Source organism: Actinoplanes lutulentus (genome assembly GCF_003259845.1).
Lineage (GTDB): Bacteria > Actinomycetota > Actinomycetes > Mycobacteriales > Micromonosporaceae > Actinoplanes > Actinoplanes lutulentus.
This window is the reverse complement of sequence record NZ_QLMJ01000022.1, coordinates 115,343-173,013: the sequence shown is the minus strand read 5'-3', so window position 1 is coordinate 173,013 and position 57,671 is coordinate 115,343. Positions and strand designations below refer to the sequence as shown.

Sequence of the window (57,671 nt, the reverse complement as noted above, 5' to 3'; positions counted from 1 at the left end):
TCAAACGCGAGGCGCTCGCTTAGCGCGTACCCGGAATGGGAAAAGCCGGTCCCGCCGCGGAGCGGGACCGGCTCGATCAGGGTGGGTCAGTCAAAGGTCGGGGTTGTTCCGCATTTGACGCCTTGAGTCAGGCAGGTGCGGACCAGCGGGCCGAGGACTTTCGGATCCCAGCCGTTCATCATGTCCATGTGGGCCGATGACGGCAGGCCGGAGGCGAGTGTGAAGCCTTCGCCGCCCTGGGACTCGTAGGTGAACAGTTCCGAGATCGACGGAATGGCGACCGGGAATTTCCCGCTGGCGCAGGTGCCGTCCGGACCGGTCGGGCCGACGTGCGATTTGTGGTCGGGCGAATCGACGTGCTTGCCGTCCCAGCAGTCCGGGAACGTGATCGAGATGATCAGGCGGCCGCCCGTGGCGCATTTCGGCCAGTTGCCGTCGGCGCTGCGGCCGGTTTCGGCGGCGCCGGCGCACCAGAACTGGTTGATGCCCGAGTTCTTCGGCGTGGGTTCCTGGCGCTTCGCGTCACCGGCGATCATGACAAGGCCGGGCGGCAGGATCTTCGTTTTACTCGGGTCCTTGAGCCGGGATCCGTAGTAGATGCGGAAGCCGTTCAGCGGGACGGGCTTGCCGTTCTGGGTCAGCTGCGGCATCCAGTACGCGGAGTTGTCGCCCTTGGTCTGGCAGCTGGTGGATTTCGCGGCCAGGAGGTCCTTGGTGGTGGTGCTGGCGCCGATGATGTCAGGGCCGAAGAACGTGTGCATGTGCGAGGCGCCGGGCAGGTTCGGGAAGACGATCGCGTCGTCGGGGGATTGTTTGGCGATCGTGCAGTTCACGTGGAACTCGGGGACCTTCACCGGGTTGTTCTTGATGGGTGCCGGTTTCAGTTTTTCGAAGTCGGCGAGTTGTTGTTTCCAGAGGGTTTGGTCGACTTCCACCCAGCCGCCGGTGGGGGGTTTCGTCGCGGGCTTTGTGGTGGGGCTGGCGGTTGTCGGTTTTGCGGTCGCCGACTTTGTTGCGGACGGGCTGCTTGTCGGATTTTTCGTGGTATCCGGCGACAGTTTGAACCAGTTGATGTTGACGAAGTCGGTGGTGGCCTTGCTCTTCATCACCGCGACGAGGTTCTGCTTGCCGGTGGTCGGCTTGGCGGTGGCGGTGACCGTCACCCACTTCTGCCAGCCGCCGGTCTTCGCGACCGGAATCGAGGCGAGCAGGGCGCCGGTCGGCGTGCCGGCACGCAGCTCGATCGTGCCGCCGGCCGTGTTGTCCGACGCGATCCGCGCGGCGATCGAGGCGCCGGCCTGCACGCCGTCGTAACGCAGCCAGTCGCCGCTCTTCAGCCAGCCGACGTTCGTACCGCCGCCGGTGTCACCGGTGCTCTCGGTCTGCGCGCCGGACTGGGCGGAGAACGCCTCGGCCTGGAGGGCGCCGGGGATCGCGGTCCCGGTCTCGCCGGCGTTCGCGGTGGCTATGTAGATGCCGCTGGCCGCGAGGGCCGCGGTCACCGTGACGGCGAGCGCGACTCGGGTGGCGCGGCGGCGAGTTTTCGGGTTGGCGGGTGCGACGTGCTGAGGGTCAGTGCGCATTCCGGTCCTTTTGTATTGGCATGTTCGGACAGGAGTATGCACAGGTCAGAGGCGGTGTTCAACCGCTTGGGAAAGACTTCAGAAAGGGGGTTTCGGGGTTGTGCAGGTGGCCGTTGAATCGGCGCTTGATAACAGTTTTTCGGGGAGGCTGTTTTAATTTTTCCTTAACCGGCAGGCAGGGTCAGATGGGCCAGACGGCTTGGACGGCTTCGGTCAGGGACTTGGCCTGGCGGAGGCCTGCCTGCACCGCGTCGGAGCGCTTTGACGCATCCATGAAGTTCGCGCCGTACGCCTCCATCGCCGCCTCGTCCGGCTCGATCAGGAGGGTCTTGCCCGCGCCGGTCGAGGCCATCTCGGCCAGGATGCGGTCCCGGCCGAACGCCGCCATCGGGGCGATCACCACGAGGTGGTCGGCACCGGCGGCCAGGTCGGCTCCCGCTCCGAGGCGCACTCCCCCGTCGATGTACCGCCGGTCGCCGATCGTGACCGGGGGCATCAGGGCCGGTACCGCGCAGCTTGCCGACACCGCCTGGAGCAGGGGTGCGCCCGACGTCCGGTCGAGGACCACGTCACGGCCGTCGGCGGCGTCCACAACCGTGATCCGCAGGTCCCGGTCGGGCCAGTCGCGGATCGGCAGCAGCGGCTTCATCCGGGCAAGATAGGTCGTTTCGTCCTGGTTCGGCGCGGCCAGGGCCATCGCACCCACCCGAGCCCGGGCCTCCTGCGCCGGAATGGACGGATCCGCCAGCACCGCGAAAGCAGCAAGCACCCGCCCGGCACCGCCACCACCGCCACCACCGCCGGCGGCGGCGGCGGCGGCGGTGCGACCGCCGCCCGAGCCCGACGCATGCGGAATCTCCTGCTCAGCCACCGCGGCTTCCAGATCGACGCCCGCGGCGAGCAACGTCCCCACGATCGAACCCGCGGACGTGCCGACGATGATGTCGGCATCACCGAGGGACACACCGGAACGCTGGAGGCCACACAGCACCCCGAGATGCCAGGCGACGCCGGTCACGCCACCGCCGCCGAGTACAAGAGCCGTAGTCACGTACCGGACAGTAACCGAAGATGACCATCCACGGTTATCAGCAGAATCGCCGGCCCGGCAAACCAATGATCGCTGCGAGGCCCACGGTCAGGTGCATGCCGGCCAACGCCAGCACACTGACCGTGTCCGCCCCGCTGCCCAGCGGCCCGGCCAGCGAGATCAGCAGCACGATCGACGCGACGATCCGGAAGACCCGGGCCGGGCGTCGCACCTTCCTCTCCAAAACCGCGAGCAAACCCCAGGCTGCCAGCCCCGCGATCAGCGCGGTGACGACCACGGCAACCGGCCCGACCTGCTGATCGATCCCGTTCTGGACCACCGTGATGTCCCGGCCGTTGACCGCCCACAGCAGCAGGCACCCCGCCGCGCCGGCACCAACGGTGATCACTCGGGCGGCGGTCCGGTTTCGCAACAACGTCTGATTCGTCATGCCGATGAGCATCGATCTCCGAGCCACCCGGACACATCAGGCCGATGACAACCCCGCCTACAACTTTGGATGGTGTCGCCGGCTCCCGCCTGCCGGTTAGCCTCGGCCGGTGATCAGGTCTCGCCACGACATCGCCGCCATCGCCGTCAATCTCGGCGCGTCCGGTGTGCTGATCGCCGTGACGATCCTCGGCACCTGGGCGGATCGCGAGTCCGGCCCGCTGCTCGCTCTCGATCTCACCATCGGCGTCCTGAGCTGGCTGATCACGCCCCTGCTGCTGCGCCGCCCGGTCCAGGCCACCGCCGTACTCACCCTGCTCGCGGCAGTCTCGCCGGCGGCCACGCCGCCGGCCACGATCGGCGCGCTCCAGGTGTCACTGCGCCGGCCCCCGAAAACCGCGATCTTGGTGGCACTCACCGGAGTTGCCGCGCATGCGGTTCAGGGTCTCTGGAGGATCAACGGCGGCATTTCGTACGCGTGGTGGCTGGTTCTGATCACGATTGCCTACGGTGCTCTGCTCGGCTGGGGTGCCTGGGCTCAGGCACGGGCGGCGCTGATCCGGTCGCTGCGCGAGCGGGCCCGTCGTGCCGAGGCCGAGCAGGGGCGGCGGGTCGCCGAAGCGCGCATGCTGGAACGCCGCAAGATCGCCCACGAGATGCATGACGTGCTGGCCCACCGACTGTCGCTGCTGGCCACGTTCGCGGGGGCGATGGAATACCGGCCGGACTCGTCCCCCGAGCAGCTGTCCCGGGCGGCCGGCGTGGTGCGGGACGGCGTACACCAGGCTCTTGAGGAGTTGCGCGAGGTGATCTCGATCCTGCGCGACGACGACCTCGGTGACGCCGACGGGGGCCGGCCGCAGCCGGTGCTCGCGGACCTGCCACGCCTGGTCGAGGAGTCCCGCGACGCCGGCGCCGAGGTGCTGCTGCGGCAGAACGTCGACGAACCGGGCGAGGCGCCGCCGGCGGTGGCCCGGACCGCGTACCGCATCATCCAAGAGGGACTGACGAACGCGCGTAAGCATGCCGCCGGGCAGCGGATCGAAGTGATTTTGCGCGGCGGGCCGGGGAACGGGCTGGAGATCGTCGTGAGCAATCCCCTGGGTACGGCACCGCCCGGCTGGTCCGGTGGGGCCGGCCTGGTCGGGCTCACCGAGCGGGTCAACCTGGTCGGCGGGCAGCTCGATCACCAGGCGATCGACGGCGAGTTCCGGTTGCGGGCGTCGATACCATGGCCGGCGTGACCCAGCCGGTACGCGTGCTCATCGTCGACGACGACGCCCTGGTACGCGCCGGGCTCACCATGATGCTCGACGGCGCACCCGGCATCGCGGTGGTCGGCGAGGCGTCCGATGGTGATCAGGCACAGGCGGCCGCCGACAAGCACGCGCCCGACGTGGTGCTGATGGACCTGCGGATGCCCCGCGTCGACGGCATCACCGCCACCCGCCGGTTGCGGGCCCGGCCGCGGCCGCCCGAGGTCATCGTGCTGACCACGTTCGACAGCGACGACAACATCCTGCACGCGCTGCGCGCCGGGGCCAGCGGTTTCCTGCTGAAGGACACCCCGCCGGCCCGGATCGCCGAAGCGGTCCGCCAGGTCGCCGCAGGCGAACCCATCCTGTCGCCCCGGATCACCCGCCGCCTGATGGACCGAGCGGCAGTGCAGGCCGGCGCGTACGCCCAGGCCAAGACGACCCTGGCCGGGCTGACCCCGCGCGAACGGGACGTTGTCGTCGCGATCGGCCAGGGCAGCAACAACGCCGAGATCGCCAAGGCTCTCGACATGACACTGGCCACCGTGAAGACCCACGTGTCGCGCGTCCTCATGAAATTGGGGCTCGACAACCGTACCCAAATCGCTCTGCTCGCCCACGACGCAGGCCTCGCCTGAGGCAGGTAGCTCGTGCCGGTGATGGGTGTTTTGATATGGCACCGGCAGGTGGCCGCTCGCTGATACTGGCAGTTGTCTATACAGACTGGCGAACGGAGTCCCCCCATGTCCGGTCGTACACGGCAACGGCGCGTCATCGCGTTCACGTTGCCCGCCTTCGCGGGGCTGCTGGCCCTGCTCTTCTCGATGACCACGGTGCCAGCCTCGGCCGCCGCGGCGCTGACCGTCGCTCAGGCGATCAGCAGCCAGAGCGGGACCGGCACCGTCGTCGGCTATGTGGTCGGTGAGCCAACCGCGACCAGCACGGTGCGATTCAGCAATTTCACCGGTGACACGGCCCTCGCCATCGCGGACAGCGCAAGCGAGACAAGCACCAGCAAAATGCTGTACGTGCAGATCACCAGCACTTATCGGTCGTCGTTCGGACTGCTCACCAATCCGTCGCTGATCGGCAAGGCGCTGACCGTGACCGGCACGCTGACCGCGTATTTCACGCACGCGGGATTGAAATCGCCGACAGCGATGACGCTCGGGGCGACCGCCACCACATCCCCCACGGCCACCGCCACCGCCTCCCCGACCGTTTCCTCGACGGCGGACGCCTATTACGCCGCCGCGATCGGGAAGAGCGGAACCAGCCTCAAGAACGCGCTGCACACCATCATCTCCAGCAATGTGACAACGCTGTCCTACGACGCCGTGTGGAACGCGCTGAAGGTCACCGATCAGGATCCGGCGAACTCGTCGAACGTCATCCTGCTCTATTCCGGAACCAGCCGGTCGAAGACGCTCAACGGCGGCAGCACCGGCAACTGGAACCGCGAGCACGTGTGGGCGCAGTCGCACGGCGACTTCGGAACCGCGAACGGACCGGGCACGGACCTGCATCACCTGCGGCCCGAGGACGTCACCATCAATGCGGTACGCGGAAACAAGGACTTCGACGACGGCGGCACCGCGGTTTCGGGGGCGTCGGGAAACTACACGGACTCGGATTCCTGGGAGCCCCGGGATGCGGTCAAGGGTGATGTCGCGCGGATGCTGTTCTACATGGCGGTGCGTTATCAGGGTGACGACGCGTGGCCGGACCTTGAGGTCAACAACGCGGTGAACAATGGCTCGAACCCGTACATGGGCAAGTTGTCGACGCTGGTGCAGTGGAATGCGGAGGACCCGCCGAGCACGGCGGAGAAGACCCGCAACCAGGTGATTTACAGCAGCTACCAGCGCAACCGCAACCCGTTCATCGACCACCCGGAGTGGGTGTCGTCAATCTTCGGCTGACGAAGTGCCGGCCAGCCGACGGTTGGGCAATCGCCGGCTGGCCGATCGTCGGCTGGCTGATCGTCGGCTGGCGCGTTGCTCAGGTCGATCTTGTTGAGTTGCGCGGACCGTTCGCGGCGAACTCAACAAGATCGGCCAGCCATCGGGCGGCCCTTTTCGATCTTGAAGAGTTGTGCGGACACGTATCCGTGAAAGTCAACAGGATCGACGCCAAGCACGCCCCAGCTGCCGATCTCGTTCGCACACGCCGCCATTTCCGGCGGCTGTCCCATGTTGTGCGCGCGTTCGTCGCGCTCAGGGACGGCCGATCGTCGTGCCGTCATCCGTCGAGTCCGACATGACGGGCGATGACGAGGTCGCACACAACGGATGCTTCACGTGGACGAAGTCACACGCAACGACACTGTGCGACTTCAACTACGCCATAGCCGGGATAGGAGCTCACACACGCACTCCGTGTGACCTCATCACCGCTGCCGGGCCCCTTACGTGCGCCCCGGTCAGGGTCAGGCCGCCCGCAAATGGCGAAAGCCGACATGAGTGGAGACCTGCCCTGCACGCGTCAGTCCAGGGCACACGGTGGGCCCGGACCTAGGCGAAACGAAAGCACACGGTGAGCCCCCAGGGCCGAGCCCCAACCCGGACCACACAGCCGCTCTCCGCCCCGCGCGACCCGCTAGTCCAAGCGGCCGAGAGTCCCCTCAGGCCCTTTCTTCATGATCGCGCGCAGTGCCTCGACCATGGCGGGAACGCCCGGCTCGGGGACAATGACCAGGTCGGAGCACTGGAAGAAGGCGCCACTCCCCGACTCGCCGGTCTGCCGCCAGCGGGTCATCACCCGCTCGATCGCGGACAGGGTGAGGAAGCTGGCGCTCCAACGGGTGCCGTCCGGCAGCCTGACCTCGGCGTCCACGTCGTCCACCGTCTCGAGCAGGTCGTCGCCGCCGAGCAGGAACAGCGCGGTGAAGCCCGGCTCCCGGACGGCATGGAAGGTGTCATTCCCGGCCATCGGTCACTCCTTTCGAAAGATCACACCACGAGATGATGATGTGCGGTGCCCGGTCAGCGCAGGTTGGACAGGTGATCGCGGAGGGACTGGGCCAGGGCTTCGCTCTGTGCGGTCAGCTCCGCCTCAGTGATGACCGGCTGCTCCAGCTGGACGAGCACGGAGACGTACCCGTTGCCCGAGGACGTCGACGCCTCGAACGCGCCGGTTCCGTCGGCGATGGCGACGGCCTCGCTCTCGAAGCCCTCCAGGGTGATCACCGGACTTTCCTTGCCCTCGGCGTAGGTGCGGGAGTTCCGCACACGGTCGGTCGCGCTGTCCACGACCCCCTCCACCCGATCGATCTGCACCTGAGTGACAACGGCCGGACCCTGCCCGGGCGTACCGTAGGCACAGACGGTCGACAGCACCTCGGCCTTGTCGATCTTCTCCGACGCGGGCCCTGCAGAAAGGCCGGCGAAGGCGGGGGCCGTCAGCGCCGGGCAGTCCACCGCGAGCGATTTCCAGGCGGAGTCCCCCTCAGCCGACGCCGCGTCGTCCCCGCACGCCGCGAGCAGCATGATCGCCAAGGCTGCGGACACGCTCCGTCCGATAACCACACTCATCGAATCCTCCCCCGTTGACCAAGATCAACGAGATGCTAATCGATGGGCGGGATCGGTCAGGGGGCGGGAGATGTCGTGCTCAGCGCGAGACGAGACGTTGCGTCTCGACGACGGAAAAGCTACCCCACGACGCGGCCGCGCACCTCGCCCAGACCGATCGTCGCGCCGCCGGCGCCCGGGGCCGTCGCGCTGATCACCACCTCGTCACCGTCCTCCAGGAAGGCGCGGGCCGACCCGTCCGGCAGCAGCAGAGGCTCCTGACCGTTCCAGGACAGTTCGATCAGGGAGCCCGGCGAGCCGCCGCTGATCGTGCCGGAGGCGTACAGGTCGCCGGTGCGCAGCGACGCGCCGTTGACCGTCAGGTGGGCCATCATCTGGGCGCCGGTCCAGTACATGGTGTCGAACGACGGCGTCGAGATCACGTGCCCGTTCAGCCGTACCTCCAGGTGCACGTCCAGGCCCCACGACGGTGTCTTCTCGTCGTCCAGGTAGGGCTGCAGCGGCACGGTTCGCTCCGGCGGCGCCACCCGAGCGTGATCCAAAGCGGCCAGCGGCACGATCCACGGTGAGATCGAGGTGGCGAAGCTCTTGCCGAGGAACGGGCCCAGCGGGACGTACTCGAACGCCTGGATGTCGCGCGCCGACCAGTCGTTGACCAGGCAGACGCCGAAGACGTGCTGATCAAAAGAGGTCAGCGGCACCGGCTGGCCGAGCGTCGACGGCACTCCGACGACAAAACCGAGCTCGGCCTCGATGTCGAGTCGCTGCGACGGCCCGAAAAGAGGACGCTGGCCGCTCGGCCGGACGATGTCGGTTCCGGACACGACGACCGTTCCGGCGCGACCGTGGTAGCCGATCGGCAGGTGCTTCCAGTTCGCCGTGAGCGGTTCCTGACCCGGCCGCAGGATTCGCCCGAGGTTGGTGGCGTGCTGCTCGGAGGCGTAGAAGTCCACATAGTCGGCGACCGTGAACGGCAGGTGCATCACCGCGTCCCCCGCCGCGACGAGATGACCGCCGAGCAGGTCGCGATAGACCTCTTCGGTCACCCACGTGGTCAGCTGCGCGCGCACCTCGGCCCAGACCGCCGGTCCGGCAGCGAGCAGGGCGTTCAGCGACGGCCCGGCGACAGCGGACGCCAGCCCCGGAGCCAGACGCCGCACCGCCGCCGGCAGATCGATGATCTGATGACCGATAGCGACACCGACGCGCGGATGCGGATCGGCGGCCGTGCTGAACACCCCGTAGGGCAGGGTCGCCGGACCGAACGGGTGGTCCACCGGGACGTCAAGCCAGCTCACGTAGATCCTCCGGGAGTAATCCAAGGTCAAGCAGGCCGTCCACCGGCTCGTCGACGCTGCACGTTCCGAAACTGACGAACCACGACCGCACCTGCCGCGCGAGACCGGAATCGATCGTGGTGATCGCCGCCGCCACCCGATGCCCGTCCTGATCGGCCAGCGCCGCCGCGATCTCCCCGGCGTCACCGCCCTGCACGGCGTGCGCGGTCGCCACGATCACGTTCAGGAACCCGTGATGTTCAAATCCGGTCTTCGGGTCGCGATGCCGGATCGGGTCGTGCAGCCCGGCCGTGAGCTTGAACGCCACACCACCTCGCACCGCCGACCACAACGCACCAGCCAGATCCTTTTCGGTCGGGAACGCGTCCGCGCGTACCCCACCTGTCCTGATCTTCAAGCGCGACCGCGCGTCGCGCAAGGCCGCGACGCGCGTCGCGGTGATCTCCCCCGAGGGCACTTCCTGGTACGCACTACGCGAACCGCCCCCACCAGAGAAGGCCGGCCCCTCCACCGATACGACATCGATCCCGATCGACGCCGCCTGGATGGCGGACACGTCGGCCCCCGCTTCGGGCAACACCAGCGACACCCGGAGCACCGGCCCACCCGCCACCGCGGCGGCCAATTCGTCCAGCCGCGCGAGCGAGCAGACGAACGGACCGAGCATCGGCGCGAGCGGCGAATCCTGCCGAGCCCGATGCGCCATGACCGCTTCTGACATCGGCACGTTCCCCGGCGGGAAGATCGCCGCATCGTCGAAAAGCGTGAGGAACAGAGGGTTCACGACCGCGCCCAGGTCCACGCGTAGGCACCGTCGTCGCTGACCCGGCCGGCCTCACCGAGTCCGAGCGGCCGGAACGTGTCGACCATGACCGCGGTCTCGTCGAACCGCTCCGCACCGAGGCTGGCCTCGATCGCAGCCGGCTGCGGGCCGTGCGGGAAGCCACCGGGGTGCAGGGTGATCGACCCGACGTTGATGCCGGAGCCCTTGCGGGCCTCGTAGTCGCCGCCGACGTAGAACATCACCTCGTCGCTGTCGACGTTGGAGTGGTAGTACGGCACCGGCACGGCAAGCGGGTGGTAATCGACCTTGCGGGGCACGAAGTTGCAGATCACGAAGTTGGTGCCTTCGAAGACCTGGTGCACCGGTGGCGGCTGGTGGATGCGGCCGGTGATCGGCTCGAAGTCGGCGATGTTGAAGGCGTACGGATAAAGGCAGCCGTCCCAGCCGACCACGTCGAACGGGTGGTTCGGGGTGACGTGCACGCTGCCGGCCAGCCCGCCCGGCCCGTCGCCGCGGTGCTTGATGTAGACCTCGACGTGCTCGCCGTGGCGTACCGAAGGAGCGCCGGGAAGGCGCAGGTCGCGCTCGCAATAGGGCGCGTGCTCCAGGAATTGCCCATACCGCGACAGGTACCGTTTCGGCGGGGCGATGTGCCCGTTGGCCTCGATCGCATAGAGCCGCAACGGCTCATGCCCACTCGGCACCCACCGATGCGTCGTGGCCCGCGGGATGATCACGTAGTCGCCGGGCCCCGCGTCCAGATCACCGAACACGGTCTCGACCACACCGGTCCCCGACTCCACATAGACGCACTCGTCGCCGGTGGCGTTGCGGTACAGCGGCGACGCGGTCCCGGCCACCACGTAACTGATCCGCACGTCGGCGTTGCCGAGCACGAGCCGCCGGTCGCGGACCGCGTCGCAGGACTTCCACTCCTCACCTTCGAAGAGCTGGTGCAGCTTGAGGTGGCGGGGCAGCAGCGGCGCGTTCGCCTCGGCCGACTGGTCGGGCAGTTGCCAGACGCGGGCGCCGACCACCGCCGACGGCACGTGCCGGTGGTACAGCAGTGAGGAGTCCGAGGAGAAGCCCTCCTCCCCCATCAGCTCCTCGTAGTAGAGCCTGCCGTCCGGATCACGATGCTGGGTGTGCCGTTTCGGCGGAATGCTGCCGGCCCGCTGATAGAAGGCCATGATCAGAAGTTCCCGCGTTTGGCCTGCTCGCGCTCGATGGCCTCGAACAGCGCCTTGAAGTTGCCCTTGCCGAACCCGAGCGAGCCGTGCCGTTCGATCATCTCGAAGAACACCGTCGGCCGGTCACCGGTCGGCTTCGTGAAGATCTGCAGCAGGTAACCGTCCTCGTCCCGGTCGACCAGGATGCCGCGCTTCTGCAACTCCTCGATCGGCACCCGTACGTTGCCGATCCGCTCCCGAAGCTCGGCGTCCTCGTAGTAGGAGTCCGGGGTGTTCAGGAATTCGACGCCTGCCGCGACCATCTCGTCGACGGCGCGCAGGATGTCGTTCGTGGCGAGCGCGAGGTGCTGCGCGCCGGGGCCACGGTAGAACTCCAGGTACTCGTCGATCTGCGACTTCTTCTTGCCGAGCGCCGGCTCGTTGAGGGGGAACTTCACCCGGTGGTTGCCGGACGCGACGACCTTCGACATCAGCGCGGAGTAATCGGTCGCGATGTCGTCGCCGATGAACTCGGCCATGTTGGTGAAGCCCATGACCCGGTTGTAGAAGTCGACCCACTCGTCCATGGCGCCGAGCTCGACGTTGCCGACGATGTGGTCGAGAGCCTGGAAGATCCGCTTCTTGGCCGGCCGCGACGACGTGCGAGTCACATATCCGGGCAGGTACGGCCCGGTGTACCGATCCCGGTTGACCAGGGTGTGCCGGGTGTCGCCGTACGTCGCGATCGCCGCGATCCGCACGGTCCCGTGCTCGTCGGTGACGTCGTGCGGCTCTTCGAGGATCTTCGCGCCCTGCGCCCGGGCGTGCGCCACGCACTTGTCGACGTCCGGCACCGCCAGGGCGATGTCGGTGATGCCGTCGCCGTGCCGGGCGTGATGGGCGATCAGCGGGCTGTCCGGGTCCACCCCGCCCTGCACGACGAACCGGATCGCGCCGCTCTTGAGCACGTACGACATGTGGTCGCGGTTGCCGGTCTCCGGCCCCGAGTACGCGATCAGCTCCATGCCGAACGCGGACTGGAAGAAGTGCGAGGTCTGCGTGGCGTTACCGACCGCCCAGACGATCGCATCCCAGCCGGTGACCGGGAACGGATCGCCGCCGGAGTCGTACTCGACGAGCCCGACCAGTTGCTTGAGTGTGTCGAGGTCGAGCTCGGCGAGCCGCTCTTCGTTGGTCAGCGTGTCGTTGACGGACATCGTGCTCCCTTCGGCGGGACAACCTCTGATGTCTCACAGGTTGGACAACGCCTTGTGGGCTGCGCAACAAGCACATTTCTGGCTCGGCAGATTGCACAGATGTGCGGCAAGGTACCCGCTGGTACTGGTCAGGTTGTTCAGTCGGCGGACTCGTTCGTGTCAAAGCTGGCCGCCCGCAGGCCGGCGTCGGTGAGCGCGTCGAGACGATCTTCCCGGGCGGCGTCCTCGACGCGTACCAGCTCCGCGTACTCGATCAGCACGCTGGGGTCATCGGTGTCACCGATGCGCTCGAAGTACCGCTGGGTCTGCCGGACCGCCTCGGCGTAAGCCTCGGCGGTCTCCCGGATCCGGATCAAAGTTGCGTCAGCCATGAGCCCGCGAGTACCCGGCGGCGCGGATCGTCACGCGTCACCGTGGTCACACCAGCTCCTTCAACGGATCCCGCGGAGCCCTCCGCGTGATGCGCCCGGACAGCGGGATGATGCGGGCGAGGCGGGCGTCCGGCTGCGCCGGCGGAAACGTCAGACGTTCGAACTTCGGCATGACGGCGTTGATCGGCAGGCACCGGCCGGACCTCTGGTTTTCGCCGCGCATGGTGATCCGGGTCGCAAGCATTTGGTAAAAGGCCAGTGGCCTCTTAACGTTGCCCTCGTAAGGTTCCACTGGACTCTTAGAACCCTGAGGACATCCCATGAGCAAGGTTTGGCTGATCACAGGCACATCACGCGGACTGGGCCGGCAACTCGCCGAGTCCGTCCTCGCCGCCGGCGACCGGGTCGTCGCCACCACCCGCCGGGCCGTTAAAAAAGAACGTCAAAATGACCGCCTCCGCACCGTCGCACTCGACGTGACCGACCCCGCCTCAGCCCGTGCCGCCGTCGCCGCCGCGATCGACGCCTTCGGACGCCTCGACGTCGTCGTCAACAACGCCGGATACGCCGACGTCGCCTCGATCGAGGACATGCCGGAGGACTCGTTCCGCGCGCAGATCGACGCCAACTTCTTCGGCGTCGTCAACGTGACCCGCGCCGCGCTGCCCGTCCTGCGCGCACAGGGCTCCGGCCACATCGTCCAGGTCTCCTCGGTCGGCGGCCGGGTCGGCAGTACCGGCCTCGGCGCGTACCAGTCGGCGAAATGGGCGGTCGGCGGGTTCTCCGAGGTCCTGGCGAAGGAGGTCGCACCCTTCGGCATCAAGGTGACTATCGCCGAACCCGGCGCCATGCGCACCGACTGGGCCGGCGCGTCGATGTCCACCCACCCGATCAGCGCGCCCTACGTCCCCGTCATCGAACCCGCCGTGGAACGCCTCCGTGCCGCCGACGGCAACCAGTCCGGCGACCCGGCCAAGATCGCGCAGGTGCTGATCGACCTGGTCGCGCACCCGGAGCCGCCGCTGCACCTGCTGCTGGGCGCTGACGCGTACGCCGTCGCCCAGGCCCAGGCGGAAACCCTCGCCAAGACCGACGCCGCATGGCGGGCGGTGAGCGAGTCGGTAACCTTCGTCCATGACAGCTGACCTCGACTTTCAGCGCGCTCGCAGCCCTGAGCAGCGCGAGGCACGCCGCCGCGCCATCCTCGGCGTGGCGGCGGAACTCCTCGCCGAGATGCCGCTCAGCGAGATCAGCCTGCGCGAGCTCGCCCGCCGGGTCGGCCTGTCCAAGACCAACGTGGTGCGCTACTTCGAGACCCGCGAGGCCGTCTTCTTCGCCCTGCTCAACCAGGAGATCGACGACTGGCTGACAGTCCTGCCCGCCGAGCTGCCCACCGGGTCGCCGCTTCCTTTCGCGGACGCCCTCGCGGCATCACTCGCCCGCCGCCCGCTGCTCTGCGAGCTGTGGAGCGCCCTCGGCACCGAACTCGAACGCAACATCTCCGCCGACACGGTCCGGGACTTCAAAATCACCCACAGCGCCTTGCAGGCGCGATTGGCAGACCTTTTTTCGGTACGCGTAAAGCAGCTCAGCAACGAGAACGCGCGAGAATTGGTTTCCTTGATGATCCTGCTGGTGTGTGGACTGTGGCCGTTCGCCAACCCCGCGCCGGCGGTGGCCGAAGCGGTCAGCGATCCCCGGCTGGCGCACTCACGGGTCGACTTCCCGGAACGCCTCGGCCGAGCCCTGCGGGTAACGGTGACCGGGCTGCTGGCTCTGTCCCCAGCGTGACCTTCGTTTACCAGTTTGATCGGCGGCGGCCGCGATAACGGCGTTTGCTGCGCCTCGCCATCACCAGGCCGATCACGGCGACCGGGACCGACAGCAGCGCCGCCGGTGGCAGCGTCAGCGCCGCGGGAACACCGGGTTGCTGAGCTGCCGGTGCGGCCACCGCGCTCGACCGCGGCTTGCCGGCCGTTGACTTCTTGACGCTCGGTGACGGTGACGGGCTTGCCGTCTTCAGGTCCGACTTGATGATCGACAGAATCCACGGCGCCACCGCGTCCACCCGGGTCGCGATGTCCGCGCCGGTGTGCGGGCACGCCGGCCCACGGCTCACCACCCCGACGATCACGGCGGTGCCGTCGCCGGCCTCGGTGAAGTACGGCCCGCCGGAGTCCCGCTCGCACGGGCTGGTGTTCGATTTCGGCGACGCCCCGGACAGGCCCATTTCGGTCGTACTCACGCTGCTCACCTCGAACTCCCCGGTGCGCAGACGATCGGGCGTCTTCGTGGCGGTGGCCTTCGTGAAGCCGTACCCCACCAAGCGGGCCTCCTGGCCCGCGGCCGGACGCTTGCGATTGAGCCGCAGCGGGGTGATGTCAGTGATCGCCGTGTCCAGCCGGGCCAGAGCGACGTCGGCCTTGCCGTGCTGCCGGACCTCGACCACCTCGACGAGATGCCCGCCCTCACCGGTCAGATCGGTACGCCCCACCGCCGCGAGCGACTCCTCGGCAACCGGCCGTGACACCCGACGACCGTCGGCGTCCTTGAAACAGTGCCCGGCCGTGAGCACCCAGTGCGGCGACACCAGCCCACCCGAACAGGAACTGTCCCGGCTGCCACCGTCCTCCGTCGGAATCCCGTTGTCGATCAGCTTCACCGCGAACGGGTACCGCCCATCAGGCACGCTCTCACCATTGGCGATGGCGTGGGCGGGTGAGGCCGCCGCGAGCGCTCCCAGCGGTATCGCAAGGAGAGTCGTCAGCAGCTTCCACATCTTCGTCACCGTCCCGGCACGCTAGTTCGTCACGTCAACCCCTACTCCAATGACGGATCCCAACCGAATCCCGTTCACAAAACCCAGAAACCAGTACGTCACACCCGGATTCCGAGGTCTCCACGCCGGCAGCAGCAGGTCTTGAGCGATCCTCCGCTTCCCGGCGGCCACTCGCTATTCGGCATCTCGGCACAGGCCGCCGGAGAAAGCCAGGTGCTCGACGTCAGCCACGTGGAACCAGGTCAAGAGCCCACGGTGAGCTCGGTTTGGCTTGGATGAGGTCGCACGGTTGCGGGTCTGTGCGACTTCATCACGGCCTGGGCGTAGCCCCGGGCACACGGTGGCGTTACGTGCGATCTGATCCACGCCGCGACCTGACCACCTCCGAAGAGTTCGGGCCCACGCTGTGGCCGGGCCCGCTCCCGCGTCCGGCCGGCCGGCCGGCCCAGCTGGTTGTCAGTGCTGACACTGCTGGTCAATGGAAATCCGCTGGCAATGAGCGCTCGGTCGTGATCGCCCATCCATTCCCGGGCCTCCCGCCGCGATCGTGGTCCCCTAACCACACCCCGGCGGGAACCACGGCCCAAGATCGCGCAGGCCAGAGCGGGTGTGTCGACTTCGGGTTCGCTACGCCCCCAAAATCGACACACACCCTGCGAACCGCCTGCCCTGTGTCGATTTCGGGTGCGAGGCGGGCCTCAACTCGACACACACCGGGCGGAATGCTCCCGGCGTGATGCCGTCGGCCCCGCCAACCAGACCGAACCCAGCCGCTGGACGAGCCGGCCCCTGGACCAAGCAGCCCCTGGACCGACTGACCGCCAGCCGGACGGCTCGGGCTGGAGAGTAAGTGGCCCCAGGCTTACGACGTACCGTTTTTGAGGTCCTCTTCGGTGATCGAGCGAACCACCCGGCACGGGACGCCGACGGCAACCGACATCGGCGGGATATCGCGGCTCACCACGCTGCCCGCGCCGATGACCGAGCCGTAGCCGATGCGGACGCCGGGGAGCACGACCACGTTGCTGCCGATCCAGACCTTGTCCTCGATCACGATCGGCTCGGAGAAGCGCCGGAAATCGACACGCAAATCCGGGTGGATCGGATGGCCGGTCGTGGTCAGCGTGACGCCCGGCGCGATCATCACGCCGTCGCCGATGCGGATCTCCACGTCGTCGACGAACGTCAGGTTGACGTTGCCGAAGAAATCGTCCCCGATATGGACGTTGCTCCCGAAGCCGGCATGAAAGGGCGACAGCAGCACGGTACGAGCACCGACCGAGCCCAGGATGCGCTCCAGCAGCGACCGGCGCTGTTCCTCGTCGCCGGGACGGGTGATGTTGTATTCGAAGACCAGGTCCGCTCGCCGCCGCGGGTTCTGGAACGCCGCCTCGGACTCGGTGTAGAGCAGCCCCTGCCGGATCCGGTCGAGGACGTCTTCTTCCGGGGAATCCATGGACTCCACCCTATAAGTCAGCAAGGTCAACGGCAGGGTGGCAGTGAGCACCGCGAGCGCCACGAACCCGGCCGGCCAGCCGTGATGCTGGACGACGTACCCGATCAGCGGGGCGGAGACGGCGATGCCGATCGCGCTCGCCGAGTTCATCCAGGTCATCGCCTGGGTGTAGACCTCGCTCGCGGTGGCTTCCTGGAGCAGGATCGCGCCGGGGATCAGCACGAGAGCCACGCACCCGCCGACGAGGGCATATCCGGCGAACATGGCCGGCAGGCCGGGCGTCAGCGCGAGCAACCCGCAGCCGACCGTGATGACGATGCTCGCCGCTCTCATGGTGGGTAGCGGGCGACCGTGAAGACTTCCGTATCCGAGGCCGGCCACCAGGCTGGCCGCTCCGGCAACCGCTGTGATCAGACCGGCGAACGCGCCGGAGCCGTGCGCGAACGCGAACCCGGTGATCGCCACACCGATGCCGCCGAAGAAGAATCCCATGGCCAGGTTCGCGGCGAACAGCGACAGGAAGCGCCGGTTCAACAGCCGGCGGTCGACGAGGACGCCCTGTGCCGATCCTCCCGGCGGTGGTTCGGTTGCCGTGGCCGTCAGCAGGCCCAGCATGCCCGCCGCCACCAGAGTCGCCGCGAGCGCGAGCCCCGACCACGGCGTGACCCCCGCGCCGAGCGTGGTCACCAGCACCGGTCCGGCCAGGAAGACCGCGTCGTTCAGAGCGCCGTCGATCGACAACGCGGCTCTCATGTCGTCCACCGCGACCCGCCATCGTGCGGCCGAGAGCGCCCCAACCGGCGGAAGGGCCGCACCTACCAAACCAGGCAGCCCGATATCCAATAAAAGACCTATATCCGCAAAAATACCTATATTAGTCAGCGGACCGGCGTTCAGTAACGCGATGACAGCGACGACGAACACCGCCGTCGTCACGGGCACCACCCGGCGCTGACCCCACCGGTCGACCAACCGTCCGATCTGCGGACCCACCACCGCATCCGCGAGAGCGAACGCCCCGGTGGCCGCACCCGCCCGCCCGAACGAACCGGACGCCCCATGAACCGTCCAGAAAACCGCGAGCCCACTCATCGCCACACCCAGCCGGGCGACAGCGGCGGGAACAAAGAACCGGACAACACCCGGGACACAAAAAATCCGACCTGTCAGCACAAGCTCCGCCAAGAATCAGCGAGCCGCCAGACAGGTCGGACTGGAACGTCAGCTCAAGCAAGACCCTACCGTTACCATGCCGCGTGGCCACCATCCGCGTAGAAACCACCATCGACGTCCCCGCCGACCGCGTCTGGGAGGCCGTCGCCGACGTGGGCGCGGTCCACCAGCGCCTGCTGCCCGGCCGGGTCACCAACGCCGTCATCGAAGGCGACAACCGCATCCTGACCATGCCGGACGGCCACCAGGTCCGCGAGCTCATCGTGGCGGTCGACCACGACATCCGCCGGATGGCGTACACGGTGGTCGAAGGCCAGCGGATGCCCCTGACCTACCACCACGCGGCCTTCCAGGTCTTCGAAAAAGACGACAGCCGCAGCCGCCTCGTCTGGACCACCGACGTCCTCCCGCACGCGATGGCGGCGCTGGTCCACCCCCGCGTCGAGCGAGGCATCGCCGAGATCAAAGCTGTTCTGGAAGGCACCGGATCGGACAGCTAGGCGGCCGCCTCTATTCGTGGACGAGCTTCGTGAACCGCGAATCACTCTGCCCGAGACGCCAACCGGGAGGCCACACGTCCGACCGCGTGCTCTGCGACTCGGCGCTGGCATCGTTGAAGGACGGAGGCTCCGCGAACCGCACGTCGGCGAAGCTGGCGACGCCATGAAAAACCGCGTCGTCGAACCGGACTTCGCCGTCGAATCGCGCTCCGCCGAATCGGGCCTCACCGGCAAAGGCAACCCCATCAAAGACGGTACGCCCGACAAAGACCGCGTTTTCGAACAGAGCTTTGCTGACATAACCCTGCGGCAACGCCCAGTCGATGAGGGTGGCCCCGGTGAGATCGATGTCCAGGAACGGCCAGAAATCAGATGTCCTGCTCGGAGGACAGAATCTGACCATGTCGTACGCGGGATCGAGCGGGCAGGTGAGATGCAGGGTGAGAATTCCCTGTGCGGTCAGCCTGACCTGAAATTCCAGCTTCGCATCCCGCCCATCCTGAGGCTGCCGCTCGCCGGAACCGAGTGGGAGTTCCACCGGCAGGTCGCCGTTCACCTCGTGGGCGCGGCCTCCGACGGCGGCAGCAGCAACAGGCGGCTGGTACGGCATCCGCAGATAGGCGCACAGGACGTTCACGATGGTCTGCCGCTGTCCGATGTCGTTCTGAGCAGCCCGTTCCAGGGCGTAAAGGCCACCGAGCCGCACGGCGGCGTCAGCCGAACCGAGTTGTTCGACAGCCTTGGTGTACAGGTCGGTGAAGCGGCGTTCGGTCGCGTCCAGTTCGGTATGCACCTGGGCGAGTTCCACATGACGTTGCCGGCGAAGTGCGAGCAGGAGTGCTGCCACCGCTCCACTGGCGGCAAAGAGTCCGAGCCCGGACTTGATGACTTCGATCTGGAGGCCGGGCTGCGCACCCTTCACCGCCGAAGACGCCAACGACATCATCGACATCAGCGCCACGACTCCCACGGTCGCGACGAGTGCGACCACGATGCCCACCCCGGGATAGCTCAGCAGCCAGGGGCACTTCGGTTCCTCGATGACCGCGCGGGACTGGTACGTCCATGCGGCCGCCCGCCGGCGCAAGAGGGCAGGTGCCGCGGCCACCAGCAGAGCGGGTACGGCGAACAGGACGAAAAGCAGGTGGTCGTCCAGGAGAGAAGCCGCTCTGGCCCAGGGCCAGGTCCAGAACCGGAGATCCAGGAGGATGCCGGCGGCGAGTAAGCCGACCACGGTACGGGTCCACGGAACCAGTCTGCTCATGCCGCCATCATCATGATCACGCTCGGCTCAGCCGTACCGAAGAGCTGCTATTCGCACTTCGTGGTGACGGCTGAGCCGATCGCAACGGACTCAGGACGCCGTGAACGTCAGCGACCCCGTCCGGCCCTCCGCCGGGTCGATGTAGATCTGGTGGACCCCCGCCGACGGCAGTGTCAGCGTCACCGCGTCCTGGCCGACCTTCGTCGCCAGCACGGTCCCGTCGGGCCGCTTGATCGTCCACGTCACGTAGCAGCACGGCAGCCCGCCGGTCGCGTTGCTCGCGTTGATGGTCACCGTCTGATTGGCGGTGCCGGTGAACGACAGGTACCCGTTCACCGTGGGCGTGCTGAGCGACACCGTCTTGGCGACCGCGTCCAGCGTCAGCGTCCCCAGGTTGAGGTCGGCCGACGCGGTCCAGGCGTTCAGCGTCGCCGACCCGGCACGCCCGTCGGCCGGCGCCAGGCGTACCTGGTAGGTCCCGGCCGACGGCAGGGTCACCGATTCCAGGAAGTCGTTGCCGACCCGCCCGGTGCCGACCAGGGTTCCACCCGACGTGTAGACACCCCAGTTCAGGTAGAACAGCAGGTCGGTCGACGCGTTCGACACCTGCACGGACACCTTCTGGTTGGCGGTTCCGGCGAACGACACGTAACCGCTGTGCCCCGGCGTGCTGAGCGTGACCGACTTCGCGGTGCCGTCGAGCGGCAACGTCCCGAAGTTCGTGTCCACGGTGATCGTCCAGGCGGCAAGCGCGATCGTCCCGGTCCGCGCTTCGGCGGGGTCAAGGCGCAACTGATACGTACCGGCCGTCGGCAGCACCACCTGAACCACGTCGTTGCCGGATTTGGCCGAGCCGAGCCGCGTGCCGTCCGGGTTGTAGACGCCCCACGTCACATAGCAGCACCCGAACCCGGCCGACGCCGCGCTGGCCTGCACGGTCACCGTCTGGTTCGCGGTACCGGCGAACGACAGGTATCCGTTGCGTCCGGGGTTGGTGAACGCCACCGTCTTCGCGGTCCCGTCCAGCGTCAGGGTGCCGAGATCGGCGTCGGCGGTCACGCTCCAGGCCTGGACGGTGATCGATCCGGTGCGTACCCCGGCCGGGTCCAGGCGCAACTGATAGGTGCCTGCCGCAGGCAGGGTCACCGTGTCGAGGAAGTCGTTTCCGCTCTTCAGCGCGCCGACCAGGGTGCCGTCGGCGGCGTACAGCCCCCACGTCAGGAAGCAGCAGGACAGTGACGCCGACAGGCCGGTCGCCTGGACCACGACCTTCTGGCCGGCGGTGCCGGCGAACGTCAGGTACCCGTTGCGACCCGCTTCACTGAGCGTCACCGTCTTGGCGGTGCCGTCGAGGGTGAGCCCGCCGAGGTCGGCGTCGGTGGTGAACGCCCAGGCCTGCGCGGTGATCGATCCGGTCCGCAGCTCGGCCGGGTCGATGCGCAGCTGGTAGGTGCCGGCCGCGGGCAGCGTGACCGCGTCGAGGAAGTCGTTGCCGGCCTTCGACGACCCGATCCGCGTCCCACTCGCCGAATAGATTCCCCAGGTCACGTAGCAGCAGCCGAACCCGGCCGAGGCGCTCGACGTCTGCACCGAGATCCGCTGGCCGGACGTGCCGGTGAACGACAGGTATCCGTTCTGTCCCGGGTTGCTGATCGTCACGGTCTTGGCGGTGCCATCGAGCGGCAGCGTGCCCAGGTCCGCGTCGGCGGGCACCTTGTAGATCGTCACGTCGAGCGTCGCCGCCGACGAGGAGGTGTTCTTGACGATCAGCGTCCGGACGCCGGGCACGCTCACCGGCGGCATCGTGTCGAGCTGCCCGTTGCTGCCGAAACACGAGACGGCACCGGTCTGCCCGAGCCGGGTGTCATAGACCCGCAGATCGAACGTCGACGTGCACGAACTGGGCGAATTCGCCTCGATCAGCACGGCGAACCGTTCGGCGAGCAGGTCGTCGAACAGGCGTACCAAAGTCTTGCCCGCGGGAACGCTGAGCGTGGTTTTCGTCCCGACGGTGATCCGGCCGGTGCCGCCCACGTCCGCCGCGCTGACGCGCCCCGGCAGCACAAACAGGTCCGCACTGCTGGTCGCGGTCCCGGACGGCGTGGTCACCGCGATCTTGCCGCCGCCGACACCGCTCGGCACGGTGACCGTCAGGCTGCTCGCGGTCCGCGACGCGACTGTCGCGGCCGCGCCGTTGATCGTGACGCTGACCGCAGCCGGTTCCGCGTCGAGGTTGCTGACCTGCACCGTGACCGTCCCGCCACCGGAGACGACCACCGGTGAGAACGAATCGATGCTGGGAGCGGCGAGCTGCGCCATGGCCGCCCCGGGAGGCATCAAAACCATCGCGACCAGCACGAACACGGCGGTGACAAAACGCGACAAGGTCAGCATGACCCGCTCCCGCAGACAACAGCATGGGGTGAAATCAGGGCGATTCGACCGTAGCCGACCCCGCCCTCGCTGTTACCGAGAACGCCTCACCAGGGTCACCCTGAGCGGTTCCCGCCCGCTCAGGGCCCACCCCATTTGGTACGCGCGAAGCGGTCTTACGCTTCGGCCTGGTACTCCTCGATCTTGTCCTCTGCCCAGCCGATGACCTGCGCGACCTCGTCGGCGTCGCTGGCGAGGGCCCAGTCCTCGATCAGGTTGGCGAGGCTCTCCGGCAGGCCCGGGGTCTCGACGTAGGTCACGCCCAGGTCCTGCAGGATGCGGTCGAAGTGGACCCAGTTGTCGCTCGGGTCGAGGTCCTTGCCCGCGGCCTCGTACCCATCGAGCCCGTCGTTGCCGGCGGCGAGGATCTCGTTGGTCCGCCAGTCGATGATGTCCCAGGCCTCGTCGTCGAGCTGCCCGCCGGTGACGATCCGCCGGCCCTCACCCTCCAGCTCGGTGATCCGCTGCCGGATCTTGCCCGCGTCGGCGTGGTTGGCTTCCAGAACGTTCTGGATATGGGTCTTCAACAGGTCACTCACGCCGTGGAGCATACGCTGACCGGCGAACCGCCCAGGTCACACCATGAGCGATGGATCGCGGGACGTGGCCTGATCCGATGTGGACGAAGTTCCCCCATTGGGATGCGGCCATTTCGGGTGGGCCAGCGTAAGGTGGGAGCGTAGAGCAGGCTCATCCCGCCCCAGCCCCTGGCGTGTGTGCCGGGAAGGGGACGGTAATGCCGGCACTGGAGCGTGCCACTGCCCATGCATGCCCGGAGTCCGCGGCGTCATGACCTCGGCAAACGGCGAGGGTGATTATCGGAGCACGGTTCGCCACCTGATCGACGGGCAGCCTGAGCACCTCGATGTGCTGCAGCGGGTCTGCCGCGCGGCCGCCGAGGGTGTGTCAGCTTCCGGGGCGGGCATCTGTGTGATGACCGCCGACGGGACGCTCGGGGTGTCCGCTACCTCGGACGAGGCGATCGGGCGTACCGAAGAATTGCAGTTTGTCCTGGGTGAGGGACCCTGCATCGATGCGTTCGCCGCTCGCCGGCCGGTTCTCGCCGCCAATCTGGCTGACGCCGCCAACTACCGATGGCCGATGTACGCACCCGCCGCCCATGACAACGGGGTCCGCGCCGTTTTCGCGTTTCCGCTTCAGGTGGGTGCCGCACGGCTCGGGGTCATGGACATCTTCCGTGATCGGGTGGGACCGTTGACGGAGGCGGAGCTGCGGATGGCTTTCACCTTCGCGGACGTCACCGTCGAGATGCTGCTGGACACGCAGGAGGAAAAGCTCAAGCGTGACGGTAACGGCACCGGGCTCCTGGATGTCGGCCACCGCGCCGAGCTGTTCCAAGCACAGGGCATGGTCATGATGCAGTTAGGGGTGTCGATCGCTGAGGCGCTCCTGCGGATGCGGGCTTACGCCTATTCCGAGAACCGTCGTCTCGAAGATGTCGCACGCGATGTCGTCAACCGAACGCTGCGATTGGACGGGCACAAAGAATGAAGATCCAGAGCTTCCGAAAGGTACGGCATGAGCACTGTCTCGGCTGAACGGCTCGCCACGATCTTCGTGGAGGCCGCCGATACCCTTGTCGACGAGTTCGATCTACTGGAGTTCCTGCACATGCTCACCGACCGGGCCCGCAACCTGGTCGGAGCGGCGGCGGCCGGGCTGATGCTGGCCGACGAGCACGGCCGGCTGGAGTTCGTGGCCGGCTCCGACGAGAACGTCCGCCTGGTGGAGCTGTTCCAGCTCCAGAACGACCAGGGCCCCTGTCTGGAGGCGTTCCGGACGGGCACGTCGGTCATCAACGTCGACCTGGCGGCCGCGGCGGCCCGCTGGCCGCGCTTCGCGCCGCGGGCGGCGGAGGCAGGCTTCCGGTCGGTGCACGCGTTTCCGCTACGGCTGCGTTCCCAGGTGATCGGCGCACTCAACATCTTCGGCACCAATGCCGGTGGAGATTTCGAACCCGACGATGTCCCGATCATGCAGGCGCTCGCCGACGTGGCGACCATCGGCCTGATGCAGGAACGCACGATCCGACGCAACGAGGTGCTGACCGAGCAGCTGCAGGGGGCGTTGAACAGCCGGATCATCATCGAGCAGGCCAAGGGCGCGATCGCCCAGATTCACGGCGTCACCCCCGACGAGGCGTTCCTGCGGATCCGCGCGTACGCCCGGAACAACAACAGGCGCCTCACCGAGGTGGCGAACCTGATCGTCACCGATCTGCCGAGCCTGCCCGGCATGGCGCCGTCGAACGGGCCTACAACCCCACCACGGAGCTGACCGGGCGGCCGAGCAGCGCGGCGAGCTCCAGCTGCGCGTAACTGGGCCGCGGGTTGGCGACGACGCCGTCGACAAGGCCACGGAGTTCCGCCATGCGGCGCTGGGCGATCCCGAAAAGCCACGCGACCGCGTCGATGCCCGGCTCGCTGTGACATCCCGCCAGCCACCACACTTCGAGGTACGTGGCCGCCAGAACCTCGTCCCGCTGCCCGATTCCCGGCGGAAGCACCGACAGCACGGCGCGGACGTCCGCCGACGTGCGGTCGAACAGCGCGATGAACGCGGGCTTGTTGCCTTGCGAAATCCACTCGATCAGAACGCCGTCCTCGACGGACGGCGCGAATCCACGAGCGACCTTACTCATGCTGACTCCAGGACGAGGTGACGTTATCGCCGCCGGAGTCTGGAGCGACGTGCTTCGAGCGCTAACGCTACGGCGTCCGAGTGATGTCCAGCGACCGATCTCCCCCATTGGGAGAGGTACTACGAGGCACGCAACGGTGCGCCTACCTCGTGCAGGTGACGCAACGCCTGCCGGTACGACTCGATCAGGCTCGTCTCTTCGTAGGAGACGCCGGCCGCGAGGCAGTACGCCTTCACGATCGGCTTCGCCTTGCGCAGATTCGGCGTCGGCATCGCCGGGAACAGGTGGTGCTCGATCTGATAGTTCAGCCCGCCGAGCGCCGCGTCGATGATCCATCCCCCGTTGACGTTGCGCGAGGTCAGCACCTGCTTGCGCAGATAGTCCTCATCCCCGGTGGGATGCGGCATCCCCTTGTGGTTGGGTGCGAACGTCATCCCGAGATAGACCCCGAAAACCGCGTGGTGCACGGCGAAGAACGCGAGCGCCTGCCACGGCGACAGCACCACGAGCAGCACTGTCACGTACGCGACCACGTGCAGCGCCATCAGTCCGGCTTCCAGTCCGCGGCGTTTCATCCCGGGCCGCCGCAGCGCCTTGATGCTGGAGATCCGCAGGTCGAGGCTGAGCAGCGTGAGCAGGGGGAAGAACAGCCCCGCCTGGTGCCGGTTGACGAAACCCGCCAGCCCGCGCCGGCCCAACGCCGACTCGGTGGCCCAGATCAGGACCTCAGGCTGCACGTCCGGGTCGAGCTCGTCGTGGTTGGGGTTCGTGTGGTGGCGGGTGTGCTTCTCCATCCACCAGCCGTAACTCATCCCGACGCCGACGTTCGCCACCATCCGCCCGACCACCGCGCTGGTGCCTCGCGTGCGGAACACCTGCCGGTGGGCGATGTCGTGGGCCAGCAGGGCGACCTGGGAGAACGCGATGCCGACGAACCCGGCGACGGCGAGCTGCCACCACGACGAGCCGATCAGGAAGTGGGCCGTCCAGGCGGCCACAAACATCGCGGCCACCACGGCACCGCGTACGGCGTAGTAGGCCGGCCGCCGTTCCAGCAGGCCGGCCTCGGAGATCTGCCGGTTCAGAGCGGCGAAGTCGCTCCCGGTTGTACGTGTGGACTGCATCGGCGACTCCCTCGCGACGTGCCCCGGCCACGATGACGTCGGCCGGGAGCGGCACTGGACGAGGCTGCGGAGTCCGGACAGCCACTTTATCGCGCGGAAAGTACCCCGTCCGGCGATCGAGCAAACGCCGTCACCGCCGGACCGGGCGGTCGGGCAGCAGGCGTTCCTCCAGGTCCAACTCGTGTTCCAGGACGCGCAGGCCCTCGTCGGGGAGCTGGCCGGAGTCACGCCACCGCAGCAGTTCGGTGCGCTGGGCGTCGATCGCCACCCGGCGTACGTGCAGGGCGGCCTCGTACATCGGTGAGACCGGGGTGACGTCGGAGTCGCTCTTGCGCAGCAGCGCCAGCCGGCCCCGGTACCGGGTCAGCCGGGTACGCAACTGCTTGCGCATCGTGTCGATGACCTGGGTATGGATGTCGTCGTGCTCCTCGGCCTCCAGGTCGTCCAGGGCTCCCAGGGCCGCTTCGACCGAGGCGGAGCGGGCTTCGTTGCGTACCCTTGCCTGGTCGTTGTCGTCGGCGCGCAGCTTGAGCGCTCGCACGAGCGGGCCGAAGGTCAGTCCCTGGCCGACGAGCGTGACCAGCACGACCACGAACGTGCAGAACAGCAGCAGGTCGCGATCCGGGAACGGCTCGCCGCTCTCGGTGACCAGCGGAATCGTGAAGATCGCGGCAAGGCTGATCACGCCGCGGGTGCCGGTCCAGCTCATGGCGACCACTTCGCGGCCGGTCAGCGGCTCCTCACCCTTGTCCGACCGGTCGTTGCCGAGCCAGGTGTGCAGCGATCGCGGCAGCGACTGGGTCAGCACCAGCCACAGCGGGCGCAGCAGCAGGACCACGCCGACCGTGATCGATACGGCGATGACGATGGTGCTGGTGTCGTATTTCGCGAGGCCGCGGACCACGGCCGGCAGCTGCTGGCCAATCAGCAGGAACACCAGGCCTTCGAGCAGGAAGTCGACCAGCCGCCAGACCGCGCTGGTCTGCAGGCGTCCCGCGCCGGACGCCGCCCTCGGCCGGTGGTGCCCGACGATCAGCCCGGCCACCACGACCGCGAGCACGCCGGAGACGTGGATCTCCTCGCCGATGAGGTAGGCGCAGAACGGGGTGCTGAGCGAGACCGCGTTGGCGATCAGCGGGTCGCCACTGATCGGCCGGGACAGGATCCGCACCACGTAGGCGACCACCATGCCGACCACGACGCCACCCACCGCGGCGATCACGAACTGGCCGAGCGCGGACGTCGCCGAGAAATCGCCGCCGACCGCCGCCGCGACGGCGACGCTCAGGATGGTCAGCGCGGTGGCGTCGTTGAGCAGCCCCTCACCTTGGATCAGCGTGACGATCCGGGGTGGCAGTCCGGCCTTGCGACCGACCGCGAGGGCGGCCACCGGGTCAGGTGGCGCGACCGCCGCGCCGACCGCGATGCCGGCGGCCAGGGTCGCGCCGGTGACGAACCACGCGAAACCCAGGCCGATCAGCAACGCGGTCAACAGAACCAAGACCACGGAAAGACTCACTACGGTACGGAGATTGCGGCGGATACCCAGCAGTGAGGAGTCCAGTGCCGCGCTGTAGAGCAGGGGCGGCAGCACGAACGTCAGGACGACGTCGGGGTCGAGCGAGATGTTGGGTCCCGGGAGCAGCGCGTACCCGACGCCGATGACGGGCAGCATCGCGGCGGCCGGCAGCCCGGTGTGGTTGGCGATCCACCGCACCAGGACGACGACCGCGACGGCGGCCAGGACGAAAGCCAGCAAGTGCTCGACGCTCATGCCTCATCCTCCCGGATCGGCGCCGGAAGGACGTGCGGATGGCGGACGGGCGTGTCAGCCGATGATCGCCGCGGCCACCGCCGAGAAGATCGCCCCGACCAGCAGAGACGCGCCGGAACCCGCGCCGACGATCGCGCTCGGCGCGACATTTCGGGCACGGGCGATGGGTACGCCCACCAGCGAGACGATCGTCACCAGAACCGCGATCACGTAGATGAACGGGTACCCGAGGATCGCGGCGACCGGGAACAGGTGCACACCGACCACGAAGGCGATCCACGCGGACATCAGTTCGCGCCGGCGCAGCACGGCCAGGACCACGGACCCGGCGGCGGCCGCGGCGAACTCGATGCCGACGACGATGCCGAACGTCCGGCTGGTGTCCTCGTCGAAGACGGTGGCGGTCCAGTGCTGCGAGGCGATCCGCCCGCCGGCAGCCGCGGTGATCACGGCGGCGACCGTGCCGGCGATCAGGAACGGCCGCCAGCCGCGCGGCGGGTCCTCCTGTGCCCAGCCGAACCACGTGGTGGCGAAGAATCCGAAGATCACCGCGGTCATCGCGACGTCACGTACGTGTTCGGCGAGCATGCCACCCCTTCGTCCTATGGGGACACGAGTCTGGCACCTCAGAGCAAGCTGTCCAGCTCCCGGTCGATCACCGTCTGTGCCCAGCCGTCCTGCTGGTCGGGGCGGACCAGCAGGTGGAAGGCCAGCCCGTCGACCAGGGCATGCAGCCGATCGAGATGCGGCCCGGCCTCTCCACCGGCAGCCTCTCCCTTGGCGGCTTCGATCGCCCGGGCGCAGACGTCGCGGACGACCGCGTCCGTGGCGTTCCAGAGCGGCTGCAGCGTCTCGTCGGCCAGCGCGGCCATACCGAAGGCGAGGAAGACCTCCATCTCGAGGCGGCGCTGCTGGTCGAGCGGCAGGAGTTCGAGCAGGGCGGCACGGGCCCAGGCGCGGCCGGTGAGGCCGGCAGGCAAGGCAGCGACGCGTCCGGACAGATGTTCCGAGACCGCGATGATCGCCTTCTCCCGGACCACGGCCTGGCTCGGGAACGTGTATCGCAGCGAGCTCGGCGCCAGCCCGGCCTGCGCGGCCACCCGGCGCACGGTCAGCGCGGTGATGCCCTCGCGGGCGATCACCTGCCAGGCGGCGTCGATGACGGCACGGTCACGGGCGGCGGCGTCCAGGATCCGGGGCATGAAGAAATAGTCGCACAGTCGTACGGAAACGTGCTATACCTTTAGTCGCACAGTCGTACGGAAAAGAAGTGAGGTTCCCATGGCCTGGACCGTGCTCATCGTGTCCGGACTGCTGGAGGCGGTCTGGGCGACCGCCCTCGGCGCCTCCGGAGGGCTGCGCAAGGTGCGGCCGACCGCACTCTTCGCGGTGTCGATCGTGCTCAGCATGGTCGGTCTGGCGTACGCGATGCGGACCCTGCCGACCGGGACCGCCTACGCCGTCTGGGTCGGGATCGGCGCCGTGCTGACCGTCGTGCTGGCCGTGCTGCGCAAGGTGGAACGGCTCACCCTCACCCGGGCAGCGCTGCTGACCGTGCTGATCGGGTGCGTCGTCGGACTGAAAGTGGTCAGCTGATGCCCTGGATCGTCCTTCTCGTCAGCGCCGTGCTCGAAGCCGTCTGGGCGACCGCCCTCGGCCAGAGCGACGGCCTGAGCCGGCCGCTGCCGACGGTGGTCTTCGGTGTCGGCATCACGCTCAGCATGGCCACCCTCGGCTGGGCCACCAAACACATCCCGATCAGCACGGCGTACGCGATCTGGACCGGGCTCGGCGCCGCACTGACCGTCACCTACGCGATGCTGACCGGCCACGAGGCGGTCAGCGCGATGAAGATCGTCTTCCTCTGCGGCATCGTCGGCGCCGTGATCGGTCTGAAGCTGGTCAAGGCGCCGGAGAAACCGGTTCAGAACCAGCAGGGATGACCCTCGCGGGCGCTGCCCTTCGTGAGGGTCTGCTCGTCGGAGCCGTCCATCCGCTCGATCACTATCTGCGGATGGTTGAGGTCACCGCGGGTGTACGCGATCCACGCACCGTCCGGTGACCAGGTCGGGTCCATCTCGCGAGCCTCGTCCTCGGTGACCGGCTGGGCGTTGGAGCCGTCCGCGGCGATCGCCCAGATGTCGTAGTTCTCGCCGTCGACCTTCTTGGTGAACAGGATGTGCGCGCCGTCCGGGGAAACCGCCGGGTCCAGGGAGTCACCGAGCTCGGCGTCGGTGAGCCGGGTGCCGGGCTCCTGCGGGTCGGCGAGGTTCAGCTCGAAGAGCGAGCGGACACCGTCCTGCGCGGCCCAGTAGATGATCGACGTGCCGTCACCGGAGTAGATCGGGTCGTCCTTCGCGGCGTCCGACGTGGTCAGCTGCCGGGGCTCGCCGCCGGCGACCGGGATCGTGAAGATCTGGCTGACCTCGCCGACCTTCTTGACGTACGCCACCTCGGTGTCGTCCGCCGACCAGACCACCCGGCCGCCGGTGACGTCCTCGACCAGCGGGCGCCGATCGCCGCCGTCGCGGTTCATCACGTAGATCGTGGCCGTGTTGCCGACCCGGTTCGTCAGGGCGATCTGCTGGCGGTCGTTGGACCAGCGCGGCAGCGTGTCGCCGGGAACGCTGCCGGGCAGGTCACGCCGGCTGCCGTCGGCCGCGTTGAGGTACTGGATCCGGGTCTTCCAGGTGTCCGTGTTCATCTCGCCGCCGGTGTCCACCCGGACCAGCAGGTTCGCCGCCGGGATCGCGCCCGGCACGGCGGATGCCGCGGTGGAGGCTCCCGGGGTGGTGCCCTTGGCAGCGTCGTCGTCCTTCGAGCCGAGGTTCGACAGGACGATGCCGATCGCGGCCGCGACCAGGACGAGCGCCGCGGCGCCGGAGACCAGCATCGTTCGCTTGCGCCGCGCGGGAGGCACGGGCGGTGATCCCGCGCCATAGGTGGCGGGGATGAACTGGGTGCTCGGCTCAAAATCACCATCAGACCCCGACGAGCCAGACATGGGTACGGTCGTGCCGGCCGTCCTGGTGGCATCCGGAGCCGCGGGTGACAGCGGCACGGTCGAGGAGACCGGGGCGTGCGTCATCGGCACGGGCGTCGTGGGCGCGGGGTGTGCCGGCGGCGTGGGCCCTGTGGGCGCGGGGTATGCCGGCGCGGGGTATGCCGGCGTGGGCACTGTGGCCGCGGGTGTTGTCGGCGCGAAGGCGGCGGCCGGAGAGGACGGCGCGAACGAGGCCGGCGCGGGCGAGATCGGCAGGGCTGCGGCCTGGGCGGCTTCCAGGGCTGCGGCGTGGGCTTCGGCTTCGGCGGCGGCCCAGGGGTCGACGGGCTCGCGCAGGTCGGTGAAGTCCTGCTTGTGCGCTGGGCGCGGAGGGAATTCCCGGGGATCCCAGCGGTTCGCGGGCGGTGAAGAAACCGGTGCCGCCTGGGCCGGAACGGGCGGCTGGGCCTGCGCTTGAACCGGAGCCGGCGATGTCGGGGCCTGGGCCGGGGCCGTCGGAGCCTGGGTCTGGGCTGTCGGGGCCTGGGCTGTCGGGGCTGGTTCGGTGGCGGCGGTTTCGGTCGGGGGGCCGCCGTTGGAGACGGCCACTATCGACTCGGCGCGGGAGATTTCGGAAGCGGATTCGACGGTGGGTGCGATGCCATTGCTCGCGGTTGCCCCGGGAACGGATGGCGAGTCCGGGGAGGCCGCTGTTTCCGTACCGTTGAAGGTGTTTGACCGAGAGTGACCATCGCCTGCTCCGAAGGAGAGGGCGATCGAGGCGGGGACGGCGACGGAGGCGGCGCCGAGGGCGACGCTCAGTTCGGGGTGGGCGTCGATCACTACGGGGCGGCCGAACTCTTCCGTGAGCACCCTCGCCACCAGCGGAATCCGTGACGAGCCGCCGGCCAGGAGGATGCCGCTGAGCTGTTCGGGTTTGACGCCGGCGGAGCGCAAGGCGCGCTGGGTGGCGTCGACGGTGTCGCGGATCGCGAGGGTGATCAGGGCTTCGAAGTCGGACCGGGTGATGTGCACGCGGGTGTGCCGGCCGGGGAGCGCGACCGGAACTGTCACCTCGGTGTCGAACGACAGGGATTCCTTGGCCTCGATGCAGTCGCGGCGCAGGCGGGCGAGGGCCGGCGCCGTTTCCGGATCGGTGAGGTCGACGCCGTCGAGCGCGCCGAGAACATGGGCATAAACGGCCGCGTCGAAATCGCCGCCACCGAGTTGATCAACGCCTTCGGGAGTGCCGAGCAGCGTGAAGGAGTCGCCCTCGCGGCGGATCACGGCCACGTCGAAGCTACTGCCGCCGAGGTCGTAGACGGCGGCGGTCTCGCCGGGCGCGAGGCCTCGCCAGCGCGCGACCGCTTCCGGCTCGCTGAGCAGATGCACCGGACCGACGTCGGCGAGCCGGATCGCCTGGTCGAGTTGCTCGCGTTTGTACGGACCCCAGTGCGCCGGGTAGGTGAGCTCGACCGACGCGGGCGGGCCGCCCTGCTGGCGGGTGACGGTGTCGAGGACGTATCGCAGCAGCTTGCCGGTCAGCGCGTGGGCGGAGAACGGCATGCCGCCGGCGAGGATCGGCACCGAGTCGCCGAGGCGTCGTTTGAACTCGCGGGCGAGGCGGCCCGGCTCGTCCTGGCCGCGCCGCTCGGCGGCCTCGCCGACCAGAAGGCCGCCGTCCTCCTTGACGAACACCGCCGACGGGATCTCCATGCGGCGTGCGCCCAGCCGGGCAGACTCGACCCGCCCACCGGTCAGCACGGCCGCCGCCGTGTGGGTGGTGCCGAGATCGATGCCCAGGCCGTAGTCCGCTGTCACGTCTTAAGACCTTAGGGGTTGACGGCTACCGTCCTCATCCTCCGGGCGGCGGACTCGTGTAGACGGTGGGATCGCCCTGCTTTATCCATACGTCAGCGTTGTCGATGGGTAGGAATGATCGGTCACCGCCCGGTTCGCGGCTTGTCGGCACGGTGTCACCGTTCGGCAGATGCATGATGAAATTGACCGGCTTCGTGTCGTCTGCCAGGGCGATGTCGTATTCCGCCCATCCGCCGGCGATCCGGGTGGGTGGCATCGGCCGGTCCCAGCCGATCGTCGCGAGCAGTGCCGGGTCGACGGATTCACCCCAGAGGTGCAGGCCCCAGCCGTCGTAATCGGCCGCCGGTCGCTGGTAGTGCAGGGTGGCCGTGGTCAACGGCGGCCCGGCATATCGGACGGTCCGGATTGCCTCCGCGGTGTTCAGCCGTGCCCGATATCGGACAGTGGTGCCGGCTGTCAGGTTCAGCGCGGAGAGGTCGTCGAAAGCCGTGTAGGCCGGTGAGGAACTGTCGGTTCCGATCGGGGTCCACGGTCCGCCGGCGACGCTGCGGTCGAAGCTGACGACGTGCGTGCCGCGTTCCGGGTCGGCGGTGGCCCGGATTTCGACGCGGTCGCGGACGTTGCTGTTCTCGGCGGGTGCCTCGATCGTGAGTTTCGGGGCGGGGACGCGGGTGGTTCCCGGGGTGCTGATGGCGGTGTGGTTGCCGTTGTCGAGGACGACCGCTTTGTAGTGGACGGGTGTGCCGGATTTCAGGGCGCTGACGTCGTGGAACACGCGATAGGGAGCGGTGTCGTCGGTGCCGATGGGCACCCAGCCGTTATTCCCGGTTTTTTGGTAGAACGTCACTTCGTAGAAGGAGTCTCCGGCGACGTTTGCTGCGACCTGGATCCGGCTGGGACTCTCGGCGCCCACCGTCAGCGCGGCGGAGGGTGCCTTTCGTGAATACGGGATCTTGCCCGTTTTGTAGACGACGGCGGAGAGCGGCGGAATGGTGACGGTGATGTTCTTACCGTTAGCTTTTGCCTTGCCGTTGCCATAAACGCGCTCTATATTATTGGCGCGCGCATAGGTGGGAATCGTTGCCGTGGTTGCCGTCTCGCCGTTGTTGAGCGCCACCACGTATTCCTGCTGCTGCCGGCGATCAATCCGGGAGAACGCGTAGACATTGCCCTCGGCATATCTGTTCTGGTGGGCGCCGTCGCGCAGAGCCGGATGCTGGCGAGTCACCGCCGCCAGACCGCTGATCGCCTGATAGAGCGGATGTCCGGGGACGAAGTTGTCCTGCGCGTGGGTACTACCGGTGCCGAGCAGGTCGTCGTCGAGATATTCCGGAACGTGGCTCGCGAACATCGTCTGCCGGGCGTCCTGGTCACCACCCGGGCCGGTGAATCCCTGCTCGTCGCCGTAATAGACGACCGGGTTGCCGCGCGAGAAGTACATCAACTCGTGGGCGAGGCGGTCCCGGGCCAGCCATTCCGCGTCGCTAGCGCCCGGATTGTCGGTCACCACGAAGTTGCCGATCCGGCCCATGTCGTGATTGCCGAGGAACGTCGGCAACTCGTAGACGTTGGAGTCGGCGTCGGTGTACCAGTCGTCGCCAGCGAAGAACTCCCCCAGGTCGGCGGCGCTTGTCCCCTTCGAGGCGAAATCGCGGGCCGCGGCCTGGAACGGGAAGTCGAGGACCGCCTGCATCCGGTTCCGGGTGGTGTACTGCGAGGTGAAACTACGGCTCGTGTCGAAGACCTCGCCGAACATGAAGAACTCGCGTTTGCCCTGCGATCGGGCGTACGAAAGAACCTCGGGCCCGAACTTCTGCCAGAACGCGTCGTCGACGTGTTTCATCGTGTCGATCCGGAACCCGTCGATGCCGAAATCGGCGATCCAGGTCTTGTAGATGTCGATCATTCCGCGGACGACGCGAGGGTTCTCGGTGAACAGGTCGTCCAGGCCGAAGAAGTCGCCGTAATAGGAGTTCTCACCGGTGAACGTGGTGTCGCCGCGGTTGTGGTACAGGTTCACGTCGTTGAGCCAGGCGGGCGTCTTGAGGTTTTTCTCGCTCTCGTCGAGGACCGGGGTGTAGGGGAAATTCAATGTCGGGAACGGGTTCGGATAGTCCCGATCGTCGAACGGCTTTCCGTCCGCCGTCCGATACGGCTCGGCATCCTTGCTGACATAGGGCATCCGGGCGCCCTCTTCGTAACCGATCACGTCAGCGGTGTGGTTGGTGATGATGTCGAAGTAGACCTTCATCCCCTTGCGGTGCGCGGACTCGACCAGCGCGCGCAGCTCCTCGTTGGTGCCCAGGTGCGGGTCGATCCGGGTGAAGTCGGTGATCCAGTAACCGTGGTACCCGGCCGACGGGCCGTCCTCCAGCTGCACCGCCTTGTTCGTGAAGCTCGGCGTCAGCCAGATCGAGGTGGTGCCCAGTTCCCGGATGTAATCGATGCGCTGCAGCAGCCCGGTCAGGTCGCCGCCGTTGTAGAAGCCCTTGCGAGTCGGGTCGAACCCGGAGACGAGTGGATCGCCGGGCAGGCCGCCCCGATCGTTGCCGGTGTCGCCGTTGGCGAACCGGTCGGCCATCACGAAGTAGAAGTTCTCGTCGGTGACCGGGCCCCTCAGCGAGTGCAGGCCCGCTTCGCTCCGGCCGGCCTCGGCAGGTGTGGCGGCCATCGTGCCGGCCAGGACGGTGGACAGGATCACGGCAGCTGCGCGACGGATCGACATATGCGTATACCCCCGGCCGCGATCGTAAGCGATTGCGGGCCTGTTGCCAGAGGGTTACGTTGCGGACATCGACAAACCTCACTGTCAGGGGGCCGTTATCGTGCCGATCAGTCGTCGTACCGCTCTCGCCGGTGGCGCCGGGGTCGCCGCCGGCCTGGCCGTTCCCGGAATCGCCGCCGCCGGTTCCACCAGCGTCCGCTTCACGCTCGGCGCCGAGACCCTCGACGGCGGCGAGCAGATCACGTCGCTCACTCTGGACACCTCCCGGCTCGGGACGATCTCCCCGGGCAGCGTCACCACCAGCACTTTCACCGTGCACGCAACGGCGACGAGCCCACTGCCTCTCGCCCCTGGCGACCAGATCTTCAGTGAATACGATCTCGACCGTACGGTCACCGCCGCCCGGGTCGACCGGCGCGGGAACATCGTGCTCTCGCTGGATCACGCCGAGGGGCAGATCGGCGGCGGCACGCTCGGGTACATCGCGAGCAAGGGGCGCAACGTCCGGCTCGACCTGGTCTACACCATCACGCAGAACGCGCCGGTTTCCGTACGCGGCCGGCCGGTGACGATCTCCCGGTTCGTCCAGGGCCGGTTGGTCAATCGTGAGGTGGACGCGTTCAGTTACCACGAGTCGGCATCAGGCATGAAATACCGGTTCTTCTCGGCCTTCGACACGAGTAAGCGTCCGCTGGTCGTCTGGCTGCACGGCGGCGGCGAGGGCGCGTCGCTGCCGGACGGCTACTACGACAACGAGACGACGCTGCGGGCCAACCGCGGGGCGCTCGGATTCGCCACCCGCGAGGCACAGCGGATCTTCGGCGGCGCCCACGTGGTCGTGCCGCAGTCCTTCTCGTACTGGATGGAGGACGGCGACCGATTCGCGCCGCTGATCCGCGAGATCGTCCGCGAGGTGGTCCGCAAGCACCCGGTCGACACCGACCGGATCCACGTGGTGGGCTGCAGCAACGGCGGCTACATGAGCATGAAGATGACGGTGGAGTACCCGTCGCTGTTCGCGTCGTCGGTGCCGATCTGCGGCATCGTCACGAATCTGATCTCCGACGCCGAGCTGACCGCCATCCGCACGCCGTCGTGGCTGGTCACGTCGCTGGACGACACCACGGTGCCGCCGGAGCCGAACACGATCCACGCCTCCGAGGTGATCCCGGGGGCACGGGTGACCCTGTATGACGAAGTGACCTGGAACGGTCATCGGTTCCCGGGCCATTGGTCGTGGATCTATGTGGCTCGCAACGATCGCGGTTATTGGCAGTGGATGGCCCGCCAGCGCCGTTGATCACTCGGTGGCGTAGTCACCGTTGGAGACGTCGAAGAGCAGCGACTGCCAATAGCCGTCATCGTCACTGACGGCCAGTGGATCCACGGCACGGATGCTCGCCCGCAACTGCTCGGTGCGTTCCAGGAACGGGTCCAGGTCGTAGGGTCCGGTCAACTCCTTCACCGCCGCGTCCAGGAGCGCGAGGCACTCCCGGAACGCGGCGGGCGAGGAGTTCACGAAATAGCTCTCGCGGGCCGGCATCCGGGCGAAGACGATCTCGCCTTTCGCCGGGTCCACGAAGAAGTCGGAACCGGGCTCCTCTTCGAAGCCGATCCGGAGCAGATCGCGCCCGAGGACGTCGACCAGGTCCGCGGTGCCCGAGGCCGGCTCGTGCGGCGTGAACACCAGGGCAACCTCGGGAAGGCCCACACTCTGCAGCTGCTCACGAGCCTGATCCTCACGCACCACACTGACGTACGGCGCCGAGTATCGATGTTCCCGCATGAGCCTTCCCTTCGTTGATCGTGTCCGCGCCTACATCACCGCGCGAACGGGTTGCCCCAGTTACCGCTCTTCGCATCACGGAACGCCTGCCGAACGAACTTCAAGCGTTCCTTCTGCGCCGCGGTCGCCAATGCCGATCCGGACTTGTCCCAGGGCCAAGTGTAGGAAACCGGAATTCCCGCCTCGGCCATCTCCCTGCGACACTGGTTCCGTCCGACGCAGGGCTGGAACTCCACGTACATCTCGATGATCGAGCTGCCGTACTGGCGATGCAACCGCTGCTCCCCGTGGTTGTCCCTGCCACCGATCGAGTGGTCCACGGCGATTCTCTCCACACCGTTGTCGTCCCGGTACCGCACTGCGGCATACGTGTTGCCGGTGTTCCCGGACTGCAGGCGGGCCTGGATGACGGCCTGGCTGAGATCGGTGCTTCCGTACTCGACCTGGCAGTTGTGAACCAGGAGCGAGGTCTGGTCGGCGATGACGAAGTAGGTGTGGAGGTTGCTGACCGTCAGGTTGTAGACCGTGGCGCTCGGCGCGGTCCACCGCTTGATCGCACTGATCTGGACGTAGCTGCCGGAACCGGTCCGCAGCCACTGCCCCGGCTTCAGGTCGGTGGCCTCGACCCACTTGCTCAGCTCCGGCACCCAGAACGGGTGGCCGTCGGTGGCGGTGACCTTCTCGTCGGAGTCGAGGGTGATCTCCACGAGGTGCTTGACCCCGGAACCGGTGATCGTCGCGGTGACCTGCTCGATCCGGGTCTCCCCGGTCTCCGGGTCGGTCACCTTGACCTCGTCGCCGGGTTCGACGTCCTCGATGGCCTTCGTGGAGCCGTCCGCCAGCAGGACCTTGGTGCCCGGGACGAAGCTGTTGTTCAGACAGGACGGGCCACCGGCGTCACCGGCGCCGTCACCGGACTTGCCGCCACCACCGTCACCGCTGGTGCCGCCATTGCTGCGGTTGGACGCACCGGAGGCACCACCGGGCTTGGCTTTCCCACCACCGCCGCCGGACGAGACCGACGAGCCGGACGGGTTGGCCTTCGCCTGCGCCTGTTTCTGACCTGGGCTACCGGTCTTCTTGGCACCGTTGGTTGCCGAGTTACTCGTGGTGTTGACCTTGTCGGCGGCTTTCTTCTTCGCCGCCTGTGCCGCCTTCTTCGCTCGCTCGATGGCCAGCTTCTTGGCGTTCAGTGCTGCCGTCTCCGCGGCCCGGGCCGCCGCGATCACCGCTTCGGCGGCCTTCTTCGCCGATCGGAACGCCTGAATGGCGGCGATCGTACGGTCGATGGCCTTGGCGATCTTGGGCAGCTTCATCAGCTTGCCCCACGGAATAGCGCCCAGGATCAGGCTTCCGCAGGCCCACATGTCGCCGCCGAAGCAACCGATCGCGTCGGCCAGACCGATGAACTCGGAGAGGATGCCCCACGCCGCCGACAGGATCACGTCCGTCAGCGACTTACCCATCATCGCCTGGGCGTCCGCGACCTGCGCGGCCGAAAGTCCTGCTCCGGCGAGCGCCGCAGCCATCTCGGAGGCGTTCAGAGTGATCGACATACCGGTCGGGTCGGAGTGCGTGACCGGGTTGTTGTGGGAGTACGTGTAGCCGTTTGTCTGCTGCGGGTCGGTGAGATCGAGTACCGGGTCCGCGGAGAGGAACCGGCCGACGGCCGGATCGTAGAAGCGCGCGCCCAGCGGGACGAAACCGGAGGCGTCGTCGCTGGTTGCCCCCAGGAATCCGGTGTGGGTCTGCATGTTCTGCGACAGGTATGACGCACCGCGCTGGTTGCCGAACGCGTCCTGCTTGCGCAGCTTGTAACTCATCCCGGAGGCCAGCGCGACCTCGGCGTTCGGCGTGCCCTGGTGATCGCTGGTGATCGCCACCAGGCCGGCCGAGCCGTTGCCGTACGCGTACCTCATCACCGTGCCACCCGGCGCCGGGTAACTGCGCTGGGTGTTGACCAGCGCACCGCCCTTGAGCACGGTGATCTCGGACTCGCCCAGGTGCAGGGTGGCCTGCTTGTCCTTGCCCTGGATGGTCATCAGGCGGCCGCCGCTGGGACCGTAGATGAAGCGGGTCTCGTTCTGCGGCTGCCACTGCTGTGCCAGTGACGTCGTGTCGCAGGCGGCGAGGACCAGCGGGGTGGCGCTGGCCGAGTTGGCGTCCTTGACCATGACGCACAGCCCGGATGCCGGGTGGGCGAGCTGGCCGGTCGTGGTGTTGCGCTTGAAGTTCTGCGCGGCGCTGCCGTCACACTTCTGCAGCTTCACCGCCGAGGTGGCCGTGTTCGCCGCCGGCTGCGCACACCACTTGTTGTCGTAGATCGTCAGCGCGCCGAGGTTCGGATCCGTCTGCTCGGACGAGCGGACGAAGCCCCACTTCTGCGCGATCGTGTTGTTGCACGAGTACAGGTGGATCGCGGTGCCGACCGCGGCGGTACCGCCGCTCAGGTCGATGCACTTGTCGGCGAGACCGATGTAGGCGGACTTGCCGTTGTTGCCCTCGCCGGTGATCCGCTCGACCTGGCCGTCGTGGGTCCAGGCCACCTGCTGGCTGTCGCCGGTCTGCACCGAGGTGACCGACGTGGTCTCGCCGGTGAGCGCGTAGAGCCGGGTCGCCTCGGCCTTGACCTGGGCGCCGCCCGCGGTCACGTAGGCCTTGCTGACCTTGGTCAAGGTCTGCGGCTGGCTGCCGTCGGCCTTGCCGTAGTCGTAGGTGGTGGTGCTGGTGATGGCAGCCGAGTCGGCGGCCGGGTTGCCGGTGAGGTTGCGCTCGACCAGCTTCGTGCGGTTGCCGCGCAGGTCGTACTCGTACTCCTGCCAGTAACCAGCGCCGTCGGCACCGGCGACGGCGTTGACGACGCCGCTGCTGATCGGGCCGGCCGCGCAGGTGGCCTGGTCCTTCGACGTCCAGGCCTTGGTGAGCTGGCCGATCGTGTCGTAGGTGAAACACTGCCGCTCGGCGGTCGCTGCCGCCTGCTCCCGGATCGCGGTGACGTTGCCGGCGTCGTCGTACCCGTAGGAACGCGACGACACCAGGTACGTGTTGCTGCTACCGAGCTGTTCGCGGTGGGTCATCTGCTTGGTCAGCGCACCGCTGGCCTCGTCGTAACCCGCCGTCGCCCACACCCGGTACGGCTGCGCGCCGAGGGTGGAGCGCAGCACCTGGCCGGAGGGCGAGTACACCGTCTCCGCGCCGTACCAGTCCTTGCCGGAGACCGAGAGCGGCAGGCCGTCGTTGGTGTAACGGACCAGCAGCTTCTCGGCCGGCAGGCTGCCGACCGCCGGCAGGCTCGCCGTCTCGGTCAGCCCGGTGTCGGTGTAGCTGTAGTTGTAGCTGTAGCTGCTCTTGAGACCCCACGTGGTGGCGACCGAGGCCGGGATGGAAATGGTGGTCGCGGTCGGCTGGTAGTCGGGGGTGAAGCCGCTGATGCTCTGGGTGTAGCCGAGACCGTCGGTGTACCTGGTGACGGTGGTGGGCAGGCCCTTGCCGTTGGTGGCCTTGTCGTACGTGTAGTCGGCGAGAAGCGTGCCGTCCTTGCCACCGAGGCGCTGCTGCTTCGGGCGTGCCAGCGCGTCGTACTCGTTCCAGACCACCACGCCACGGGCGTTGGTGGTCGTCACGACCTGGTCGAACTTGTCGTACGTGTTCGTGGTCGTGCCGGTGTCCGGGTCGGTGGCGCTGACCAGCCGCCCGCGCAGGTCGTAGGACCAGGTCCACGGATGAGCGGTGTCGGCCGAGTTGGTGGCCTTCACCATGTAGCCACGGCTGTTGTACTCGTAGCGCATCGTCGTGAACGTGGTGCGGGCCGTGTTCGTGAAGGTGTCGACGCGCGTGGTGCGGCCGAGCGCATCGTTGAACATCCGGTACGAGGCCGAGCCGGCCGGGTTGATGACGGTGGACCAGTCGGCGCCGTACTGGTACTTGGTGCCCCGGGCCGGTGTGTCGGTGCCGTCGAGGACCGGGATCTCCTCGACGACGCGGCCCATGTCGTCGTAGATGTACCGGGTGGCGTTCGGGATCGCCGTGTCCGCGAGCGGGGAGAACAGCTGGCCGCTCGGAGTGCCTTCAGTGAAGTAGGCGTTGTTGGTACGCCGGATCTCGCCCGAGGCGTTGTAGATGGTGTCGGTGACCAGCCGGCCGCCGCCGGTGCCCTGCTCCTGACTCTGCCGTTCCCGGCCGAGCCCGTCATAGATCGACACCGACGTGTGCCACGTGCCGTCGTGCCCACGGTTCTTGGTGGTCACGTACGGCGGCAGCGAGTCGACGCCCTCCGCCGGGATGCTCGGCAGTGTGTAGGTGGCGGTGAAGTCCGGCGCGTCCTTCGACCGGCCCGGGCCCCACGCGGTCACCATCCGGCCCAGCGCGTCGTAGGCGGCGCCGCTGACCAGGTTGTTGATGTCGACCGTCTGCACCGTGACAGCGCGGCCCGGTTCGAGCGTCTGGGTCTCGGTGAAGTCGAGCGCGTTCGCGCTGATGACCTTGTACACCTGCCCGTTGGCGGGCTCGTACGTGATCTTCGAGGTGTTGCCGTCGTCGTCGGCCGTCGTCTTGACCCGGCCGATGTTGTCGTAGGTGGTCACGGAGTCCGACTGGAACCCGGTGCCGTCGTCCTTCAGCGACCAGGTCTGGGTGACCTGTCCCCGGTGGATGTCGGTGGACGGGACGCTGCCATACGACATGTAGTCGTAGGCGACCCGCGACCCGGAGGTCAGCGACGCCAGCGTGTCGAACGTGGCCTTCGTGCAGGTGGTCGGGCTGGTGCGGGTCTGCTTGGTCAGGCCGATGAGGTTCTTGGCCGTGTGGTGCAGATACTCCAGCTTCGTGCAGGACTCGTCGCCGGTCTTGTCGATGTCGCCGAGGGACTCGACGGTCTGCGGCAGGCCGTATTCCTCGTCGAACGTCGTCTTCGTCTCGACCGTACGCAGGTCGCTGGTGTCGTCGCCGGTTCCAGAGGACCTCGTGTACGTGATCTGGCGAGGCTCGGTGACCCGCCAGGCCCGCAGCGGCGTCAGCCCGTCCCCGAGATCACGCTCGGCCAGCTTGGTCGCCACCGGGACGTTCACACTTCGGGTGAGCCAGCCGGTCGCGGTGTCCGCCGTGTCGGTGGCGTATGTCAGCTCCTCGGCGATCCGGCCCGCGAACGGCTCCCGGTCCTTCGCGATCTCGGTGCCGTTCACGTCGGTGACCGGGACCGAATCTCCCATGCCCTGGAAGAACCGGGTGACCGACTTGCTGCGCCGCGCCGCGGTCTCGTCGTCGTCGATGCCGGTGTAAACGGCCGTCTGCCGGAACCCGGCGAACTGCGAATACGTCCGCGTCGCCTTCTTGCTGAACTCGCCCTCGGACAGCTTCCACCGCGGCCCGGAGTACTCGTACTCGGTACGGCTGTCGGTGCCGCCGTCCACGTTCGGCGACTCGATGATCGCGGTCACCACGTACTTGTGGAACCAGTCGATGTCCTCGACGTCGCCGTCCGGGTGCCAGAACGCCGGGAAACAGAGCCGGGTGTTGGCCTTCAGCTCGGCGGTGTCGCCCTTGCCGGGCAGCCCGCTGCCGGTCGCACAGGCGCCGGTCGGCGTGTTGTATTCGACCCAGGTCTCGCCGAGGTACTCGTTGATGACCCGGGCGATCCGCAGCCGCGAGAAACTCGGCCGGGCGTCGTTGTCGAGCCGGTTCGGCATGTCCTCGGTGTTGGCCATGAACCGGACCGGGTTGAGCTTGATGCCCGCCCCGTCGGTGCCGAAGCCGGTGCGTGTGACGGAGTCCAGCCACAGCGCCGTGTTCGCGCCCATCCGCAGCGTCGGGAAGCTCTGCGCGAGCTGGTACTCGTCGACCTTCTGCAGCGCCGTCGAACCCTGGGTCCGCTGCGCCAGCGTGGTGATCTTGTCGAGGCGGTACCTGCTGAAGAACGACGGTGACGCGTTCCAGCACATCTTGCCGGACTCACAGCGCAGGTCAGCCGGAGTGTCGTACCAGATCCGGTAGTTGCCCGGGTTCTTGCTGGTGAAGTTCTCCTCGGTGCAGGTCAGGCTGCCCTCGGTGTAACACCGCTGCTGCACGTCGAAGGTGACCCGGCCCAGCGGCGCCGCGGTGTAGACGGTGTCCTTGCGCTGACCGTAGTCGATGCGCTTGAGGTAACCGGCCCGGTGGTACTTGACCGGGTCCTTGAAGTTGAAGTTCGGCGCGTAGTAGTTGAGCTCGCGACCCCAGTACATGCTCATCGCGTTGCCGTGCACGTCCTCGACGTAGTCGAGGTTCCAGCGCCAGCCCTGGTAACAACTGGACTCGGTCCACTTCGCCTTGTAACACGGCTCGTCGGCGTGGTTGCCGTAGACCGGAACGGTCAGCACCGAGTTCGTCACCGGGTCGTCGGCCGCGTCACCGTGATCCGACCAGCCGGGCAGCCGGTGCCGGCCGAACTGGTACTGCGTGCCGTCGCGGGTGGTGACGACCCAGTACTCGCCGTCCTCGTCACCGTTCTTCAGCGCGGTGTTCTTGCGCAGCTCGACCTTGGAGCCGTCACCGTTGGCGGTGTACCAGACGCCCTTCTCGTCGAGCGGCTGGGAACCGGCCTCCGGCACCCAGACCAGCTCGGTGGTCATGCCGGACAGCGACAGCGTCGCGTTCCGCGACCCGAAGCACTGGTCACCGGTACGGTGCTCGGCGTTGTTCGACCCGGCCTTCTTCGAGTCCTGCCGGCAGTTGGTGTAGGTACGCGTGATCGACCCGGCCGCGTAGTCCCAGCCGTCACCGATCCACGAAGCCTGGTTGTTCGTCGACGACGTGCGACCGTCGACGGACTGCGACGAATACGAAAGACCCACCTTGGGTACGAGGCCGCCGGCGGTTTCCGGCACCTGCACCTGGTACGCGTAGGTGAACGCGCCGGACGACGAACCGGCCGCCCACGAACCGGCGGAGAGCAGCGGCGACGCGGTGTAGTCACCACCCACCGACGCACCGGTGTCCAGCGCCCCGACCACGCCGGAACCGCTGGAGGTGGCGAACGCGCTGATCCCGGACGACGGGGAACCGGAGATCAGCTTGGCAACCGGAACGGTCGCGGTGATCATGCGGGTCTCGGAACCGGCCGATCGGGCCGCGACACCGGCCTCCGATCCCGCGGTCACCGACGTCGGCAGCGCCTCGGCCCCGGAGATCACGTCGGCAGCGGACAGGGCACTGTTCGCGCTGAGGTCATCGTCCTCGGTGCCACCGGTCGGCGGTACCGCCGCGCACTCGCCGGTACCCGGCGAGTCATAAACACAGTCCGGCAGCAGCATCAGGCCGAACCGGTCAGCGGCCTGCGGACCGTACAGGTCCGCGAAGTCGTCGGTGACGACCGACAGGGCGACCTCGGCCGCCGGGTCCACCGTCGCCGGCGGCGTCACCTTCATGATCAGGCCTGAGACACCCGCGGTCTGCGAGTCCTCCGGAGCGGCGAGATCAACGGTCCACTCACCGGCGACCGCGGCGGCGTCCCCGCCCTCGGGCACACCCAGCTTGATCGGCAGGTCCTCGACCGCCTGGGGTTCGGCGCCCGCGACCGCACCGGTCAGGTCGACGACCCCGGTGTCCTCGGTCCACGGCACCACCGACGCCGGCGTGTACGGATCCAGCGGAACGGCCTCAGCCGGGTTGACCTTCGGCAGATCCGGGTCGGCGTCCGGATCGACCAGCGCACTCTCCGGCAGCTCGGGAAGTTCGAGCGCCTCGACCCCGCGTTCCATCCCATCGCCGGGAATCGCCAGCGCGACCGACGGCAGGTCGGTCAGCACCAGAGCCGACACCAGGGACAGCACGACGGCAGCACGGGCACGACGGCGAATCCGCCGCATACCCGGCTCGGTCAGGACCGGCCGGCCATCGTCCGGCAACGGCCGGGATGGCGAACCTGAAGCACGCATACGCGTCGACTCCCACGGGGCGTGAAAAGTGAAGAGGGCACGAAGAAACACGCGCCGTATCACGGCGCGTGCTGGGGCACTCTGCGTCAGTACTGATCGATATTCAAGATCACTTATAGCGACGGATGTGACGTGCGGCACGCCGCCATGTTGATCAAGGGGAACCAAAACACCAAGTCGGATTTAGCCCAATATTGCGCAAGATCGGCCTAGACAAAGTCGAATGGATCGCCGCACAACCGGCATTACATAAAAAGAACCTGAAGGCTCGGTAACGAACAGGTAACACGTCTGGAGTGGACAGAGGCCATCAGAAACGGCGATTGTGTGCGCGCTCTCTGCCCCGCGGCCTGCCGTACGGGGCCATTCGTGCTGTCCACACTCCGCGGGAGTACACCGTGCTTCGCCTGCTCAAACCCTTCGTGCGTACGCGCACCAGGCTGACCGTCACCGTCGGCTTCCTGGCCGCGGCGCTGGTCGCCGCCCTGCTGCCCTGGTGGCCGCAGTCGGAGCCCTCCCCACCGGACAGCCCCGTCACGGCTGCTCCGATCGTCGACAAGCTCGATGACGAGGCGCTCGCTCGCGCCGAGGCCGAGAAGACCGGTAAGGACGTGCTGATCACGTCGGCCACCACGGCCACCTCACAGACGTGGGTCCAGGGCAACGGCAAATTGCGTACCCAGACCTCCGCTCTGCCTCAGCGCGCGAGAAACGCGCAGGGTGAGTGGGCACCGATCGACACCACCCTGGTACGCGACGGCGACACCATCGCGCCGGTCAACGGCCCGGTCCCGGTCACGTTGTCGACCGGAAGCGACGAGAACGACAGCGTTCTCGCCACGGTCGGCGACATCGAGTACACCTGGCCCGGCAAACTCCCGGAACCGGTTCTCGACGGCCCCCGCGCCCTGTACCCCGAGGTGCTTCCCGGCGTCGACCTGCTCATCGTCACCATCGAGGAGGGCGGTATCGCGCACGTCCTGGTCGTGAAGACGAAGCAGGCCGCCGCGAAGATCAAGACTCTGAGTTACGGCCTGACCTCGACGACAGCCGTCTTCCGGCACGACAAGGTGACCGGCGGCGTGCTGATCCAGGACGCGAAGACCAAACAGGAGATCGGCTCGATCCCGACCCCGTTCGCCTGGGACTCCTCCGGACGCGACCCCGAGGCGCCCGCCGCCGCGCCGCGTACCGCGACCGCCACCACGGCCGACGTCCTGAAACTCTCCGGCCTGTCCGGCGCCGAGCCCGGCTCGGTCACCGCGGCTCTGCCGACCAGCCTCGGCAACGACGGCACCAGCGCGGTGAAGCTGAGCCTCGACGTCGCCGGAAGCGGCCTGCTCACCAATCCGAAGGCGAAGTTCCCGGTCTTCGTGGACCCGACGCTGATCGCGGGCTGGAAGGCCTGGACGTTCGTGTCCAAGAAGCACCCGAACAGCAACTTCATCAACGGCACCAACTACAACAACGGCACCACCGAAGCCCGCGTCGGGTACGAGAGCGACACCGGCGTGACCGGCCGTTCCTTCTGGCGGATGGGCTTCGACAAGAACATCCACGACGCGGACATCGACTCCGCGACCTTCGAAGTGACAAACACCCACTCCTGGTCCTGCTCCAACCGCAGCTACCAGTTCTATTACACCGGTGCGATCTCCTCCAGCACCACCTGGAACAGCCAGCCGAAGTGGACGACGCTGCAGAGCACCAGGTCGTTCGCGCACGGTTACTCCAGCTCCTGCCCGAACGACGGCGTCTCCTTCAGCGTGCTCAGCGGCGCTAAGGTGGCGGCCGCGGCCAGCGCGACGACCATCACGCTAGGGATGCGGTCGGTCTCCGAGTCCGACACCGAGACCTGGCGTAAGTTCGCTGCCCGGACCGCCGAGCTGACGGTCGTCTACAACCACCCGCCGGCCCAGCCGTACAACGGCAGCAGCTCCCCGGGTGGCACCTGCGTCGCCGGTGGCACCGGTGTGGTGGTCGCCAAGACCGACATCAAGCTCACCGCGTACGCCAAGGACACCGACGGCGACCTCAAGAACCTGCGTTTCCGCTTCTGGAAGACCGGTGGCACGGTACCCGCCGGCACGCTGGTGAAGCCGGCGGTGGACACCGGCAAGGCGACCTACACGGTGGCCAGCACCGCCCTCGCTGACGCCGCCACGTACTCCTGGGACGTCCGCTCCGAGGACGGCGCCGAAGCCGTCTCCACCTGGTTCCCTGACGGAACCGACCCCTGCCGGCTCACCGTCGACGCCAGCGCGCCGGCGGCGCCCGAGGTGACCAGCGACGTCTGGCTCGAGGAGACCGGCGACGGCAGTACCTGGGCGACTGTCAACTTCGGCCAGACCGGCCCGATCACCTTCTACTCGAAGGGCGCCACGAAGTTCACCTTCTCCTTCGAGGGCGTCGACAGCGAGACCCTCACGACCACCACCGGCACCGCCACCAAGACCAACCTCGCACCACGGCATGCCGGCCCGACGACGATTCTGGCGTACGCGTACGACGCCCTCGGCAACCGCAGTCAGCGCACCGACTACAGCTTCTACGTCCCACCGGGCGCCCTCGCCGACAAACCGCACGACATCGGCGGTGACGGCGTCGCCGACATGATGCTGATCAGCGCCTCCGGGTACCTGCGGATGTTCGCCGGTGACGAGGGCGGCGAGATCTACAAGTCGCTCGCGTCGTCGTACAACAGCAAGGGCAAGCTCAACCCGGACAACGCGAAGCACTTCTACGACGCGACGACCGGCAAGGCCGCGCTGATCACCGTCTACAACGACGCGTACCCGGGTGACGGTCTCGCCGACCTGTTCGTGCGGACCCCGACGAACGAGTTCTACCTGTACCCCGGCGACGGTTACGGCAGCTTCAACGTCGACAAGCGCATCCGCGTGCTGCTCCCGTCGAACGCACCGGCGCCGTCCACCTGGACCACGATCAAGGCGATCGGCGACATCACCGGCGACGGCATGCCCGACCTGGCCGTTCAGGCCGGCACGGCGTTCTGGGTGTTCAGCGGTTACACCGGCGCCAGCTTCCAGACCGCCACGCTGATGGAGGGCACGGCCTGGGCCCTGACCGCCCGGGAACTCGTCAACATCGCCGACATCGACCTGGACGGCACGCCCGACCTCCTCTGGCGCAACGTGGTCAGCGGCGCGATGTACATCCGCGCCGGCCTGCCGGGCACCGTCGCCGGCAGCGTCAGCCTCGACTCGATCAAGATCGCTGCCAACTCCAAGGCCGGTGCGGACACCTCGTACGGCACCGGCTGGACGAACACCGGCGTCACCGCTGTCGTCGGCATCCCCGACGTCAACGGCGACAAGATCCCCGACCTGTGGGCCCGCTCGGGAACAGACGGCCAGATCCGCGTCTATTACTGCTCCACGACCAACACGAACGCGGCCGCGAAGAACGTCATGTCCGCCGACTGGTCCACGGTCAAAGCCTTCGGATAAAAACAATTTGACGGCACCGATAATCTGATCCTCCGTGCCTGCGGTGCGGGAGGGGCTCGTCCCTTCCCGCACCGAGGAGTTACCAATGCACCGGGCACCAGCCCTCAACTTCCTGCTCGTCACCGTCTTCCTCGACATGCTCGGGCTCGGCATCATCGTGCCGATCATCCCGGCGCTGATGACGACAGTGACCGACGATCCCGCCACCGCCGTGTACTGGTCCGGCGTCCTCGGATCGACCTACGGCGTACTCCAGTTCGCCGTGTCTCCCCTACTCGGACGGCTCGCCGATCGTTACGGCCGTCGTCCCGTACTTCTGGCGTCCCTCACCCTGCTCGGCGTCGACTGGCTCGCCCACGCCGCCGGCCCGGGCCCGTGGACGCTACTGATCTTCCACGCCCTCGCGGGTGCCTGCGCCGGCACGAACACCGTGGTCAACGCGTACGTCGCCGACGTCACCCCGCCCGCCGAACGTGCGAGCGCCTACGGCCGGATCGGTGCCGCGTTCGGGCTCGGCTTCGTCGCCGGCCCGATCCTCGGCGGCCTGCTCGGCGGCATCGACGTGCGCCTGCCGTTCCTCGCCGCCGCCGCGCTGTCGTTCGCGGGCGTCGCCTACGGCTGGTTCGTCCTGCCCGAATCCCGCCCCGGCGACCGCGTCACCTCACTCTCGCTGCGCACGTCAAACCCCGTCGGCGCGATCGCCGTCGTCCTGCGCCGGCCCGTTCTCGGGCGCCTTGCGTACGCACGAATGGCTTCCGACATCGCGAGAATGACCCACCAGTCGGTGTGGACGTTCTTCCTCGCCTACCAATTCCTGTTCAGCACCACGATGGTCGGTGTGGTGATGGCGGTGAGCGCCCTTGCCGGAGCGGTGTTCCAGGCGCGGGCGGTAGGCCCGATCGTCCGAGTCCTGGGCGACAAGCGTGCCGCGGTGATCGGCACGCTGATCAGCGCGGCGGCGTTCGCGGGCACGGCGGTGGCTTCGACACCGGCACAGCTCTACACCCTGCAGGCGGTCGGGATCCTCGGGTCGATCGCCGGGGCGGCCTCGCAGTCCTGGCTCTCCGGTGTCGTCGGGCCGGACGAACAGGGCACGGTCCAGGGTGCCCTGACCGGCATCGGCGCGGTCGCCGAGACGGTCGTCCCGGTCACGGCGGGAGCGGTTTTCGCCTGGTCCCTTTCGTACGCGACCCCAGGCCTGATCTTCCTGGCAGCAGCAGCCTTCACGGCGGCGTCAGCCCTGCTCCTGTCCACCACGCCGGCAATCCGCGAACCGGCGTAACGGCACCGACGAGAACAGCCCGGCGCCGTTGGGGCGCCGGGCTGTCACGCGAGGCCGGTGTGCGGGTCGCCTGAAGGCGGGTGGCGCAACGCGGCTCCAGCCGAACTGGTATTCCGCGAAGGCATTGGGTGAGGCCCTGGGACACTGGCCACACCGGCTCCTGGCACAACCAGCCACCCCTGCCGATAATTCCGCCCCCGCCGTGACGTGCGGCACCAAGGGCCGGTCGAGCAGTAGGCCGACGGATGGCAGGGCCCTCTCCTGGCAGCAGTCTCGGTATCGGGCAGCGCGACATCCGCTGCCGGCCGAACAACGAGAGGTTCCACATGCGCAACTCATGGAAGCCGCTGGCACTCGCCGGTGTCGTCGCCGCGTCAGTGCTCGCCCTGCTTCCCGTAGGCGCCTCCGCGAGCACCACGGCCGGCACCGCCGGCACGACCGGCACCTCAGGCTCGAAGCCGGTGACGGTCAAGCCGACCGTCGTCCTCGTGCACGGTGCCTGGGCGGACGCCTCCGGCTGGAGTGACGTGACGGCCCGGCTGCAGGCCAAGGGATATCCGGTCGTCGCGCCGCCGAACCTGCTGCGCAGCCTGGACGAGGACAGCGATTATCTGAAGAGCTTCCTGTCCACGATCAGCGGCCCGATCGTGCTCGTCGGCCACTCGTACGGCGGCGCGGTGATCACCAACGCGGCGACCGGCAACGCGAACGTGAAGTCGCTGGTCTACATCTCCGCGTACGCCCCGGACCAGGGTGAGACGATCGCGCAGGCCGGCGCCCTCGCCGGTGGGGACAACTCGGTTCTGGTGTCGCACCTGATCCAGCGTGCGTACCCGAACAGCACCGGCGCCGTCGACACCACTGTCGACCCGGCCTGGTTCCCGAAGCTGTTCGCCGCGGACGCCCCGCTCAGCAAGACCAAGCTGATGGCCACCCAGCAGCGCCCGCTGTCGTCGGCGGCGTTCACCGACAAGACCGGCGTCCCGGCCTGGAAGTCCATCACCTCGTACTACCTGGTCTCTCTCGACGACAAGACCATCCCGCCGGTCGCCGAGAAGGCGATGGCCGCCCGCGCCGCTAAGGGCCGCACCGTCGAGATCCACAGCTCACACGCCGCGATGGTCGCCCACCCGGACGCCGTCACCAACCTGATCCTCCGGGCCGCCCGCTCCTGAGAACCGATCGAACGCGCCGCGGCCGTGCCTGAGGGCACGGCCGCGTCACCAACCTGTCAGCGCTGCTGGCGGGCCTTCGCCTCGGCGCTCACCGGGGTGAAGAGGTTCACCAGGGTGCCGTCGGGGTCGCGGAGCAGCAGGGATCGGTTGCCCCAGGGCATCGTTGCCGGCTCCTGCACGATCGCGGCGGTCAGCTCGCGGAGGCGGGTGAACTCGGTGTCCACGTCGTCGACGCGGAACTCGATGATCGCCGACCGGTTCGCCGCCGGTGATGCCGAGCCCTCGCCGAACAGCTTCACCGTGGCGGTGCTGCCGATCGCGAGCGTCGCCCCCGGCAGCACGATCTCGGCGAAGTCAGCCGTGTGCCGGCGAGCGGTGCCGCCCGTGACCTGCTCGTAGAAGTCGGTGAGACGGTCGACCTGGTCGGTGATCAGGCGTACCGAAGTGAGGTTCATGGTGTTTCTCCCTGCTGTTTCGCCTTGCCGCGGAACCAACAGGGAGAAACGGTAGGAGCAATACCGGACAGTATCCGCCCGGTATAACAGAGAATGTGGCCATGACCCGGCCGGCCGCGCGTGTGCTCGCGCTCCTGGAGATCCTGCAGAACGGCGGCACGCACACCGCCCCCGCCCTGGCCGGGCGCCTCGGTGTCGACGAGCGGACCGTGCGCCGGTACGCCGAGCACCTGCTCGACCTCGAGATCCCGGTCGAGTCGGTACGCGGCAGGTACGGCGGATACCGGCTGGCTCCCGGATTCCGGATGCCCCCGCTGATGCTCACCGACGAGGAGGCTCTCGCGGTCCTGCTGGGTCTCGTGGCAGCCCGGCGTGCCGGCCTCATGGCGATGTCCGACGACGCCACCGAGAGCGCCGCCGCCAAGGTTCGCCGAGTCCTGCCGAAGACCCTCGCCGCACGCCTCGACGCGCTGTTCGCGACCGCCGGCTTCACCACGGCCGCCCGCGAGGCTCCCACGGCGGAGGCCTCGGTCATGCTGCTGCTGGCGGAGGCGACCCGGCAGCGCCGGCCTGCGCTGATCGACTACAGCGATCGTTCCGGTAGGCGCAGCCGGCGCACGCTGCATCCGTACGGGCTCGTCGCGCACTCCGGCCGCTGGTACGTCACCGGCCCCGACTCCGCCTCGGGCCAGATGCGCACGTTCCGCCTCGACCGGATCGGGTACGCCGAGATCCTGCACGGCGGCTTCACGGTCCCCGACGACTTCGACCCGTCCGGCGCGGTCCTGTCCAGCCTGGCCGGCGCGCCGTGGCGGCACGAGGTCGTCGTCGCGGTGCAGGGCACGGCCGAGCAGATAAGGCTGCCCCGAGGCCTGGCGACCGTCGAGCCGGACGCGGATCCGGAGTGGGTCGTGGTGAAGCTGCGAGCCGAACGCCTCGACTGGATCCCCGCCCTCCTGGCCGGCCTGGACCTGCCGTTCACCATCCGGCAGCCCCCGGAACTCCGCGCCGTGGTCCGCGAGTGGGCACAGCAGATAGCCGCCTATGTGGAGACCCGGTGACTTTCGCGCCGGACGTTGAGGGCGTGAGGACTCCGGCTTGAGCCTCCGCCACCGAGCGGACCGGCTGACTGTTTGCGATCATTCGCGAATGGAATTCGTGCTCGATCCCCCGCACGGTGTCGGCCCGCTGCGGCTCGGGATGACCGCCGAACAGGCTCGGGCGGCGCTGGAGACGCTCGGCCCGCTGTCCGCCACCGCGTACGGCGAACTGGCCCTGCACCGCGCGAGCGGGCTCGGGTTCAGCGTCGGCTTCGGCGTCGGCCCGACCCGCGACCGCGTCAACGCGATCGAGATCTGGCGGCCCCGGGAGGACGACGTGGTGCTCTTCCGCGATGTCGACGTGTTCGGCCTGCCCGCCCTGGAGGTCGCCGCCCGGATCGGCCGGCACCTCGAGATCCTCCCGCAGGATGACGGGTTCGCCTCGCGGGACCCGTATCTGGCGCTGTGGCGCCCGTTCGCCGCGGACGACGACCCGGACGAGACCGAAGGTTACTTCTTCCAGTCGGTGCTCATCGCGAGGCCGGGTTACGACGACACCCCGGCCGAGGCCGAGGCCCGCCTGGCAGCCGGCGGCGAACCCGGATACTGACTCCGGCGCTCAGCGGTCGAGCAGCTGGGCCAGGTGGACCGCCGGCCGATCGCGCAGGTCGGCTACCTGGGTGCGGCAGGAGAAGCCGTCGGCCAGGACGACCGCGTCCGGTGCGGCGTCCAGTGCGGGCAGCAGGTTCTGCTCGGCGACCGCCACCGACACCTCGTAGTGGCCGATCTCCACGCCGAAGTTGCCGGCCAGGCCGCAGCACCCGGCCAGGCGCTTCACCGTGGCCCCGGTCGACGCGAGCAGGTCGGCGTCGGATTTCCAGCCCAGGACCGCGTGGTGGTGGCAGTGCGGCTGGGCGATCACCGACACGTCCGACAGGTCCGGCGGTGTCCAGCCCGGCGTCGACGCGAGCAGCTCGGCGAGCGTGTGCACGGACTTGGCGACCACTGTCGCGTCCTCGTTGCCGGGCAGCAGCTCGTGCACGTCGGAGCGGAGCACGGCCGTGCACGACGGCTCGATCCCCACGATCGGGATGCCGGCTCGGGCGTCCGGAGCCAGGGCGTCGACCGTACGCGAAAGGATCTTCTTGGCGGAGTCGAGCTGGCCCGTGGTGATCCAGGTCAGGCCGCAGCAGACCTGCCCGGACGGCAATTGTGGTTCGTATCCTGCGGCGCGCAATACGCGTACCGTCGCCTCGGCCACCTCGGGTGAGAAAGCGTCGGAGAAGGAGTCGGCGAAGAGGACGACCGGCTTGCGACCGGAGGTCGCGGCCGGCGTGAAGGTGCGGCGGAAAGGGCGGCGGGCGAAGGCCGGGACCGAGCGGCGTTTGTCGACGCCGGCGAGCCAGAGGGCGAGGCCGCGGATGCCGGGGAGGCGGGTGCCGAGGTTCGCGAGGCGCGGCACCCAGCCGGCGAGGCGCGCCCACATCGGGAGTTTGCCGAGCGAATAGTGCGAGCGCGGGCGCAGCTTTCCCTGATAGGTCTGGTGGAGCACCTCGGATTTGTAGGTGGCCATGTCGATGCCGGTCGGGCAGTCCGAGGCGCAGCCCTTGCAGGCCAGGCAGAGGTCCATCGAGTCGTGGACCGACGGGTGCGACCAGGGCAATTCGCCGCGGACGACCTCTTGCAGGACGCGGGCGCGGCCGCGGGTGGAGTCCTTCTCCTCGCGCGTGGCCAGGAACGACGGGCACATCACGCCACCGGCCGCGGAGTTGTCGGCGCGGCATTTGCCGACGCCGGTACAGCGGTGCACGGCCTGACCGAGGTCGCCGCCGTCGTGCGGGTACGCCATCGCGAGCTGCTTGATCGGGAAGTGCCCGGCGGCCCGGATGTCGGCGTCGACCGGGTCCGGGTCGACGAGCACGCCCGGGTTGAGCAGGTTGTCCGGGTCGAAGACGTGCTTGATCCGGCCGAAGAGAGCGATCGCGTCCGCCGAGTACATGTGCGGCAACAACTCGGAGCGCGCCCGCCCGTCGCCGTGCTCGCCGGAGAGCGAGCCGCCGAACTCGCCGACCAGCTTGGCCGCGTCGGTGAGGAACTCGCGCAGCACCTTCGTGCCACCGGGCTGGTCGATCGGGAAGTCGAGACGCACGTGCATGCAGCCGTCGCCGAAGTGTCCGAACGGCGCGGCGGTCATGTCATATTCGGTCACGAGCTGGTCGAACCGGGCCAGGTAGGCGCCGAGTTTCTCCGGCGGAACAGCGGCGTCCTCCCAGCCGGGCCAGGCCGGCTTGTCCGACGGCGCACGCCCGGCGAGACCGGCGCCGTCCTCCCGGATCCGCCACAACCGCGCCTGCGTCGCCGGATCCTCCACCACGAGGGCGTCGTCGCCGATCCCGTCGGCCGCCAGTTTCCGCGCCCGCGACAGCACCTCGCCGAGCTCGTCACCGGCCAGCTCGACGAAGAGCCACGCGGCGCCACGCGGCAGCGGCGGGACGGCATCAGGCCCGCGACGTGCGCGAAGAACGTCCAGCAGCCGCGAATCGAGGCCCTCACACGAGGTCGGCCCGTGCGCGACGACGGCCGGCGAGGCCTCACCGGCGGCGACGATGTCACGGAACCCGAGCACCACGACGACGCGTACCGGAGCGTCGACCACGAGCTTCACGGTCGCCTGGGTGATCACCGCGAGGGTGCCCTCGGACCCGACGAGCGCCTGCGTGAGGTCGAACCGCTCCGGCAGCAGGTGGTGCGCCGCATAACCCGAGACCTGCCGCCCGAACCGATCAAATTCGGTCCGGGCCGTCGCGAGGTGACCGCCCATGACGTTTTTAAGATCTTCAATCACAAGATCAACACCGCTGGTGTACGCGTTACCGGCCGCGTCGTAACCAGTGGTGAGCTTCTCCCCCGCCGCCGTCAGCAACTCCAGTCCGGCGACGTTGTCCGAGGTTCTTCCGTACGCCAGCGACCGCGACCCGCACGCGTTGTTGCCGATCATCCCGCCGATCGTGCAGCGCGGATGCGTCGACGGGTCCGGGCCGAACCGGATGCCGTGCGGGGTGACCGCCTTCTGCAGCACGGCGTGCACGGTGCCCGGCTCGACGACGGCCAGCCTGGCGGCGGGGTCGATGTCGAGCACCTTGTTCAGGTGGCGGGAGAAGTCGAGCACGATGCCCCGGCCGACCGCGTTGCCGGCCACCGACGTGCCGGCGCCGCGGGAGGTGAGCGGCACCCCCGTCTCGCGGGCCACGGCCAGGGCGGCGGACACCTCGTCGACGCTGCGCGGGCGGACCACGGCGAGCGGCGGGATCCGGTAGAGGGAGGCGTCGGAGGCATACATCCCCCGGGTGCCCGGGTCGGACCGCACCTCAAGCCCGGCCTTCTCCAGTGCCTCCACCACGCCGTTCGACTGCTCGCTCATGAGTAACATGTTACCCATGCCCAAGCTCGTGCTGCCGACGGATGCCCCTTCCCTCGCCGACGCCGTCGCCCAAGCGGTCCGCGACGGGGTGGCGGCGGGCGAGCTGGTGCCGGGGGTGACGTACTCGGTCTATCAGCTGGCCGACCTGCTCGGGGTCTCCCGCAGCCCGGCCCGCGAGGGTTTGCTGAGGCTGGCCGAGGCGGGCCTCATCGAGATCCGGCGGAACCGGGGTTTCCAGGTGCTGCCGCCTCAGGCGCATGACATCGAGGAGATCATCGGGATTCGGCTCTCGCTGGAGCCGCCCGCTGCCGGGCTTGCCGCGTCGCAGGGCAGCTCGGAGCAGCACGCGGCGATCCGGTCCGCGCTCGCGGCGATGGAGGCGGCAGCGTTCGCCGGTGACGAGGCGTCGTTCTGGCCGGCCGACCGGGCTCTGCATGATCTGCTGCTGCACGCGGCGGGGAGGCCGCGGACCGCGGCGATCATCGAGAGGTTGCGGGGGACGACGGCGCTGCTCGGGCCGCCTACGACTGCCAGTGGCCGGACGTTGGGTGAGATTCACGCCGAGCATGAGCCGGTGGTGAGGGCGGTGCTCGCCCGGGATGTGGCCGGTGCGGAGGGAGCGATGCGGGCTCACTTGGAGTCGACGCGGAGCTTGCTGGTGGCGAACTTGCGGAGATAGGCGCTGCGCGGACCGGCTGCTCACCGGCCCGCGCAGCCGGTCAGCCGATCTTCCCGGCGGCGAACTCCGCGCCCTGCTCGACGGTCCCGTTCCGCGGATAGGCCAGGTGGGCCGCGAACCGGTTCCCACCCCCACAAACCGGGTCACCGTTGTTGCAGAACTCCTTCGCCTTCGGCCCGAACTCCGCGCTGGCCCCGGCGATCGTGCGCCTCTGCAGGCCGAGCGGATTGCCGAACACCACGACCGCCGCGACCCGGTCGGCCAGCGCCGCCGGGATCGTCTCACCGGCCGTACCCGCGCCCCGAATCCCGAATCCCGATGTCGGTGACGCTGGCGCCCTGCGAATATCCGCCGATCACGAACCGGGTCTCCGGGCACGCCGCCGCCACCGAGGTGATGTGCTGGCTCATGTTGGTGGCGCCCGGTCCGGCACTGCGCTGGTTGCCGGCCGCCGCGTAGACCACCGCGAACGATCCGACCTCCAGGTCCGGCAGCTCGGCCGCGAGGGCGCGGGCCAGTGGCCGCCCCACGATGCCGAGCCCTTGCGGCTCTCCGGTACCCCGCGCGAACACCAGCTCCACGTCGGAGCAGGCACCCGCCGCGGTCGTCGTACCGAAGAATCCCGTTCCGGCGAAAGCCTGCGGCGTGATCACCGCGCCGGCGGCCACCACTGCCGCGCAGGCACCGGCCAGCGCGAGGCGCCGACCCTTACCGGATCGCTTACGTCGAGTAACCATTGATCCCTCCCTATCCGCCAATAGGACTGCGCCTTGGGATACGGAGGAGACGAGCGAACGGTTGCCCACCAGCCAAAGATTTTTGCACAAGAAGTGCCAATAGCAGATCACCGAGAGTGAGTGATCCTCGCGTTGCCGAGCAGGCCGTAGGGTGTGCATCGATGATCAAGAAGGCGTTCCCGCTCGTCGCGCTGCTGGCCGCGACAGCCGTCGTGCTGCCCGCCCAGCCGGACGGCACCCCGCCGACCACCGACGACGCGATCGCCGCCTGCATGGCCCTCTCCACACCGGACCACCTCGTGAGCTGCGGCATCGCCGGCGCCGAAAACCC

The 57,671-nt window shown here is 68.2% G+C and carries 49 protein-coding genes (2 of these 49 running past the window's edge); 20 read left to right on the top strand and 29 right to left on the bottom strand.

The annotated features are described in order from the left end of the window. Positions 1 to 23, top strand: the 3' portion of a protein-coding gene (locus B0I29_RS37210) for a nuclear transport factor 2 family protein (RefSeq protein WP_111653851.1). The gene continues 367 nt to the left of window position 1, outside the view; the window shows 23 of its 390 coding nt (coding positions 368-390); its start codon lies off the left edge, out of view; the stop codon is at positions 21 to 23. A 63-nt stretch (positions 24 to 86) separates the two neighbouring features. On the opposite strand, the gene B0I29_RS37205 is transcribed toward B0I29_RS37210, so the two are convergent. The 3 genes from B0I29_RS37205 to B0I29_RS37195 all read right to left on the bottom strand — a co-directional run bounded on the left by B0I29_RS37205 (position 87) and on the right by B0I29_RS37195 (position 3,064). Further along, complete coding sequence (locus B0I29_RS37205; RefSeq protein WP_111653850.1) at positions 87 to 1,583, bottom strand: DUF1996 domain-containing protein; 1,497 nt, start codon at positions 1,581 to 1,583, stop codon at positions 87 to 89. 181 nt (positions 1,584 to 1,764) lie between these two features. Then, positions 1,765 to 2,634 (bottom strand): patatin-like phospholipase family protein, encoded by an 870-nt coding sequence (locus tag B0I29_RS37200; RefSeq protein WP_111653849.1) that lies wholly within the window; start codon positions 2,632 to 2,634, stop codon positions 1,765 to 1,767. A 37-nt stretch (positions 2,635 to 2,671) separates the two neighbouring features. Next, positions 2,672 to 3,064 carry a DUF6069 family protein gene (locus tag B0I29_RS37195; protein WP_245973071.1) on the bottom strand — a complete coding sequence of 131 codons (393 nt, stop codon included), beginning with the start codon at positions 3,062 to 3,064 and terminating at the stop codon, positions 2,672 to 2,674. Between the two features lie 109 nt (positions 3,065 to 3,173). Between B0I29_RS37195 and B0I29_RS37190 the strand changes: the two genes are divergently transcribed. The 4 genes from B0I29_RS37190 (at position 3,174) to B0I29_RS45410 (ending at position 6,582) form a co-directional block, all read left to right on the top strand. Further along, on the top strand, positions 3,174 to 4,307 hold the full coding sequence (locus B0I29_RS37190; protein ID WP_111653847.1) for a sensor histidine kinase: 1,134 nt from the start codon (positions 3,174 to 3,176) through the stop codon (positions 4,305 to 4,307). After that, positions 4,295 to 4,957: a response regulator gene (locus B0I29_RS37185; protein ID WP_111653846.1), complete on the top strand. Its 663-nt coding sequence runs from the start codon at positions 4,295 to 4,297 to the stop codon at positions 4,955 to 4,957. Before B0I29_RS37190 ends, B0I29_RS37185 begins: the two co-directional genes overlap by 13 nt. A gap of 105 nt (positions 4,958 to 5,062) precedes the next feature. Further along, the gene (locus B0I29_RS37180) at positions 5,063 to 6,241 is read left to right on the top strand and encodes an endonuclease (protein WP_111653845.1); all 1,179 of its coding nucleotides are present in this window, start codon (positions 5,063 to 5,065) and stop codon (positions 6,239 to 6,241) included. Further along, positions 6,217 to 6,582: a hypothetical protein gene (locus B0I29_RS45410; protein WP_146617025.1), complete on the top strand. Its 366-nt coding sequence runs from the start codon at positions 6,217 to 6,219 to the stop codon at positions 6,580 to 6,582. The genes B0I29_RS37180 and B0I29_RS45410 overlap by 25 nt, the downstream gene beginning before the upstream one ends. Positions 6,583 to 6,917: 335 nt before the next feature. Here the strand turns inward: B0I29_RS45410 and B0I29_RS37175 are convergent, their stop codons facing one another. From B0I29_RS37175 to B0I29_RS37140, 8 genes are all read right to left on the bottom strand, one after another. Next, complete coding sequence (locus B0I29_RS37175) at positions 6,918 to 7,250, bottom strand: hypothetical protein (RefSeq protein WP_111653844.1); 333 nt, start codon at positions 7,248 to 7,250, stop codon at positions 6,918 to 6,920. A 53-nt stretch (positions 7,251 to 7,303) separates the two neighbouring features. Beyond that, positions 7,304 to 7,828, bottom strand: a complete 525-nt coding sequence (locus B0I29_RS37170) for a hypothetical protein (protein WP_146617024.1) — start codon at positions 7,826 to 7,828, stop codon at positions 7,304 to 7,306. 143 nt (positions 7,829 to 7,971) lie between these two features. Then, positions 7,972 to 9,150 carry a fumarylacetoacetase gene (fahA, locus tag B0I29_RS37165; RefSeq protein ID WP_220091534.1) on the bottom strand — a complete coding sequence of 393 codons (1,179 nt, stop codon included), beginning with the start codon at positions 9,148 to 9,150 and terminating at the stop codon, positions 7,972 to 7,974. Next, positions 9,137 to 9,952, bottom strand: a complete 816-nt coding sequence (locus tag B0I29_RS37160; protein ID WP_111653842.1) for a hypothetical protein — start codon at positions 9,950 to 9,952, stop codon at positions 9,137 to 9,139. Before B0I29_RS37160 ends, fahA begins: the two co-directional genes overlap by 14 nt. Next, positions 9,931 to 11,124, bottom strand: coding sequence for a homogentisate 1,2-dioxygenase (locus tag B0I29_RS37155; protein ID WP_111653841.1), 1,194 nt, complete (start codon positions 11,122 to 11,124; stop codon positions 9,931 to 9,933). Before B0I29_RS37155 ends, B0I29_RS37160 begins: the two co-directional genes overlap by 22 nt. Before the next feature lie 2 nt (positions 11,125 to 11,126). Further along, the gene (hppD, locus tag B0I29_RS37150) at positions 11,127 to 12,320 is read right to left on the bottom strand and encodes a 4-hydroxyphenylpyruvate dioxygenase (protein ID WP_111653840.1); all 1,194 of its coding nucleotides are present in this window, start codon (positions 12,318 to 12,320) and stop codon (positions 11,127 to 11,129) included. Positions 12,321 to 12,457: 137 nt separating this feature from the next. Then, positions 12,458 to 12,691, bottom strand: a complete 234-nt coding sequence (locus tag B0I29_RS37145) for a hypothetical protein (RefSeq protein WP_111653839.1) — start codon at positions 12,689 to 12,691, stop codon at positions 12,458 to 12,460. A gap of 46 nt (positions 12,692 to 12,737) precedes the next feature. Beyond that, positions 12,738 to 12,983 carry a hypothetical protein gene (locus tag B0I29_RS37140; RefSeq protein WP_146617023.1) on the bottom strand — a complete coding sequence of 82 codons (246 nt, stop codon included), beginning with the start codon at positions 12,981 to 12,983 and terminating at the stop codon, positions 12,738 to 12,740. A 28-nt stretch (positions 12,984 to 13,011) separates the two neighbouring features. Here B0I29_RS37140 and B0I29_RS37135 point away from each other — a divergent pair, with 28 nt between their 5' ends. Further along, entirely contained in the window at positions 13,012 to 13,836 is an 825-nt protein-coding gene (locus B0I29_RS37135; RefSeq protein ID WP_111653837.1) for an SDR family NAD(P)-dependent oxidoreductase, read from the top strand. Further along, a complete protein-coding gene (locus B0I29_RS37130) occupies positions 13,826 to 14,482 on the top strand; it encodes a TetR/AcrR family transcriptional regulator (RefSeq protein WP_111653836.1) in 657 nt (218 codons plus the stop codon). The genes B0I29_RS37135 and B0I29_RS37130 overlap by 11 nt, the downstream gene beginning before the upstream one ends. A 7-nt stretch (positions 14,483 to 14,489) precedes the next feature. Here the strand turns inward: B0I29_RS37130 and B0I29_RS37125 are convergent, their stop codons facing one another. Together B0I29_RS37125 and B0I29_RS37120 are read right to left on the bottom strand one after the other, a co-directional pair. Further along, positions 14,490 to 15,470 carry a S1 family peptidase gene (locus tag B0I29_RS37125; RefSeq protein ID WP_111653901.1) on the bottom strand — a complete coding sequence of 327 codons (981 nt, stop codon included), beginning with the start codon at positions 15,468 to 15,470 and terminating at the stop codon, positions 14,490 to 14,492. Positions 15,471 to 16,332: 862 nt separating this feature from the next. Then, entirely contained in the window at positions 16,333 to 18,018 is a 1,686-nt protein-coding gene (locus tag B0I29_RS37120; RefSeq protein ID WP_111653835.1) for an MFS transporter, read from the bottom strand. A 164-nt stretch (positions 18,019 to 18,182) separates the two neighbouring features. On the opposite strand from B0I29_RS37120, the gene B0I29_RS37115 reads away from it, so the two are divergent. After that, complete coding sequence (locus tag B0I29_RS37115; RefSeq protein WP_111653834.1) at positions 18,183 to 18,599, top strand: SRPBCC family protein; 417 nt, start codon at positions 18,183 to 18,185, stop codon at positions 18,597 to 18,599. 10 nt (positions 18,600 to 18,609) lie between these two features. Here the strand turns inward: B0I29_RS37115 and B0I29_RS37110 are convergent, their stop codons facing one another. The 3 genes from B0I29_RS37110 to B0I29_RS37100 all read right to left on the bottom strand — a co-directional run bounded on the left by B0I29_RS37110 (position 18,610) and on the right by B0I29_RS37100 (position 22,835). Next, positions 18,610 to 19,863 carry a pentapeptide repeat-containing protein gene (locus tag B0I29_RS37110; RefSeq protein WP_111653833.1) on the bottom strand — a complete coding sequence of 418 codons (1,254 nt, stop codon included), beginning with the start codon at positions 19,861 to 19,863 and terminating at the stop codon, positions 18,610 to 18,612. A gap of 90 nt (positions 19,864 to 19,953) precedes the next feature. Next, positions 19,954 to 22,257 (bottom strand): IPT/TIG domain-containing protein, encoded by a 2,304-nt coding sequence (locus tag B0I29_RS37105; protein WP_111653832.1) that lies wholly within the window; start codon positions 22,255 to 22,257, stop codon positions 19,954 to 19,956. Positions 22,258 to 22,412: 155 nt separating this feature from the next. Continuing rightward, positions 22,413 to 22,835 carry a hypothetical protein gene (locus B0I29_RS37100; RefSeq protein ID WP_146617022.1) on the bottom strand — a complete coding sequence of 141 codons (423 nt, stop codon included), beginning with the start codon at positions 22,833 to 22,835 and terminating at the stop codon, positions 22,413 to 22,415. A 328-nt stretch (positions 22,836 to 23,163) separates the two neighbouring features. On the opposite strand from B0I29_RS37100, the gene B0I29_RS37095 reads away from it, so the two are divergent. Both B0I29_RS37095 and B0I29_RS37090 read left to right on the top strand, forming a co-directional pair. Beyond that, entirely contained in the window at positions 23,164 to 23,808 is a 645-nt protein-coding gene (locus B0I29_RS37095; protein ID WP_245973070.1) for a GAF and ANTAR domain-containing protein, read from the top strand. 27 nt (positions 23,809 to 23,835) lie between these two features. After that, on the top strand, positions 23,836 to 24,594 hold the full coding sequence (locus B0I29_RS37090; protein WP_111653830.1) for a GAF and ANTAR domain-containing protein: 759 nt from the start codon (positions 23,836 to 23,838) through the stop codon (positions 24,592 to 24,594). Here B0I29_RS37090 and B0I29_RS37085 read toward each other — a convergent pair. The 5 genes from B0I29_RS37085 to B0I29_RS37065 form a co-directional block, all read right to left on the bottom strand. Continuing rightward, positions 24,572 to 24,958 carry a sigma-70 family RNA polymerase sigma factor gene (locus B0I29_RS37085; RefSeq protein ID WP_111653829.1) on the bottom strand — a complete coding sequence of 129 codons (387 nt, stop codon included), beginning with the start codon at positions 24,956 to 24,958 and terminating at the stop codon, positions 24,572 to 24,574. The genes B0I29_RS37090 and B0I29_RS37085 overlap by 23 nt on opposite strands. A gap of 119 nt (positions 24,959 to 25,077) precedes the next feature. Beyond that, a complete protein-coding gene (locus B0I29_RS37080) occupies positions 25,078 to 26,082 on the bottom strand; it encodes a fatty acid desaturase family protein (protein ID WP_111653828.1) in 1,005 nt (334 codons plus the stop codon). 130 nt (positions 26,083 to 26,212) lie between these two features. After that, complete coding sequence (locus B0I29_RS37075; protein WP_111653827.1) at positions 26,213 to 27,856, bottom strand: Na+/H+ antiporter; 1,644 nt, start codon at positions 27,854 to 27,856, stop codon at positions 26,213 to 26,215. 54 nt (positions 27,857 to 27,910) lie between these two features. Then, positions 27,911 to 28,444 (bottom strand): hypothetical protein, encoded by a 534-nt coding sequence (locus B0I29_RS37070; protein WP_111653826.1) that lies wholly within the window; start codon positions 28,442 to 28,444, stop codon positions 27,911 to 27,913. Between the two features lie 38 nt (positions 28,445 to 28,482). Continuing rightward, positions 28,483 to 29,058: a TetR/AcrR family transcriptional regulator gene (locus tag B0I29_RS37065; RefSeq protein WP_220091533.1), complete on the bottom strand. Its 576-nt coding sequence runs from the start codon at positions 29,056 to 29,058 to the stop codon at positions 28,483 to 28,485. Between the two features lie 79 nt (positions 29,059 to 29,137). On the opposite strand from B0I29_RS37065, the gene B0I29_RS37060 reads away from it, so the two are divergent. Both B0I29_RS37060 and B0I29_RS37055 read left to right on the top strand, forming a co-directional pair. Beyond that, complete coding sequence (locus B0I29_RS37060) at positions 29,138 to 29,452, top strand: DMT family transporter (RefSeq protein ID WP_111653825.1); 315 nt, start codon at positions 29,138 to 29,140, stop codon at positions 29,450 to 29,452. Continuing rightward, a complete protein-coding gene (locus tag B0I29_RS37055) occupies positions 29,452 to 29,799 on the top strand; it encodes a DMT family transporter (RefSeq protein ID WP_111653824.1) in 348 nt (115 codons plus the stop codon). The genes B0I29_RS37060 and B0I29_RS37055 overlap by 1 nt, the downstream gene beginning before the upstream one ends. On the opposite strand, the gene B0I29_RS37050 is transcribed toward B0I29_RS37055, so the two are convergent. Then, the gene (locus B0I29_RS37050) at positions 29,781 to 32,660 is read right to left on the bottom strand and encodes an Hsp70 family protein (protein WP_111653823.1); all 2,880 of its coding nucleotides are present in this window, start codon (positions 32,658 to 32,660) and stop codon (positions 29,781 to 29,783) included. The genes B0I29_RS37055 and B0I29_RS37050 overlap by 19 nt on opposite strands. 34 nt (positions 32,661 to 32,694) lie before the next feature. Beyond that, positions 32,695 to 35,385 (bottom strand): alpha-amylase family glycosyl hydrolase, encoded by a 2,691-nt coding sequence (locus tag B0I29_RS37045; RefSeq protein ID WP_111653822.1) that lies wholly within the window; start codon positions 35,383 to 35,385, stop codon positions 32,695 to 32,697. Between the two features lie 100 nt (positions 35,386 to 35,485). On the opposite strand from B0I29_RS37045, the gene B0I29_RS37040 reads away from it, so the two are divergent. Beyond that, positions 35,486 to 36,685 carry a prolyl oligopeptidase family serine peptidase gene (locus tag B0I29_RS37040; RefSeq protein ID WP_245973068.1) on the top strand — a complete coding sequence of 400 codons (1,200 nt, stop codon included), beginning with the start codon at positions 35,486 to 35,488 and terminating at the stop codon, positions 36,683 to 36,685. Here B0I29_RS37040 and B0I29_RS37035 read toward each other — a convergent pair whose 3' ends face one another. Together B0I29_RS37035 and B0I29_RS37030 are read right to left on the bottom strand one after the other, a co-directional pair. Continuing rightward, on the bottom strand, positions 36,686 to 37,171 hold the full coding sequence (locus B0I29_RS37035) for an SUKH-4 family immunity protein (RefSeq protein WP_111653821.1): 486 nt from the start codon (positions 37,169 to 37,171) through the stop codon (positions 36,686 to 36,688). A 35-nt stretch (positions 37,172 to 37,206) separates the two neighbouring features. Beyond that, on the bottom strand, positions 37,207 to 45,012 hold the full coding sequence (locus B0I29_RS37030) for a polymorphic toxin-type HINT domain-containing protein (protein WP_220091532.1): 7,806 nt from the start codon (positions 45,010 to 45,012) through the stop codon (positions 37,207 to 37,209). Between the two features lie 467 nt (positions 45,013 to 45,479). On the opposite strand from B0I29_RS37030, the gene B0I29_RS37025 reads away from it, so the two are divergent. The 3 genes from B0I29_RS37025 (at position 45,480) to B0I29_RS37015 (ending at position 51,008) form a co-directional block, all read left to right on the top strand. After that, a complete protein-coding gene (locus tag B0I29_RS37025; protein ID WP_111653819.1) occupies positions 45,480 to 48,551 on the top strand; it encodes a VCBS repeat-containing protein in 3,072 nt (1,023 codons plus the stop codon). Between the two features lie 85 nt (positions 48,552 to 48,636). After that, entirely contained in the window at positions 48,637 to 49,833 is a 1,197-nt protein-coding gene (locus B0I29_RS37020; protein ID WP_111653818.1) for an MFS transporter, read from the top strand. Between the two features lie 326 nt (positions 49,834 to 50,159). After that, the gene (locus B0I29_RS37015; protein ID WP_111653817.1) at positions 50,160 to 51,008 is read left to right on the top strand and encodes an alpha/beta fold hydrolase; all 849 of its coding nucleotides are present in this window, start codon (positions 50,160 to 50,162) and stop codon (positions 51,006 to 51,008) included. Positions 51,009 to 51,064: 56 nt separating this feature from the next. Here the strand turns inward: B0I29_RS37015 and B0I29_RS37010 are convergent, their stop codons facing one another. Further along, a complete protein-coding gene (locus B0I29_RS37010; protein ID WP_111653816.1) occupies positions 51,065 to 51,463 on the bottom strand; it encodes a VOC family protein in 399 nt (132 codons plus the stop codon). A gap of 101 nt (positions 51,464 to 51,564) precedes the next feature. Between B0I29_RS37010 and B0I29_RS37005 the strand changes: the two genes are divergently transcribed. Further along, positions 51,565 to 52,524 carry a helix-turn-helix transcriptional regulator gene (locus tag B0I29_RS37005; RefSeq protein ID WP_111653815.1) on the top strand — a complete coding sequence of 320 codons (960 nt, stop codon included), beginning with the start codon at positions 51,565 to 51,567 and terminating at the stop codon, positions 52,522 to 52,524. Positions 52,525 to 52,612: 88 nt separating this feature from the next. Further along, positions 52,613 to 53,113, top strand: coding sequence for a hypothetical protein (locus tag B0I29_RS37000; protein WP_111653814.1), 501 nt, complete (start codon positions 52,613 to 52,615; stop codon positions 53,111 to 53,113). Between the two features lie 9 nt (positions 53,114 to 53,122). Here the strand turns inward: B0I29_RS37000 and B0I29_RS36995 are convergent, their stop codons facing one another. Continuing rightward, complete coding sequence (locus tag B0I29_RS36995; RefSeq protein ID WP_111653813.1) at positions 53,123 to 55,924, bottom strand: FAD-binding and (Fe-S)-binding domain-containing protein; 2,802 nt, start codon at positions 55,922 to 55,924, stop codon at positions 53,123 to 53,125. Positions 55,925 to 55,940: 16 nt separating this feature from the next. Between B0I29_RS36995 and B0I29_RS36990 the strand changes: the two genes are divergently transcribed. Then, positions 55,941 to 56,603 (top strand): GntR family transcriptional regulator, encoded by a 663-nt coding sequence (locus B0I29_RS36990; protein WP_111653897.1) that lies wholly within the window; start codon positions 55,941 to 55,943, stop codon positions 56,601 to 56,603. 40 nt (positions 56,604 to 56,643) lie between these two features. On the opposite strand, the gene B0I29_RS47615 is transcribed toward B0I29_RS36990, so the two are convergent. Beyond that, on the bottom strand, positions 56,644 to 56,844 hold the full coding sequence (locus B0I29_RS47615; RefSeq protein ID WP_281270945.1) for a cutinase family protein: 201 nt from the start codon (positions 56,842 to 56,844) through the stop codon (positions 56,644 to 56,646). A 40-nt stretch (positions 56,845 to 56,884) separates the two neighbouring features. Further along, the gene (locus B0I29_RS36985; protein ID WP_220091531.1) at positions 56,885 to 57,340 is read right to left on the bottom strand and encodes a cutinase family protein; all 456 of its coding nucleotides are present in this window, start codon (positions 57,338 to 57,340) and stop codon (positions 56,885 to 56,887) included. Between the two features lie 161 nt (positions 57,341 to 57,501). Here B0I29_RS36985 and B0I29_RS36980 point away from each other — a divergent pair, with 161 nt between their 5' ends. Beyond that, on the top strand, positions 57,502 to 57,671 hold the start of the coding sequence (locus tag B0I29_RS36980) for a hypothetical protein (RefSeq protein ID WP_111653812.1). It continues 793 nt past the right edge of the window; only the first 170 of its 963 coding nucleotides appear in the window; its start codon is at positions 57,502 to 57,504; the stop codon falls past the right edge of the window.

Coding starts and splice junctions, on each gene's coding strand:
- B0I29_RS37125 (WP_111653901.1), bottom strand. CDS start 15,470: ATGTGGAAGCTGCTGACGACTCTCCTTGCGATACCGCTGGGAGCGCTC.
- B0I29_RS37020 (WP_111653818.1), top strand. CDS start 48,637: ATGCACCGGGCACCAGCCCTCAACTTCCTGCTCGTCACCGTCTTCCTC.
- B0I29_RS36990 (WP_111653897.1), top strand. CDS start 55,941: ATGCCCAAGCTCGTGCTGCCGACGGATGCCCCTTCCCTCGCCGACGCC.
- B0I29_RS37180 (WP_111653845.1), top strand. CDS start 5,063: ATGTCCGGTCGTACACGGCAACGGCGCGTCATCGCGTTCACGTTGCCC.
- B0I29_RS37055 (WP_111653824.1), top strand. CDS start 29,452: ATGCCCTGGATCGTCCTTCTCGTCAGCGCCGTGCTCGAAGCCGTCTGG.
- B0I29_RS37080 (WP_111653828.1), bottom strand. CDS start 26,082: ATGCAGTCCACACGTACAACCGGGAGCGACTTCGCCGCTCTGAACCGG.
- B0I29_RS36995 (WP_111653813.1), bottom strand. CDS start 55,924: ATGAGCGAGCAGTCGAACGGCGTGGTGGAGGCACTGGAGAAGGCCGGG.
- B0I29_RS37175 (WP_111653844.1), bottom strand. CDS start 7,250: ATGGCCGGGAATGACACCTTCCATGCCGTCCGGGAGCCGGGCTTCACC.
- B0I29_RS37075 (WP_111653827.1), bottom strand. CDS start 27,856: ATGAGCGTCGAGCACTTGCTGGCTTTCGTCCTGGCCGCCGTCGCGGTC.
- B0I29_RS37120 (WP_111653835.1), bottom strand. CDS start 18,018: ATGAGTGGGCTCGCGGTTTTCTGGACGGTTCATGGGGCGTCCGGTTCG.
- B0I29_RS37070 (WP_111653826.1), bottom strand. CDS start 28,444: ATGCTCGCCGAACACGTACGTGACGTCGCGATGACCGCGGTGATCTTC.
- B0I29_RS37005 (WP_111653815.1), top strand. CDS start 51,565: ATGACCCGGCCGGCCGCGCGTGTGCTCGCGCTCCTGGAGATCCTGCAG.
- B0I29_RS37205 (WP_111653850.1), bottom strand. CDS start 1,583: ATGCGCACTGACCCTCAGCACGTCGCACCCGCCAACCCGAAAACTCGC.
- B0I29_RS37065 (WP_220091533.1), bottom strand. CDS start 29,058: ATGCCCCGGATCCTGGACGCCGCCGCCCGTGACCGTGCCGTCATCGAC.
- B0I29_RS37015 (WP_111653817.1), top strand. CDS start 50,160: ATGCGCAACTCATGGAAGCCGCTGGCACTCGCCGGTGTCGTCGCCGCG.
- B0I29_RS37000 (WP_111653814.1), top strand. CDS start 52,613: ATGGAATTCGTGCTCGATCCCCCGCACGGTGTCGGCCCGCTGCGGCTC.
- B0I29_RS37130 (WP_111653836.1), top strand. CDS start 13,826: ATGACAGCTGACCTCGACTTTCAGCGCGCTCGCAGCCCTGAGCAGCGC.
- B0I29_RS37030 (WP_220091532.1), bottom strand. CDS start 45,012: ATGCGGCGGATTCGCCGTCGTGCCCGTGCTGCCGTCGTGCTGTCCCTG.
- B0I29_RS37085 (WP_111653829.1), bottom strand. CDS start 24,958: ATGAGTAAGGTCGCTCGTGGATTCGCGCCGTCCGTCGAGGACGGCGTT.
- B0I29_RS37060 (WP_111653825.1), top strand. CDS start 29,138: ATGGCCTGGACCGTGCTCATCGTGTCCGGACTGCTGGAGGCGGTCTGG.
- B0I29_RS37045 (WP_111653822.1), bottom strand. CDS start 35,385: ATGTCGATCCGTCGCGCAGCTGCCGTGATCCTGTCCACCGTCCTGGCC.
- B0I29_RS37105 (WP_111653832.1), bottom strand. CDS start 22,257: ATGCTGACCTTGTCGCGTTTTGTCACCGCCGTGTTCGTGCTGGTCGCG.
- B0I29_RS37090 (WP_111653830.1), top strand. CDS start 23,836: ATGAGCACTGTCTCGGCTGAACGGCTCGCCACGATCTTCGTGGAGGCC.
- B0I29_RS37195 (WP_245973071.1), bottom strand. CDS start 3,064: ATGACGAATCAGACGTTGTTGCGAAACCGGACCGCCGCCCGAGTGATC.
- hppD (WP_111653840.1), bottom strand. CDS start 12,320: ATGTCCGTCAACGACACGCTGACCAACGAAGAGCGGCTCGCCGAGCTC.
- B0I29_RS37110 (WP_111653833.1), bottom strand. CDS start 19,863: ATGAGCAGACTGGTTCCGTGGACCCGTACCGTGGTCGGCTTACTCGCC.
- B0I29_RS37155 (WP_111653841.1), bottom strand. CDS start 11,124: ATGGCCTTCTATCAGCGGGCCGGCAGCATTCCGCCGAAACGGCACACC.
- B0I29_RS37035 (WP_111653821.1), bottom strand. CDS start 37,171: ATGCGGGAACATCGATACTCGGCGCCGTACGTCAGTGTGGTGCGTGAG.
- B0I29_RS37135 (WP_111653837.1), top strand. CDS start 13,012: ATGAGCAAGGTTTGGCTGATCACAGGCACATCACGCGGACTGGGCCGG.
- B0I29_RS37010 (WP_111653816.1), bottom strand. CDS start 51,463: ATGAACCTCACTTCGGTACGCCTGATCACCGACCAGGTCGACCGTCTC.
- B0I29_RS36985 (WP_220091531.1), bottom strand. CDS start 57,340: ATGGTTACTCGACGTAAGCGATCCGGTAAGGGTCGGCGCCTCGCGCTG.
- B0I29_RS37145 (WP_111653839.1), bottom strand. CDS start 12,691: ATGGCTGACGCAACTTTGATCCGGATCCGGGAGACCGCCGAGGCTTAC.
- B0I29_RS37185 (WP_111653846.1), top strand. CDS start 4,295: ATGGCCGGCGTGACCCAGCCGGTACGCGTGCTCATCGTCGACGACGAC.